This is a genomic window from Hydrogenophaga sp. (assembly GCF_030651625.1).
In the GTDB taxonomy this organism is placed as follows: domain Bacteria; phylum Pseudomonadota; class Gammaproteobacteria; order Burkholderiales; family Burkholderiaceae_C; genus Hydrogenophaga.
Map to the genome: position 1 here is coordinate 1 of NZ_JAUSCF010000006.1, position 56,520 is coordinate 56,520.

At 60.3% G+C, this 56,520-nt stretch carries 56 protein-coding genes and 1 pseudogene; 45 read left to right on the forward strand and 12 right to left on the reverse strand.

Annotation, left to right across the window (positions count from 1 at the left end):
- Positions 1-264 precede the first annotated feature (264 nt).
- The 6 genes from Q7V46_RS01505 to metK all read right to left on the reverse strand — a co-directional run bounded on the left by Q7V46_RS01505 (position 265) and on the right by metK (position 7,737).
- On the reverse strand, positions 265-666 hold the full coding sequence (locus Q7V46_RS01505; protein ID WP_304911735.1) for a hypothetical protein: 402 nt from the start codon (positions 664-666) through the stop codon (positions 265-267).
- Between the two features lie 20 nt (positions 667-686).
- The gene (locus Q7V46_RS01510; RefSeq protein WP_304911736.1) at positions 687-1,217 is read right to left on the reverse strand and encodes a hypothetical protein; all 531 of its coding nucleotides are present in this window, start codon (positions 1,215-1,217) and stop codon (positions 687-689) included.
- Positions 1,218-1,428: 211 nt separating this feature from the next.
- Positions 1,429-1,944: an HAD domain-containing protein gene (locus Q7V46_RS01515; protein WP_304911737.1), complete on the reverse strand. Its 516-nt coding sequence runs from the start codon at positions 1,942-1,944 to the stop codon at positions 1,429-1,431.
- A 33-nt stretch (positions 1,945-1,977) separates the two neighbouring features.
- A complete protein-coding gene (locus tag Q7V46_RS01520; protein ID WP_304911738.1) occupies positions 1,978-3,678 on the reverse strand; it encodes an AAA family ATPase in 1,701 nt (566 codons plus the stop codon).
- A gap of 535 nt (positions 3,679-4,213) precedes the next feature.
- Positions 4,214-6,283 carry a PAS domain S-box protein gene (locus tag Q7V46_RS01525; RefSeq protein WP_304911739.1) on the reverse strand — a complete coding sequence of 690 codons (2,070 nt, stop codon included), beginning with the start codon at positions 6,281-6,283 and terminating at the stop codon, positions 4,214-4,216.
- A gap of 272 nt (positions 6,284-6,555) precedes the next feature.
- A complete protein-coding gene (gene metK, locus Q7V46_RS01530; RefSeq protein ID WP_304911740.1) occupies positions 6,556-7,737 on the reverse strand; it encodes a methionine adenosyltransferase in 1,182 nt (393 codons plus the stop codon).
- Positions 7,738-7,928: 191 nt separating this feature from the next.
- On the opposite strand from metK, the gene Q7V46_RS01535 reads away from it, so the two are divergent.
- Entirely contained in the window at positions 7,929-8,840 is a 912-nt protein-coding gene (locus Q7V46_RS01535) for a lysophospholipid acyltransferase family protein (protein ID WP_304911741.1), read from the forward strand.
- Positions 8,837-9,751, forward strand: coding sequence for a lipid A biosynthesis acyltransferase (locus Q7V46_RS01540; protein ID WP_304911742.1), 915 nt, complete (start codon positions 8,837-8,839; stop codon positions 9,749-9,751). Before Q7V46_RS01535 ends, Q7V46_RS01540 begins: the two co-directional genes overlap by 4 nt.
- Before the next feature lie 41 nt (positions 9,752-9,792).
- Here the strand turns inward: Q7V46_RS01540 and yihA are convergent, their stop codons facing one another.
- On the reverse strand, positions 9,793-10,578 hold the full coding sequence (gene yihA / locus Q7V46_RS01545; protein WP_304911743.1) for a ribosome biogenesis GTP-binding protein YihA/YsxC: 786 nt from the start codon (positions 10,576-10,578) through the stop codon (positions 9,793-9,795).
- 103 nt (positions 10,579-10,681) lie between these two features.
- Here yihA and Q7V46_RS01550 point away from each other — a divergent pair, with 103 nt between their 5' ends.
- Positions 10,682-11,296 carry a cytochrome c gene (locus Q7V46_RS01550; protein ID WP_304911744.1) on the forward strand — a complete coding sequence of 205 codons (615 nt, stop codon included), beginning with the start codon at positions 10,682-10,684 and terminating at the stop codon, positions 11,294-11,296.
- Between the two features lie 40 nt (positions 11,297-11,336).
- Here the strand turns inward: Q7V46_RS01550 and Q7V46_RS01555 are convergent, their stop codons facing one another.
- Positions 11,337-11,474 carry a hypothetical protein gene (locus tag Q7V46_RS01555; protein WP_304911745.1) on the reverse strand — a complete coding sequence of 46 codons (138 nt, stop codon included), beginning with the start codon at positions 11,472-11,474 and terminating at the stop codon, positions 11,337-11,339.
- Between Q7V46_RS01555 and Q7V46_RS01560 the strand changes: the two genes are divergently transcribed.
- The 4 genes from Q7V46_RS01560 to Q7V46_RS01575 all read left to right on the forward strand — a co-directional run bounded on the left by Q7V46_RS01560 (position 11,473) and on the right by Q7V46_RS01575 (position 16,900).
- Positions 11,473-13,620, forward strand: coding sequence for a cytochrome c biogenesis protein ResB (locus tag Q7V46_RS01560; protein WP_304911746.1), 2,148 nt, complete (start codon positions 11,473-11,475; stop codon positions 13,618-13,620). The genes Q7V46_RS01555 and Q7V46_RS01560 overlap by 2 nt on opposite strands.
- Positions 13,617-14,984 (forward strand): c-type cytochrome biogenesis protein CcsB, encoded by a 1,368-nt coding sequence (gene ccsB / locus Q7V46_RS01565; protein WP_304911747.1) that lies wholly within the window; start codon positions 13,617-13,619, stop codon positions 14,982-14,984. The genes Q7V46_RS01560 and ccsB overlap by 4 nt, the downstream gene beginning before the upstream one ends.
- Before the next feature lie 152 nt (positions 14,985-15,136).
- A complete protein-coding gene (gene msrP / locus Q7V46_RS01570) occupies positions 15,137-16,144 on the forward strand; it encodes a protein-methionine-sulfoxide reductase catalytic subunit MsrP (RefSeq protein WP_304911748.1) in 1,008 nt (335 codons plus the stop codon).
- A gap of 141 nt (positions 16,145-16,285) precedes the next feature.
- Positions 16,286-16,900 (forward strand): sulfite oxidase heme-binding subunit YedZ, encoded by a 615-nt coding sequence (locus tag Q7V46_RS01575; protein WP_304912016.1) that lies wholly within the window; start codon positions 16,286-16,288, stop codon positions 16,898-16,900.
- 3 nt (positions 16,901-16,903) lie between these two features.
- Here the strand turns inward: Q7V46_RS01575 and Q7V46_RS19985 are convergent, their stop codons facing one another.
- Positions 16,904-17,113 (reverse strand): lipoprotein, encoded by a 210-nt coding sequence (locus Q7V46_RS19985; RefSeq protein WP_370690252.1) that lies wholly within the window; start codon positions 17,111-17,113, stop codon positions 16,904-16,906.
- 12 nt (positions 17,114-17,125) lie between these two features.
- On the opposite strand from Q7V46_RS19985, the gene cyaY reads away from it, so the two are divergent.
- On the forward strand, positions 17,126-17,455 hold the full coding sequence (gene cyaY, locus Q7V46_RS01580; protein ID WP_304911749.1) for an iron donor protein CyaY: 330 nt from the start codon (positions 17,126-17,128) through the stop codon (positions 17,453-17,455).
- Here cyaY and Q7V46_RS01585 read toward each other — a convergent pair.
- The gene (locus Q7V46_RS01585; protein ID WP_304911750.1) at positions 17,445-19,814 is read right to left on the reverse strand and encodes a penicillin-binding protein 1A; all 2,370 of its coding nucleotides are present in this window, start codon (positions 19,812-19,814) and stop codon (positions 17,445-17,447) included. The genes cyaY and Q7V46_RS01585 overlap by 11 nt on opposite strands.
- Positions 19,815-20,134: 320 nt before the next feature.
- On the opposite strand from Q7V46_RS01585, the gene Q7V46_RS01590 reads away from it, so the two are divergent.
- The 30 genes and pseudogenes from Q7V46_RS01590 to hisF all read left to right on the forward strand — a co-directional run bounded on the left by Q7V46_RS01590 (position 20,135) and on the right by hisF (position 50,945).
- Positions 20,135-21,214: a pilus assembly protein PilM gene (locus Q7V46_RS01590; RefSeq protein ID WP_304911751.1), complete on the forward strand. Its 1,080-nt coding sequence runs from the start codon at positions 20,135-20,137 to the stop codon at positions 21,212-21,214.
- On the forward strand, positions 21,211-21,834 hold the full coding sequence (locus tag Q7V46_RS01595; protein ID WP_304911752.1) for a PilN domain-containing protein: 624 nt from the start codon (positions 21,211-21,213) through the stop codon (positions 21,832-21,834). The genes Q7V46_RS01590 and Q7V46_RS01595 overlap by 4 nt, the downstream gene beginning before the upstream one ends.
- A gap of 18 nt (positions 21,835-21,852) precedes the next feature.
- Positions 21,853-22,533, forward strand: a complete 681-nt coding sequence (locus tag Q7V46_RS01600; protein ID WP_304911753.1) for a type 4a pilus biogenesis protein PilO — start codon at positions 21,853-21,855, stop codon at positions 22,531-22,533.
- The gene (locus Q7V46_RS01605; RefSeq protein ID WP_304911754.1) at positions 22,530-23,084 is read left to right on the forward strand and encodes a pilus assembly protein PilP; all 555 of its coding nucleotides are present in this window, start codon (positions 22,530-22,532) and stop codon (positions 23,082-23,084) included. The genes Q7V46_RS01600 and Q7V46_RS01605 overlap by 4 nt, the downstream gene beginning before the upstream one ends.
- Positions 23,081-25,242 (forward strand): annotated as a pseudogene (gene pilQ / locus Q7V46_RS01610) (type IV pilus secretin PilQ). The gene Q7V46_RS01605 and the pseudogene pilQ overlap by 4 nt, the downstream one beginning before the upstream one ends.
- A gap of 33 nt (positions 25,243-25,275) precedes the next feature.
- Entirely contained in the window at positions 25,276-25,713 is a 438-nt protein-coding gene (locus Q7V46_RS01615; RefSeq protein ID WP_304911755.1) for a hypothetical protein, read from the forward strand.
- A gap of 139 nt (positions 25,714-25,852) precedes the next feature.
- Positions 25,853-26,371, forward strand: a complete 519-nt coding sequence (locus tag Q7V46_RS01620; RefSeq protein WP_304912017.1) for a shikimate kinase — start codon at positions 25,853-25,855, stop codon at positions 26,369-26,371.
- A 126-nt stretch (positions 26,372-26,497) separates the two neighbouring features.
- The gene (aroB, locus tag Q7V46_RS01625) at positions 26,498-27,622 is read left to right on the forward strand and encodes a 3-dehydroquinate synthase (protein ID WP_304911756.1); all 1,125 of its coding nucleotides are present in this window, start codon (positions 26,498-26,500) and stop codon (positions 27,620-27,622) included.
- On the forward strand, positions 27,619-28,848 hold the full coding sequence (locus Q7V46_RS01630; RefSeq protein ID WP_304911757.1) for a deoxyguanosinetriphosphate triphosphohydrolase: 1,230 nt from the start codon (positions 27,619-27,621) through the stop codon (positions 28,846-28,848). Before aroB ends, Q7V46_RS01630 begins: the two co-directional genes overlap by 4 nt.
- A complete protein-coding gene (locus Q7V46_RS01635; RefSeq protein ID WP_304911758.1) occupies positions 28,848-30,074 on the forward strand; it encodes a CynX/NimT family MFS transporter in 1,227 nt (408 codons plus the stop codon). Before Q7V46_RS01630 ends, Q7V46_RS01635 begins: the two co-directional genes overlap by 1 nt.
- Before the next feature lie 122 nt (positions 30,075-30,196).
- Positions 30,197-30,883, forward strand: a complete 687-nt coding sequence (locus Q7V46_RS01640) for a transposase (RefSeq protein ID WP_304911759.1) — start codon at positions 30,197-30,199, stop codon at positions 30,881-30,883.
- 199 nt (positions 30,884-31,082) lie between these two features.
- Positions 31,083-35,861 carry a glutamate synthase-related protein gene (locus tag Q7V46_RS01645; protein WP_304911760.1) on the forward strand — a complete coding sequence of 1,593 codons (4,779 nt, stop codon included), beginning with the start codon at positions 31,083-31,085 and terminating at the stop codon, positions 35,859-35,861.
- 30 nt (positions 35,862-35,891) lie between these two features.
- Entirely contained in the window at positions 35,892-37,358 is a 1,467-nt protein-coding gene (locus Q7V46_RS01650; protein ID WP_304911761.1) for a glutamate synthase subunit beta, read from the forward strand.
- 125 nt (positions 37,359-37,483) lie between these two features.
- A complete protein-coding gene (locus Q7V46_RS01655) occupies positions 37,484-38,299 on the forward strand; it encodes an ABC transporter ATP-binding protein (protein ID WP_304911762.1) in 816 nt (271 codons plus the stop codon).
- Entirely contained in the window at positions 38,296-39,075 is a 780-nt protein-coding gene (gene mlaE / locus Q7V46_RS01660) for a lipid asymmetry maintenance ABC transporter permease subunit MlaE (RefSeq protein WP_304911763.1), read from the forward strand. The genes Q7V46_RS01655 and mlaE overlap by 4 nt, the downstream gene beginning before the upstream one ends.
- Positions 39,076-39,093: 18 nt before the next feature.
- Positions 39,094-39,570 carry an outer membrane lipid asymmetry maintenance protein MlaD gene (gene mlaD / locus Q7V46_RS01665; protein WP_304911764.1) on the forward strand — a complete coding sequence of 159 codons (477 nt, stop codon included), beginning with the start codon at positions 39,094-39,096 and terminating at the stop codon, positions 39,568-39,570.
- A 98-nt stretch (positions 39,571-39,668) separates the two neighbouring features.
- Positions 39,669-40,433 carry a VacJ family lipoprotein gene (locus Q7V46_RS01670; protein WP_304911765.1) on the forward strand — a complete coding sequence of 255 codons (765 nt, stop codon included), beginning with the start codon at positions 39,669-39,671 and terminating at the stop codon, positions 40,431-40,433.
- Positions 40,434-40,519: 86 nt separating this feature from the next.
- A complete protein-coding gene (locus Q7V46_RS01675; protein WP_370690253.1) occupies positions 40,520-41,146 on the forward strand; it encodes a phospholipid-binding protein MlaC in 627 nt (208 codons plus the stop codon).
- Between the two features lie 12 nt (positions 41,147-41,158).
- The gene (locus tag Q7V46_RS01680) at positions 41,159-41,440 is read left to right on the forward strand and encodes a lipid asymmetry maintenance protein MlaB (protein WP_304911766.1); all 282 of its coding nucleotides are present in this window, start codon (positions 41,159-41,161) and stop codon (positions 41,438-41,440) included.
- 67 nt (positions 41,441-41,507) lie between these two features.
- Positions 41,508-42,452: an ABC transporter ATP-binding protein gene (locus Q7V46_RS01685; protein ID WP_304911767.1), complete on the forward strand. Its 945-nt coding sequence runs from the start codon at positions 41,508-41,510 to the stop codon at positions 42,450-42,452.
- Positions 42,449-43,204: an ABC transporter permease gene (locus Q7V46_RS01690; protein WP_304911768.1), complete on the forward strand. Its 756-nt coding sequence runs from the start codon at positions 42,449-42,451 to the stop codon at positions 43,202-43,204. The genes Q7V46_RS01685 and Q7V46_RS01690 overlap by 4 nt, the downstream gene beginning before the upstream one ends.
- Positions 43,205-43,210: 6 nt before the next feature.
- Positions 43,211-43,453: a BolA family protein gene (locus tag Q7V46_RS01695; RefSeq protein ID WP_304911769.1), complete on the forward strand. Its 243-nt coding sequence runs from the start codon at positions 43,211-43,213 to the stop codon at positions 43,451-43,453.
- Positions 43,454-43,477: 24 nt separating this feature from the next.
- Positions 43,478-44,758, forward strand: coding sequence for a UDP-N-acetylglucosamine 1-carboxyvinyltransferase (murA, locus tag Q7V46_RS01700; protein ID WP_304911770.1), 1,281 nt, complete (start codon positions 43,478-43,480; stop codon positions 44,756-44,758).
- Between the two features lie 133 nt (positions 44,759-44,891).
- Entirely contained in the window at positions 44,892-45,545 is a 654-nt protein-coding gene (gene hisG, locus Q7V46_RS01705; protein WP_304911771.1) for an ATP phosphoribosyltransferase, read from the forward strand.
- A complete protein-coding gene (gene hisD / locus Q7V46_RS01710) occupies positions 45,542-46,933 on the forward strand; it encodes a histidinol dehydrogenase (RefSeq protein ID WP_304911772.1) in 1,392 nt (463 codons plus the stop codon). Before hisG ends, hisD begins: the two co-directional genes overlap by 4 nt.
- Positions 46,930-48,030 (forward strand): histidinol-phosphate transaminase, encoded by a 1,101-nt coding sequence (gene hisC, locus Q7V46_RS01715; protein WP_304911773.1) that lies wholly within the window; start codon positions 46,930-46,932, stop codon positions 48,028-48,030. The genes hisD and hisC overlap by 4 nt, the downstream gene beginning before the upstream one ends.
- On the forward strand, positions 48,027-48,647 hold the full coding sequence (gene hisB, locus Q7V46_RS01720; protein WP_304911774.1) for an imidazoleglycerol-phosphate dehydratase HisB: 621 nt from the start codon (positions 48,027-48,029) through the stop codon (positions 48,645-48,647). The genes hisC and hisB overlap by 4 nt, the downstream gene beginning before the upstream one ends.
- Positions 48,648-48,654: 7 nt before the next feature.
- The gene (gene hisH, locus Q7V46_RS01725) at positions 48,655-49,317 is read left to right on the forward strand and encodes an imidazole glycerol phosphate synthase subunit HisH (RefSeq protein WP_304911775.1); all 663 of its coding nucleotides are present in this window, start codon (positions 48,655-48,657) and stop codon (positions 49,315-49,317) included.
- Positions 49,318-49,340: 23 nt separating this feature from the next.
- The gene (gene hisA, locus Q7V46_RS01730; RefSeq protein WP_304911776.1) at positions 49,341-50,084 is read left to right on the forward strand and encodes a 1-(5-phosphoribosyl)-5-[(5-phosphoribosylamino)methylideneamino]imidazole-4-carboxamide isomerase; all 744 of its coding nucleotides are present in this window, start codon (positions 49,341-49,343) and stop codon (positions 50,082-50,084) included.
- 81 nt (positions 50,085-50,165) lie between these two features.
- On the forward strand, positions 50,166-50,945 hold the full coding sequence (hisF, locus tag Q7V46_RS01735; RefSeq protein WP_304911777.1) for an imidazole glycerol phosphate synthase subunit HisF: 780 nt from the start codon (positions 50,166-50,168) through the stop codon (positions 50,943-50,945).
- 90 nt (positions 50,946-51,035) lie between these two features.
- Here the strand turns inward: hisF and Q7V46_RS01740 are convergent, their stop codons facing one another.
- Complete coding sequence (locus tag Q7V46_RS01740; protein WP_304911778.1) at positions 51,036-51,527, reverse strand: LapA family protein; 492 nt, start codon at positions 51,525-51,527, stop codon at positions 51,036-51,038.
- 108 nt (positions 51,528-51,635) lie between these two features.
- Here Q7V46_RS01740 and hisI point away from each other — a divergent pair, with 108 nt between their 5' ends.
- The 7 genes from hisI to tatC all read left to right on the forward strand — a co-directional run bounded on the left by hisI (position 51,636) and on the right by tatC (position 55,017).
- The gene (gene hisI / locus Q7V46_RS01745; RefSeq protein ID WP_304912019.1) at positions 51,636-52,034 is read left to right on the forward strand and encodes a phosphoribosyl-AMP cyclohydrolase; all 399 of its coding nucleotides are present in this window, start codon (positions 51,636-51,638) and stop codon (positions 52,032-52,034) included.
- Positions 52,035-52,037: 3 nt separating this feature from the next.
- Positions 52,038-52,403, forward strand: a complete 366-nt coding sequence (locus Q7V46_RS01750; protein WP_304911779.1) for a phosphoribosyl-ATP diphosphatase — start codon at positions 52,038-52,040, stop codon at positions 52,401-52,403.
- Positions 52,404-52,442: 39 nt separating this feature from the next.
- Complete coding sequence (locus Q7V46_RS01755) at positions 52,443-52,841, forward strand: hypothetical protein (protein WP_304911780.1); 399 nt, start codon at positions 52,443-52,445, stop codon at positions 52,839-52,841.
- A 46-nt stretch (positions 52,842-52,887) separates the two neighbouring features.
- Complete coding sequence (locus tag Q7V46_RS01760; protein ID WP_304911781.1) at positions 52,888-53,244, forward strand: histidine triad nucleotide-binding protein; 357 nt, start codon at positions 52,888-52,890, stop codon at positions 53,242-53,244.
- Between the two features lie 129 nt (positions 53,245-53,373).
- A complete protein-coding gene (gene tatA, locus Q7V46_RS01765; RefSeq protein ID WP_304911782.1) occupies positions 53,374-53,613 on the forward strand; it encodes a Sec-independent protein translocase subunit TatA in 240 nt (79 codons plus the stop codon).
- Positions 53,614-53,704: 91 nt separating this feature from the next.
- The gene (tatB, locus tag Q7V46_RS01770; protein ID WP_304911783.1) at positions 53,705-54,214 is read left to right on the forward strand and encodes a Sec-independent protein translocase protein TatB; all 510 of its coding nucleotides are present in this window, start codon (positions 53,705-53,707) and stop codon (positions 54,212-54,214) included.
- Positions 54,214-55,017 carry a twin-arginine translocase subunit TatC gene (tatC, locus tag Q7V46_RS01775; protein WP_304911784.1) on the forward strand — a complete coding sequence of 268 codons (804 nt, stop codon included), beginning with the start codon at positions 54,214-54,216 and terminating at the stop codon, positions 55,015-55,017. Before tatB ends, tatC begins: the two co-directional genes overlap by 1 nt.
- Before the next feature lie 183 nt (positions 55,018-55,200).
- On the opposite strand, the gene Q7V46_RS01780 is transcribed toward tatC, so the two are convergent.
- On the reverse strand, positions 55,201-56,355 hold the full coding sequence (locus Q7V46_RS01780) for a trypsin-like peptidase domain-containing protein (RefSeq protein ID WP_304911785.1): 1,155 nt from the start codon (positions 56,353-56,355) through the stop codon (positions 55,201-55,203).
- Between the last annotated feature and the right edge of the window lie 165 nt (positions 56,356-56,520).

Consider the following 56,520-nt stretch of genomic DNA (forward strand, 5'->3'; position numbering starts at 1 on the left):
AACCTCCATCGTGATCGAAAAAGACTCAGGAGGCGTCCATGCCATCCTCCGTGAATCTGCTCTTCTTCGTATCCGTCATTCTCCTGGTGGTTGACGGACTTCACTAACTTCAGACTGGTACGGCTGGCGGGGGGCAGGTCAGTGGTGCACAACGCAAGCGCGATCCGCTTCGCACTGGATGATGCAGCGCGTGAGGCCAATCCGGAGTGGCTCTCAGAGAGGCTGTACCTGCCCCGGGCGGGTTGATCCGATGGTGTTTGTGCGTCAACTGCCGTAGCCGGCCTCGGCCTGCCAGTCGCCAGCCTCGAACAGCCGGGTGGTTGTGGCCCCCTCTGGCACGGTGCCAGCGAAGAAGGGGCCGTCTGGCTCCATGTACATGTAGAAGTCGCCCTGCAGCGCGCCACAGTGGCTGCAGTGGTTGGCAAAGTAGGTCTGCTCTGCCGTGCGGGAGAAGCCCTTGCGAAAGTTCGGATTGACGGCATGGATGGCCTGCTTCAAATCCGCGGGAAGGTCGGCGGCGTTGGTGATGCGCACGCCCTCAACGGAGTTCCCCTCGGGACCAGTGACGGCGTGTGCACGCAGGCTCGACACGGGCGTGGAGGCCTTACAGTTCCAGCACTGAGTCTCAGCCATGACCAGGTCAATCGGGGCGTGTATCGTGAGCATGGCCGTGCAGTGGGTGTGAGTTACTCGATTGAGAGATCCAGCAACTGGACGTTTGCACCAGTGAACTGGATTGAGCAGAAATAATTGTTCCTCAGCTTCGCACCGAAGGTGTTCTCGGCGTCCACCCATCCGACAACAATGAATTTGCCCTGAGTGCGCTCGCTGATCGAGAGCTCCTGAAACGGGGCGAACGATGCCGTTGAGGGGGCCTTCAACCGGCTGGAGACGAAGCGCTGGCATGCCAACTGGGCGCTGACTCCATCATGCACCACCGGCTTGGGCGCCACGGGGCGGTTGTTCCAGGTGCCATACCCCCATGCAGCCGCGAAAATCACTGCGATCATCAGCCCAATGACGGCTGGATGTTGCCCATAGGGGCGCCATGGAGGCTTTACCGCGGCAACCTTCTTGGGCGGCTCCTCCTCTTCAATTCCTGCAGCCTTGCGTGCCCGCGAATAGATCTGTTTGCAGGATGGGCACTGGTTGATCGGGTTCAGGTCGGTAGGTTGTCGCACATAGTCGCACGCAGGGCATTGCATCGGTGTTGTCATCCCGGGGGGGTGTTGTTGGCAATTTATCGGTGAAGCGCAGGGCGTCAGCTCATTTCCAGTGCCAGTACTTCACTTGCGCTGTTCTCCACGCTGAGATTAGCATCGATGTCGTGGGCCTCGTCGACATGGTCTGGAGTTGGCGTTGACCCACTTTCGTGGACGGTTACAGGTTTAATTTTCAAACCGTTTCGGGTGTTGTCTCTTTCGCGGATCAGCTGCTACATGCGGCAAAGGCAGCAAGGCGTTTTCGCAGCTCCTGAATTGTCCCGGGTGCACTGATGCCAAGCACTTCGTCGGTGTGAATCAGGTCACTTCGATACGCCTCTGGCCACCCTTCAGCATCGTCATCCAGCGCGACCCAGTGCCTCGGCTGTCTTCTCGAGACATCGCCCAGGATCTGCACACCACGTGGCAGATCCGTAAATGCCTTTTCATTCATGCGTGTGTGAAAAGTCGCCCCAATCACGCGCTCTCTCAGCGCAGGACTGAGCCGCTTGACCGAACGGCTGAAGCGACGCACCCGGACCCATGATGTTGAAAGAACGATTCGGACGTCCGGGAACGGCTCCAGAGCCGCTTCCAGCAGGGGCATGTGCTCGAACAGTGCGTACCCAGGCGTTCGGATGTATGCCCCGCGCCGGGGATGCCACCAAACGTCCTCGTGGTGGAGCACCCCGTCGTAGTCCAGGTAGAGCACGACGTCGCCTTTGCCTTCAGCGGCCTTCATGTTTTCCCCCTCGCTTGGTTCCGTAGCGGGAGGTCAGTGCAGGCGCTCGGGCCGCAGGTTCTCCGCAGACCATTCGCTCAGGAACTGCATCACCATGCGCCGCAACTCACGGGCGTTCAGCCGTGCACCTTCATACATCGCTTGGGGCGCCAGCGGCAGCACTCCCAGCGGCAAGCGCCACTCCCTTGCGATGTCTTCGGTGATGCCTTGGACCAGAACCTGCATGTCTTCAGGCCTGGGCTCTGGCATGTAGAGGACCGTGAACCGGGAGAGCAAGGCGGCTGGCATGGTCTTGAGACTGTTGGCCGTGGCCCAGAAGCTCAGGCGTGTGAAGTTGCAAGTGGTCTGCAAGAAGCCGTCGTGCCAGCGCGCAGCGGTTTCTGGCTCCATCAGACCGAGCAAGACAGAGGTGACCGGCGGGCTGTTGGAGTCGGTGACCACGGCCTTGTCAATCTCGTCGAGCAGAACCAGGCCGCTGGCGGACTTGTGCTGGAGCATCAACCGCAACAAAGGCGTGGGCTCTCCGCCGGCCCACCCTCTGGAGGTTCCGGAGATCAACTTGGTGTCTGTTCGCCCACCCAGCGGGAGTGGGAGGTAAGGCAGCTTGAGGTGCTCGGCCACGCGCCGGATGAAGCGCGACTTTCCGGCACCTGGATACCCAACGATCAGGACGGGAGACAGACACAGCTCCTTGACCCCAAAAAAACTCCTTGCCCGCAGCATGCTGCCCAGCTCTCCCACCACATTGGTGGCCCAGGGAAATTCTTTGGCCAGGGCTGTCAGAACGGCATCCACCTCCCGGTGCGATGGCATCACGGCAACCGGCTGCGGGATCAGCAGTGGCTTGTAGGTCCGGATCGTCTCGGCATCCTCCTTGTTTGAGGCTGCGGGGATGGGGCCGCGCACGACCAGCAGGGTTCCGGCCTTTGACTCCCCGGTAGGAGGGTCAGGCTCAGCGAGGATCGCTGCCGAGACACGGTAGATCTCGCTTTGTTCGCTGGTGACGGTTTGATCCACGAAAGCAATCCCGCTGATATGCAGCGCTAGCACGCGTTGCAGGCTGCCGTCCCAGAAGCATTCGTGATCCTTGGCTTCGCGGGTGGAAGCCAGTTGCTTCGCAACCTCCAGCCACAGACCTTGGCACACCCCCAGAAAATAGTCCTTACGCTCCTTGGGCTGGAAAAATGATCGCTTCTGTTCGCTTTCATGTACGGAAAGGATCGCGATGGAGCGAAGAACCGCCAGGCAGTTGGCGCTGTCCCAGGTCTTGAGCCGATCGTCCCGGACGGCTTTGATGGCTGTATTTACGCAGCTGTTCAACGACCCTGTCGTGCTGACTGGCAAGCGTAATGGGCGGTCAGAGTCATCTGTGCTGGGGCGCAGCCGCTGCAGCTTGAGAAACGGCAACCCATCAAAGTGAACATCCCGCACTGTCCAAGCTTGACGGGAAAGGTGCAGCCCCTCCTGGGCAAGTTGCTCCAACGCCCGGTGCTCATGGAGAACGGCCGAGTCGACTGATGAGGTCATGGCATCGAGCCACTCCACCCGAAAGGCGCTGGCGCTCTCGTCATCAAGCTGGAGGTCGTCCAGGGCGTACAGAACCTCGATAGCCAGAGCGGTCCGTTCCGCTGAAAAGTCTGGAGCTTCCAGCGCGCGCCGCACCAGGCGGTGAAATTGGCGGAAGCGTTGCGGGGTGTCCTCGACGCCCGTTGCCAGTCGCAGCAAAGGGTGCATGAAGGCATGCACGCCGCGAAGCTTATTTGAGGAACTGCGACCGCTACTGCGGTCATTACTTGATGCAACCATGGTCGACTCCAGAGATGTGAAGTGATGGTTGCGGTGCAGGCCCAGCGTAGAGCTGCGCGGTCGGAGAGCAACCTCCGTAAGGCAACAAAACTGTGCCTTGCTTCAAGGCTACTACGGTCTTTTGGACCTCGCAAGTGCCTTCAAGCCGTTGTTCAGAAGAGACGAAATTGATTGCTTAGGAAAAATGGAATGTTGAGTGGCGCGTTTTCGACAAAGTGGAATGTTGAGTGGCGCGCGAGTGGAATGTGAAGCTGCAGCACGAATCTTGCAACCCAATCAATTCAACAGGTTACGGCGCTGCCGAGTTGAAGGTTGAATGGCGTTCCGCAGAAACGGCGCCCATCAGGCGTCGACAAGTCGGGCCGGATCCGGTCGACTGAGTGACGCGTCCAGGGCGCGCCAGGGGCGGGCAGCCCGATCCACCAGGGCGCTTGGCGCGCCACCCGTGCTGGCGCCCAGTTTGTCAGTTGAGCATTGCAAATGCCGAATCGGGCAGCAGCATTTCATGCTCCGGTTCGGGCAAAGGTAGCGTGAAATAGAAGGTGCAGCCTTGTCCCAGGCTGGTCTCTGCCCAGATCCTCCCGCCATGGCGTTCAATGATGCGTTGCGCCAGTGCAAGGCCGGTGCCGGTACCGTCGAAGTCCATCGAGTGATGTTGCCGCTGGAACATCACGAACAGGTTGTGTGCCTTTTCGAGGTCAAACCCGACGCCGTTGTCCTGCACATAGAAAGTCAGGTCACCCAGGGGGCTGCTCTGGCAACCCACCATGATCTTGGCCACATCACGCGGCCGGGTGTATTTCACCGAGTTGCTGAGCAGGTTGCCGCAAGCCTGAGCCAGCAGCATGGCGTCGCCTTTCACCAGCGGCAGGTTGTCATCGATCACCCATTCAATGTTTCGATCCGGGTTCTCCTGCTTCAAGTGGTTGATCACACCGTTGAGCAATGGTCCCAGCGGCACATGCTGTGATTCCAGCGTCACTCGACCCAGTCTCGCGTATTCGAGCAAGCCTTCAATCATGAGACTCATGCGTTTGCTCGCCTTGGCGATCGAGTTCATGTACTGCAAAGTGAGCACATCCGGGGAGTCTCCCAGCTGCTCCTGGAGCAGGGCGACAAAGCTGGCGATGTGTCGCAGTGGTGCACGCAAATCGTGGGAGACCATGTGCGAGAAGACATCCAGATCCTTGTTGGCAGCCACCAGTTGTTGCGTGCGCTCGGCGACGCGCTTTTCCAGTTCGCTGTTGAGGTCGTTCATGACGTCTTCCAGGCTCTTGGCTGCCGTCATGTCGCGGGTGATGCTGGAAAGTCCCTGCAGTTCGCCTTCTTCATTGCGCAGCGCGGTCAGCACAGTATGGGCCCAGAAACGCGAGCCGTCTTCGCGCAGCCGCCAGCCTCTCGTCTCCCATTGTCCGTGGGCCTTGGCCAGGCGCAGCACTTGGTCGGGATCGACCTCGTCTTCCGACATGCTGTCATTTGCCAGCAGTTTGGTGTAGGGCTGTCCAATGATCTGAACCCGCCCATGGCCGTGCAGTCTTTGTGCACTCTCCGACCATTCTGTGACGATCCCTTCTTCATCCACGAAATACACGCAGTAATCCTGGATGGCATCGACCATCAGTCGATAGCGTTGCTCGCTCTGGAACAGTTCGGCACTGCGTTCGCGAACCCGCTCTTCCAGGTCACGGTTGGCCTCAAGAACGTATTCCTCGGTCCGCCGGCGTTCGCTGACGTCATGCAACTCGATGAAGATGCCTTCCACCACCCCGTTCTGGAAGTCGGGTATGTAGTGAATCTGGTAGTAGTTGCGACTGCCGTCCGAAGATTCTCGCTCAGCTTCAAAGGATTGCGATTCACCACTCAATGCACTGGCCACGCGAGGCAGGATCTCGGGCAGCAGCTCGGGGCGCACCACCTGGCTCAGGTGCGAGCCCACCATTTCGCCTGCCAGCTTCCCGTAGCGGGTGGCGTGGGCCGCATTGGCGAACCGGCAGATCAGGTCCTTGTCGTAGTACGCGAGTCGGGCGGGAATGCGGTCCGTGATGGTTTGCAAAAAACCACCATGTGCCGCCAGGCGCTCTTCCGATGCGTGGCGGTCGCTGATGTCGACCACGGTGGTGTTGCTGTGAAGGAACTGACCCTGGGAATCAAAGACCGATGTCGAGGACAGCAACGCGTGAAAGCGGCTGCCGTTCTTGCGGGTGATCTCCAGCTCCATGGGTTCGGTGCTGCCCTGTTGCCGTAACAGCTCCATTCGGTTGGTGGCCAACTGCCGCCAGGAGGGGTCGATCAGATCGAACACACTCATCTTGCCCATCAGCTCTTCCCGGCTGTAGCCAAGCCAGTTGAGCAACGTCTGATTCACCTGAACAAACCGCAGATCGGCATCCAGTGAGAGAAACCCACATGGCGCCTGCTCGTACAACGCCTCTGCCCTCGCCAGGCGGGCTTTCAAAGCTTCCATATCGTCGCCTGGTTCAGCACCGCTACTTTGGGCGGTGCGCTCGTCGGCATCGGGGTGTTCGGTTGTCATGGTTCAGGGCTCCGGGTCTTGGCATTTCTTCAAGGCAAAATTTGACCTGTAAGGCCATATCGGTCGTTGCGCTGAAAAATTCAGCGCAGGAGCTGACAAAGGGTATCGAAAGAAGGCTTGCGAGTCAAAAAAGGCCCAGAGAAGTATTCTCTGGGCCTGGACTGGCTTCTGAAATTCAATGCGCATCGCAAGTGGTGATCACGAGACATGCTGGCGGCGCGGTGTGGTTGCGCCGGGATGGGACCCATGGCCCACCCCCCTTGTCTTGAAATCTACAAGCCGGCTGCCGCCTTCAATGCTGCCGCCTTGTCGGTCCGCTCCCACGTGAATTCAGGCTCTTCACGACCAAAGTGCCCATACGCTGCAGTCTTGGTGTAGATCGGGCGAAGCAGGTCCAGCATCTGGATGATGCCCTTGGGGCGCAGGTCGAAGTGTTCGGTGACGAGCGCAGCAATGGCTTCGTCGGGGATCACACCCGTGCCTTCGGTGTACACCGTCACGTTCATGGGGCGGGCCACGCCAATCGCGTAGGCCACCTGGATCTGGCATTGCCGTGCCAGACCGGCGGCCACGATGTTCTTGGCCACGTAGCGTGCGGCATAGGCCGCCGAGCGGTCCACCTTGCTGGGATCCTTGCCCGAGAATGCGCCGCCACCATGCGGGCAGGCACCGCCGTAGGTGTCCACAATGATCTTGCGACCGGTCAGGCCGCAGTCCCCCTGCGGGCCGCCGATGACGAAGCGGCCAGTGGGGTTGATCAGGTACTTGGTGTCCTGCAACCATTCCTTGGGCAGCACGGGCTTGATGATTTCTTCGATGATGGCTTCATTGAAAGATGCCTTCATCTTGGTGGCTGTTTCGCTCTGATCGGGACTGTGCTGGGTGGACAGGACCACCGTGTCGATGCTGTGCGGCTTGCCATCGACGTAGCGCATGGTGACCTGGCTCTTGGCATCGGGACGCAGGAACGGCAGGCGGCCATCTTTGCGCAACTGGGCCTGCCGCTCCACCAGGCGGTGCGCGTAGTAGATGGGCGCGGGCATCAGCTCGGGGGTTTCGTCGCAGGCATAGCCGAACATGAGGCCCTGGTCACCGGCACCGGTGTTCAGGTGATCGTCGCTGGCGTGGTCCACGCCCTGGGCGATGTCGTTGCTCTGCTTGTCGTAGGCGACCAGCACCGCGCAGCCCTTGTAGTCGATGCCGTATTCGGTGTTGTCGTAGCCAATGCGCTTCAAGGTGTCGCGTGCGACCTGGATGTAGTCGACGTGGGCATTCGTGGTGATTTCGCCCGCCAGGACCACCAGGCCGGTGTTGCAAAGCGTTTCGGCTGCCACGCGGCTGCGCGGGTCGTGCGTGAAGATCGCGTCGAGAATCGCGTCGGAGATCTGGTCGGACACCTTGTCGGGGTGGCCTTCAGAAACGGATTCAGAGGTGAAGAGAAAGTCGTTCGCCATGTATAAACTCCAAGTTGGTTGATCGGCGTTGCCGGTCTGTCAGAGTTCGGCGAACGCTTTAGCGGAATTTGTGAATCGCCCCGCAATTAGTTCAGTAACTCGGCGATGGCGCGATTCTAGATCAAGCGCCTGAATGCTGTGTGGCGTGTCTGGAGCCCCCCAGGTCGCGTTGCCGATACCTTGAGTGCATTTTGGAATTCTTCGTCCAGTCCCTTTTTCGTTTCCTGAGCTGGTTCCCTCTGCCTGTGCTGCATGGCATGGGTTGGGTGCTCGGCTGGCTGAGTTTTCTGACATCTGCGCGCTACCGCAAGCGGCTCTTTGCCCATGCTCGGCAGGCGGGATTTTCGCGCTCGGTGGCGCTGGCGTCGGTGGGCGAATCGGGCAAACTGGTCGCGGAGTTGCCACGCCTTTGGCTCGGTCGACCGGTACGGGTCGGGTGGGAAGGCGCTGCTCACATCGAAGCGGCACAAGCACATGGAGCAGGGGTGCTGTTTCTCACGCCCCACCTGGGCTGTTTTGAGATCACCGCCCAGGCCTACGCCCAGCGCTTTGGCGTGCGACAACCCGTGACCGTGTTGTTCCGGCCCGCCAGGCAGCCCTGGCTGCGGGATCTGGTGGCGAATGCCCGAACGCGTCCCAACCTGGTGGCCGCACCGACCACGCTGGGTGGGGTCAAGCAGTTGATCAAGGCCATGAAGTCGGGCCAGGCTGTGGGATTGCTCCCCGATCAGGTGCCGCCAGGAGGCCAGGGCGTGTGGGCCCCTTTCTTCGGGCGCGACGCGTACACCATGACCCTGTCTGCCCGCCTGGCTCACATCGCCGGTTCGCAGGTGGTGCTGATCTGGGGCGAGCGCCTGAGCTGGGGTAGGGGTTATCTTGTGCGCGTGAGACCGTTTCGACTGCCTGACGGTGAAGTGCTCGCCACCGATGCGGTGCGGGCGGCCGGCCAGATCAATCACGCCATGGAGGCTCTGATCAAAGAACGCCCGGCGCAGTACCTGTGGTCTTATGACCGTTACAAAGTGCCTGCCGGCCATCCCCCGTCGGTGAGCGAGCCCGCTTCGGCAGACAGACCCTTGTTCACGGACCAGCCGGCTTCATGAGTCTTCAGCAAAATGCGCCCGCTTCGAGCGGGCTGGCACGTATCGGAAACCGCCTCGGTCTGGCATTCATGCGCCTGCTTTCGGTGATGCCTTTGTCCTGGGTGCGCGCGATCGGCTGGGCCCTGGGCGTGTTGCTGCATGTGGTGGTGTTGCGCCGGCGCCGCATTGCCCGAATCAACTGGGCCCTGTGTTTCCCGAACCAGACAGCAGGCGAGCGCAACCGTGCCATCCGACGCCATTTCATCGTGTTTGCTCAAGCCTGGCTCGACCGGGGCTGGCTGTGGGAAGGTGCGCCTGAGGTGGTACGCAGGCGGCTGAAACTCTGCGGTGACCTGCAGGCCCTCGAAGGCCACTCACCGACAGTGTTGTTTGCTCCCCATTTCGTGGGCATGGACGCCGGGTGGACGGCGCTGACCGTGCACCTGGAGCGCCGCTTTTGCGGGATCTACGCGGAGCAGCTGAACGCTGATGTGGATCGCTGGATGGCGCAAGGGCGCCAGCGGTTTGGGGAGCCACACATCGTGGCCAGACGGCAGGGACTCAAGCCCCTGATCGCAGCCTTGCGGTCAGGGGAGCCGCTGTACCTGTTGCCCGATATGGATCACGGCGCACGCGATTCGGTGTTTGTACCGTTCTTTGGCGTTCAGACGGCCACGCTGGCGTCACTGTCAAGGTTTGCACGTCTGTCGGGCGCTTCGGTGGTGCCGGTGGTCAGCCGAATGACGCCGGAGGGCTATGAGGTCACGATTCACCCGGCCTGGAAGAACTTTCCCACCAGGGATGCCGAAGCTGATACGGCTGTCATGAACCAGCAACTGGAGACCATGATCAGGACCATGCCGGAACAGTATTACTGGGTCCACAAACGGTTCAAAACCCGTCCGCCAGGCGAGCCTTCGCCGTACGCTTGAGGCCAGCGGCCAGGGAAGTGTGATGCGATGGCCGTGCCGTCTCAATCCTGGGCAGGTGGCTCGTCTTCGCATTCAGACTCGGCCGCAGCCACTCCTGGTTCGGCCTGTGGCTCATGGGACCAATGCCACAAGAGCTGCGCCACTTCATCCAGCCCCTGTTTTTTCAGCGCAGAGAACAATCGAGCCTCGCCTCCGCCGCATTGCAACCGGGCGATGGACAGTGCTTTGGTGGCTTCCGCACGGCTGAGCTTGTCGGCTTTGGTCAGCAGCACCAGAAATTTCAGGCCCTGTTCCACGCGGGGTCGGATCACTTCCAGCAGGATTTCGTCGAGTTCGGTCAAACCCAGCCGGGGGTCGCACAGCAGCACCACCGCCTTGAGGTTGGGGCGTGTCATGAGGTAGTTGCCCATCACCCGTTGCCAGCGCAGCTTGGCTTCCCTTGGCACCGCCGCGTAGCCGTAGCCCGGCAGGTCGGCCAGCACGGCGTCGTGCACGCCCTGTTTGCCGAGTGTGAACAAGTTGATGCTCTGGGTGCGGCCCGGCGTCTTGGACGCAAAGGCCAGCCGTTTCTGCTGGGTCAGGGTGTTGATGCAGGTTGACTTTCCGGCGTTGGATCGCCCGACGAAAGCGATTTCGGGCAGATCCAGAACGGGCAGGTGTTCAAGTTGCGGCGCGGTTGTGAGGAATCTGGCCGTGTGCAGCCAGCCATGCGCGATCTTGGGGTCCGGATACCCGGGCGGCGTGATGCTCTCGGCTTTGAGCGGCTTGCTGCCTGCGGTGCCACCTGGTGGCGAAGGACTTGGAGCTGAGGTAGGGTATTCGGTCATTTAGGGGGGTTCACAATAGGGCATTGTAAAATCGATTGGCTAACACCAGACAAGCCGCGAATCTTCTTAACCCGAACCCGTCGCCACCGACGCCTGCCCAGTCATGAAATTGTCCGTTTCGTTCATTTGCGCCGCTGCTGCTGCAGCTTTGTCGTTCAGCGTTCAAGCCCAGACAGTCAAGCCTGACTTGGGCAAGGGCGCGGCCGCATTCGGGCAAGTGTGCGTGGCCTGCCACGCCGCTGATGGCAACTCCGCCACGCCTGCCAACCCCAAGCTCTCGCAGCAACACCCCGAGTACCTGATCAAGCAGCTGCAGGAGTACAAGTCCGGCAAGCGTGACAACGCCATCATGAAGGGCTTCGCCAGTGCGTTGTCCGATGATGACATGCGCAACATCTCCTACTGGCTGGCCAGCCAGAAGGCGACGCCTGGATTTGCACAGGACAAAGACCTGGTGCGCTTGGGCGAGCGCATTTACCGGGGCGGTATTGCGGGTCGAGACGTGGCCGCTTGTGCGGGTTGCCACAGCCCCAATGGTGCAGGCATTCCGTCGCAGTACCCGCGTCTGGCGGGTCAACATGCCGAGTACACCTTGGACCAGATGAATCAGTTTCGCAGCGGTGTCCGCAAGAACAGCGCACAGATGACCAAAATAGCAGCCTACATGACCGACGAAGAGATTCGCGCGGTGGCCGACTACATTGCTGGCCTGCGCTGAACGCTGGCAATGACCCTTGTCGTTGACATAATATAAGTTTTCATTGATATTCAGCGGCAAAATGCACGCTTTCAACGCCTGCAATTGAACCCGTCGTCAAAATCCGCATCACAGTGGGGCGCGTTCTGGTCAATCCGGGCACGCCCTTTTTTTTGCCTCCCACTGACTGATTTTCCATGACCATCTCCACGCAGGGCATGCAATTGCGTTCAGGCTCTCGCTTTGCCAGCGACGCGGTGGAGTTGCTGTCGTCCATGCGCTTTGCCATCTCACTGCTCACGGTGATCTGCATCGCCTCGGTGATCGGAACGGTGGTCAAGCAGCACGAGCCAGCCAACAACTACGTCAATCAGTTTGGCCCATTCTGGGCCGACGTGTTCGCCAGCGCCGGCCTGTTTTCCGTGTACAGCGCGTGGTGGTTCCTCGCCATACTTGCCTTTCTTGTCATCAGCACCAGCCTTTGCATCGCCCGCAATACACCCAAGATCCTGGTGGACTTCAAGGCCTACAAGGAGAACATCCGCGAGCAGAGTCTCAAGGCGTTTCCCCACCGAGCAGAGAGTAGTCTGGACGAAAAGCCGGAAGCAGCGGCTCGGCGCATTGGCCAGTCTTTGCTGGGCTCGGGCTGGAAGGTCAAGCTGCAATCCCGGGAAACGCCCAGCGGATTGGGGTGGATGGTGGCAGCCAAGGCGGGGGCCACCAACAAGATCGGCTATCTCGCTGCGCACAGCGCGATCGTGCTCGTCTGCATTGGTGGGCTGCTTGATGGGGACCTCATGGTCCGCGCCCAGATGTGGTTCAACGGAAAGACGCCGTTCATGGGCGGTGGTCTGATTGCCGATGTACCTGCGCAGCACCGGTTGTCTGCCAGCAACCCCACGTTCCGCGGCAATCTGCTGGTTACCGAAGGCACGACGGCGGGCACCGCCATCCTGGCCCAGCCCGCCGGCGTATTGCTCCAGGATCTGCCGTTTCGCGTCGAGCTCAAGAAATTCATCGTTGAGTATTACGACACCGGCATGCCCAAACTGTTTGCCAGCGACATCGTGATTCACGACAACGAAACCGGTGAGCAGAAAGAGACGCGGGTGGAGGTCAATCACCCTGCCAGTCACCGCGGCATCAATATCTACCAGTCCAGCTTTGACGACGGCGGCTCTCGCGTCAAGCTGCAGGCGGTGCCGTTGACCAGACCCACTCGCCCTTTCGAGATCGAGGGCGTGATCGGGGGTTCCAGTGCGCTGAGCAACGGTGATGAACAGATGACGCTGGAGTACACCGGCTTGCGCGTCATCAACGTCGAAAACTTCAGTGATCAAGGGTCCGACAAGGCCGTTGACGTGCGCAAGGTGGACTTGCGTGGTGCCATCGAAAGCCGGCTGGGTTCGGGCCACAAGACCGTCACCGAAAAGGTGTTGCGCAATGTGGGGCCGAGCATCACCTACAAGCTTCGCGATTCGGCCGGCCAGGCCATCGAGTACCACAACTACATGCTGCCCATGGAGCTTGATGGCATGCGCATGTATCTGCTGGGGCTGCGCGAAAACCCGTCGGACACCTTCCGGTACCTGCGCGTTCCGGCCGATGATCAGGATTCGCTGGACGGATTTGTCCGGTTGCGAGCGGGTTTGGCCAGTGCCCCCATGCGTGCCGAGGCGGTGCGGCGCTATGCAGAGCAGGCAGTTGAAGGAGGGCGTCCCGACCTGGCAGAGGCGTTGATTGCGTCCGCTTCCCGCGCCATCGATCTGTTTGCTGGCGAAGAGCGCATTGCTTTGCCCGAGTCCATGCGGACCGCGCCGGACATGCCGCCTATTCTGGGTGGGTTGCCCGCCTTGTCTTCGTTTCTCGAGGCCAACGTGCCGGCGGAAGAAAGGGAACGCGCGAGCGACGTGCTGGTGCGCATTCTCAACGGCGTCTTGTTCGAGTTGATGCAACTCAGCCGGGAGCGTGAAGGTTTGCCACCCATGGAGCGAGGCGAATTCACCCAGCAATTCATGACGGCAGCTGTCATCAGTCTGAGTGACAGCTTCCTTTACCCGGCTCCCATGACGTTCCAGCTCAAGGACTTTGAACACATTCAGGCGAGTGTGTTTCAAGTGGCGCGTGCGCCTGGGCAGAACATTGTCTACCTCGGGTGCCTCTTGCTGATCGTCGGAATATTCGCCATGCTGTATGTGCGCGAGCGGCGCCTCTGGATCTGGCTCACGCCCACTGGCGAGCAATCCGCTCAGGCCAGCATGGCGTTGTCCACGAACCGGAAGACCATGGAAGCCGACCGTGAGTTCGATATGTTGAAAAGCCAGTTGTTGAAGGTAACGCCATGAACACGACCACCGCCACCCAGACGATCGAGCTCAAGAAGGGTGATCATGGGGCTGGACTTCAGCCTGGCTACTTTGCGCGCCGCGATGTGTGGGACTGGCTGTTTGCCGTACTGATGCTGGCTGGCGGTGTCGTGGCTTTTGTTCAGTACAGCCATGCAATGGATGGTTACGAAAAGGCGATCCTCGTGGGTACGTTGCCTTCGCTTGTCTGGATCGGGTGGTTCTGGCGCCCGCTGAGGGCGCTTGCTGTCGTGGTGGCGGCGCTTTCGCTGCTGGCGATCTGGCTTTACCAGGCCCCTGCAGGCGGTGCCGACCTGGCCCGTGCCGACACCGCGTTCCTGCTCAAGTACTTCATCTCCAGTCAGTCGGCCATTCTCTGGATGAGCATGCTCTTCTTCATGAGCACGGTCTTCTACTGGCTGGGCATGTTCACCCGTGCAGGCGACACCTTCGAGCTGCTCGGGTCGCGCATGGCTTGGGTCGCGGTGACGCTGGCGCTGGTGGGCACCATGGTGCGCTGGTACGAGAGCCACCAGATCGGACCCGATATTGGCCACATTCCCGTCAGCAATTTGTACGAGGTGTTCGTGCTGTTCTGCTGGATGACGGCCACGTTCTATCTGTACTACGAAGACCAGTACCGCACGCGCTCCATGGGCGCTTTCGTGATGCTGGTGGTGAGTGCTGCGGTCGGATTCCTGCTCTGGTACACGGTGGTTCGCGAAGCACACGAAATCCAGCCGCTGGTGCCAGCCCTGCAAAGCTGGTGGATGAAGCTGCATGTGCCAGCAAATTTTGTCGGCTATGGCACTTTCGCCATTGCCGCCATGCTGGCTTTCGCTTATCTCATCAAACAGAGCGCAGGTGAAACGCGCTGGTACAAGCTGGCGCCGTTGTGGTTGCTCGGCGTGGTGCTCTGTCTTGAGCCCTTGGTGTTTCGCCAGTCGTCGCTGGAAAAGGGTGGCAGCTACTGGTTTGTGTACTTTGGCATCTCGGCGCTGATCGTGGGAGGCATCATCGCGGGACGGCATCGCATTGCGTCGCGTCTGCCATCGTTCGAGGTGCTGGACGATGTGATGTACAAGGCGATCGCCATCGGCTTTGCCTTCTTCACCATCGCCACGGTGCTGGGCGCTTTGTGGGCTGCTGAAGCCTGGGGTGGCTACTGGAGCTGGGATCCCAAAGAGACTTGGGCGCTGATCGTGTGGCTCAATTACGCCGCCTGGCTTCACATGCGCCTGATGAAAGGCCTGAGAGGGACGGTGGCGGCCTGGTGGGCGTTGGTCGGTCTGGCCGTGACCACGTTCGCGTTTCTGGGCGTGAACATGTTTCTCTCTGGATTGCACAGCTACGGCGAACTCTGACAACGGCATTTTCCCTGCGGCGGGAGTCGCCGGTGATTGTCCCGGGAGCCCTGTGTCCCAGAAGGGTTGGCGACAACCCTTCCACGCCTTGTCTGGAACTTTGAAAGAATTATGGCGTTCGCACGACCAACCGGTCACGAAGGAGCTTACGCATGATCATTCTCTCTTCCAGCGATGGTTTCAACCATCCGTTTTCCTCTGAAATCACACCGCGTTCGACCTACCTGGATAGGCGCGCGTTGCTGAAACGAATGGCGGTGGGGGCTGCGGGTGCTTCCCTGGCGGCATGGGCTTCAAGAAGTGCGCTGGCGCAGGCCACCTCCATACCCCGTCCCGGGAAGCTTGCTGCATTGGCAGGCGCGAGGTCTGGCGTTTCGGGCGCCAGCACGGTGGAAGCGATCACCAGCTACCAGCATGCGTCCTCCTACAACAACTTCTACGAGTTTGGAACGGACAAGTCCGATCCCGCGCGCCGTGCAGGCACCCTGAAAACGAACCCCTGGACGGTCTCGGTGGAGGGGCTGGTCAACAAGCCCCAGTCCTTTGATCTGGATGACCTTCTGAAGCTCTCCCCGATGGAAGAGCGCATCTATCGGCTCAGGTGCGTCGAGGGCTGGTCGATGGTGATTCCCTGGGTCGGCTATTCACTGGCTGCGCTCATCAAGCAGGTGCAGCCGCAAGGCAGTGCAAAGTACGTCGAGTTTTTCACCCTCGCCGATCCCGCGATGATGCCCGGCCTTCGCTCCAATGTTTTGCAGTGGCCTTACGTCGAAGCACTGCGCCTGGACGAGGCGTTGCACCCCTTGAGCATGCTCGCGTTCGGGATGTACGGCGAAGTCTTGCCCAACCAGAACGGTGCACCGGTGCGGTTGGTGGTGCCCTGGAAATACGGGTTCAAGAGTGGCAAATCACTGGTGAAGATTCGTTTCACCGAAAAAGAACCCCCCACCTCCTGGAACATGTCAGCACCCCAGGAATACGGGTTCTACTCCAACGTCAATCCCGAGGTGTCTCATCCCCGCTGGAGCCAGGCCACGGAGCGCCGCATTGGTGAAGAAGGGGGCTTGCTGGCCAAGCGGCGCAAGACACTGATGTTCAATGGGTATGAGCCGCAGGTGGGGCAGCTTTATGCCGGCATGGATCTGAAAAAGAACTACTGACGGCTGCAATGCGGAAAATCATTGTCGGTTCCTGTTCATCTGCACCCCTTGCATGAAAGAAATGCTCCCCCGTGGGCGGGCCCTGTGAAAACCGTCGCCTACGCGACCACTTCGTTGCTCAAAGCGGTCAACTTTCGCCTGATGCACTGGTCTGCCAAACCGCTGTTCTTGCTTCTCGGATGCCTGCCCGGCATCTGGTTGTTCTGGAGTGCGGTGAACGATCAACTCGGTGCCAATCCCGCCGAGGCCCTGGTCAGGTCACTGGGTGACTGGAGCCTTCGCTTTCTCGTGCTCGTGTTGCTTGTGACCCCTTTGCGCATCTGGGCGGGCTGGCCTGTACTGGCCCGGATGAGGCGCATGGCCGGCCTGTTCGTGTTCTTTTATGCGAGCCTGCATCTGCTGGCCTACGCGTGGTTTGATATGGGGTTTGAGCTGGATCGCATCGTTGAGGATGTGCTGAAGCGCCCATTCATCCTGGTGGGGATGACGGCCTGGGCACTGCTCTTCTTGATGGCAGCAACCTCATTTGACCGTGTCATACGGGTCATGGGCGCGCATCGGTGGCGTTGGCTGCATCGCAGCGTGTACGCGGTGGCCTGTTTGGCAGTTCTGCACTTTTTCTGGATGCGCAGCGGCAAGAACGACTATGCGGAAGTTGCAGTGTATGCCGGGGTACTCGCTCTTTTGCTGGCTTGGCGGATCTGGCGCAGACTCAAGGTCAATCTGCTTCCCGGCAAGCAAAAACCGCCACGCTGAGCGTCAGCGTGGAAGAACCACTTCTTCCGGCAGCGGGGGTGTTTCCGATGAGTAGGGTGTCGTCACGGGCGCTGGTGCACCGCCACCTGGATGGAACAAAGGACCCTTTTGGCCACACCCGACCAGTAGCAACCCGCCTGACACGAGGGCAAACGCACAAACGGCGCGCGTGGAGCCGATGGTCAAGCCTAGAATCCGGTTCTTTCTGTACATCTGCGCATTGTAATGACCGATATCGAGTATCTGGACCACGCCGAAGCGCTGTTGCGCAGCATAGAACTGTCTTGTGATCGTATCAACGACACCAGCGATGCGGACATCGACAACCAGCGTGTGGGGGGAATGATTACCCTCACGTTCCCCAGTGGCAGCCAGATCATCGTGAACCTTCAGAAACCACTGCAAGAAATCTGGATGGCTGCCCGTGCAGGGGGCTTTCACTACCGGTACGACGGCAATCAATGGATGGACACGAAAGGCCAGGGTGAATTCTGGGAGCACCTTCGCCGATTTGCATCTGAGCAGGCCAACATGACGCTGGATTTCAGTTCCTGAACAGATCCAGAATACTTCGCCGGTCATCGGATCGCAGTGGCGCTGACGGTGGGTTGGAGCCCTCGGTGCCTCCAAGCAGAGCAGGATCCACGGCCTGTCCTGGCCAGGGATCGCCAAGACCGATGCCGTGCACGCTGTTGCCCGGCCCGTACTCTTCGTAGTACCACTCGCCCCCGACCCTGATCACGCCACGCGGAGGCGTGTAGGTTGCGACGGGTTCATTCTTGAGTGCTTCAGACATGTACGACATCCAGATGGGCAGGCTGAGGCCGCCGCCGGTTTCCCTGCTTCCAAGGTTGCGAGGCGTGTCGTAGCCGACCCAGCTCGCAGCCACCACGGAGGGTTGGAAGCCGACGAACCAGGCATCCACTGAATCGTTGGTGGTACCGGTCTTGCCATACAGGTCTGGTCTGCCCAGCGACTGGGCGCGTGCAGCGGTGCCGGTGCGCGTGATTTCCTGAAGCAGGCTGTTCATGACGAATGCATTTCGCTCGTCGATCACACGCATCGAATCATCCAGTGCTGGCGGCGTTGCTTCAAAAATCACCTTGCCTCTGTGATCGGTCACCCGCGAAACCAGGGTGGGAGCCACACGGTATCCGCCGTTGGCAAAAACGGCAAAACCAGTGGCCATCTGCATCGGTGTCACGGCGCCTGCACCCAGCGCCATGGTGAGGTAGGGGGGGTGTTTCTCAGCGTCGAATCCAAAGCGGGCCACCCAGGATTGCGCACTCTGCGTGCCAACCAGTTCCAGAATGCGGATCGAGACCATGTTCTTGGACTTTGCCAGCGCCCGGCGCACCGACATGGGCCCTTCAAACTGCCCATCGTAGTTTCTTGGCTCCCATGGCTTTCCCCCGGTGTCCCTGGCGCTGTAGAACAGTGGTGCATCGTTCACCACAGTCATGGGCGACACACCCTTTTCCAAAGCGGCCGAATAAATGAAGGGTTTGAAGCTCGACCCGGGTTGGCGCCAGGCTTGGGTCACATGGTTGAACTTGTTCTTCTGGAAATCGAATCCGCCCACCAGCGCCCTGATCGCTCCGGTTCGTGGGTCCATAGCCACGAATGCGGCCTCCACTTCCGGCAACTGCGTGATCCGCCATGACTTTTCGCCCGTCTTGAAGACGCGAATCACCGCCCCTGGACGCAGCTTGATATTCGGGCCCGCCTTCTCGGCCAGGCCCGAGCGGGCTGGGCGCAAGCCCTCGCCCGTGATTTCAAACGGCTCGCCATCCTGGCGCACAGCCACCACCTTGCGGGGCCCTGCTTCAAGAACGACGGCGGTGAGCAGGTCGCCATTGTCCGGGCGCTCAGTGAGCGCGTTGTCGATTGCGTCGTCCCGCGCTGCGGGGTCGGTGGGCAAGTCGATGAACAGTTCCGGGCCGCGATAGAACTGTCGGCTTTCGAAGTCGAGCACACCTTTTCGGACTGCGTTGTAAGCCGCCAGCTGGTCGTCTGCGCGCAAGGTGGTTGTCACGATGAGCCCCCTTGTGTAGGCCTCGTCGCCATATTGCGCCACCATCGCCTGTCTCACCATCTCTGCCGCGAACTCGGCGTGAATGCGGCTTTGGGAAACGCGACGAACCGCCAGCTTTTCAGCCTTGGCCTCCGAAGCTTCGGCGGAGGTGATGAATCCGTTCTGTTCCATGCGATCGATGATGTGCAGCTGCCTGGCACGCGAGCGCTTGGGGTTGGATATGGGGTTGTAAGCAGAAGGAGCCTGGGGCAATCCGGCCAGCATGGCTGCCTCGGCGATGGTCACGTCTTTCAGCTGCTTGCCGAAATAGGTTTGGGAGGCGGCAGAAAACCCATAGGCCCGCTGACCAAGGAAGATCTGGTTCATGTAGATCTCCAGAATCTGTTGCTTGGTGAGCATGTGCTCCAGCTTGAACGTCAGCAGAACTTCATAAATTTTTCTTGTGTAGCTTTTCTCTGCCGAGAGGTAAACATTTCGAGCGACCTGCATCGTGATGGTGGATGCACCCTGGCTCTTGGCGCGCCCGAGGTTTGCCAGGCCGGCACGCACCATGCCGCGATAGTCCACGCCACTGTGCTCGAAGAATCGGGTGTCTTCAATCGCAAGGACTGCGTTGATCATCACATCCGGAATTTCCTTGATGGTCAACAGGTTGCGTCTTTCCTCGCCAAACTCTTCGATGAGTTGTCCGTCAGCGGAGAGCACGCGCAGCGGCAGCTTCGGGCGGTAATCCGCGAGGCTGGTGACGTCAGGCAGGTTGGGGTACGCCATTGCAAGGGCAATGGCGATGACGATCAACAGCCCTGCCGCACCTGCCGCCGCCAGTCCGGCCAGACCTACCACAAGGCGAATCGCCCACCACAGAGCGGGATGGTCCATCCATACTGGTTTGCGAGAGCCGTGGGATGTGGCTGTTTGGTCTTTGGGCATGCAGTGAATCAGTAGATATGCAGCTGATTATAAAAATGACGCTGCAGCACGGGTGACAGTGAGGGCCCACTTGGCCTGGGTTGGTGGATGTTTGAAGACCGCAGGGTCGTAACCCGTACCTACAAGCGTAAAAAAATGCGTATGCTTTTGGCAACGCTCCATTGTCTTCCAAAGACAAAATGTCTTTGCTGCTCAAGGGGCTTGCTGCTAGCATTCAAGTGAATTCTTAAGTCTAGCGCCCTTGGGCGCGATCTATTCTGGGGGCCACCTTGAGCTCATTGGGGTCGTTATTCAGCCGGGAATCGGCACCATTGCTGGGGATCGATGTCAGTTCATCCAGCGTCAAGTTGGTCGAGCTCAGTCGAAACCGGTCGGGAGATCTGGTTCTTGAGCGCTGTGCCATGGAGCCACTTGAGCGTGGCTGGATCACGGACGGCAACATCGAGAAGTTTGACGAAGTTGCCGACGCGGTTCGTCGTGTTGTCCGCAAGAGCGGCAGCAGGACCAAGAATGTGGCACTTGCGTTGCCGGCTGCAGCTGTGATCACCAAGAAGATCATCCTGCCGGGCGGTTTGTCTGACAAAGAGCTGGAGGCTCAGGTCGAATCCGAGGCGAACCAGTACATTCCCTTTTCGCTGGACGAAGTGAGTCTGGACTTCTGTCTTATTGGTCCCAGCGCCAATTCGGTCGGCGATGTGGAAGTGCTCATCGCCGCTTCCCGCAAGGAAAAAGTATCCGATCGCCAGGGACTTGCTGAGGCTGCGGGGCTCAAGCCCGTGGTCATGGATGTGGAGTCTTATGCGTCGCGCATGGCGGCCGGGCGCGTGATTGAAACGCTGCCAAATCAGGGTGTGGATTCGCTCGTGGCGCTCTTTGAAGTCGGCGCCCTGACCACCAGCATGCAGGTCATCCGTAACGAGGATGTGCTTTACGAGCGGGATCAGGCCTTTGGTGGCGCGCAGCTGACCCAGTTGATCGTCCGCCAATATGGGTTTTCGTCAGACGAAGCCGAGGCCAAGAAGCGCTCGGGTGAGCTCCCCGACGACTACCGCTCTGCGGTGCTGGAGCCATTCATCGAAAGCATGGCCCAGGAAATCGGTCGTGCCCTTCAGTTCTTCTTCACCAGCACCCCGTACAACAAGGTGGACCACATACTGCTGGCGGGTGGAAGCGCGTCACTGCCTGGGTTGACGGAGGCCATCACCCACCAAACATCCTTTGCGTGCATGGTGATCAACCCATTCGATGCCATGGAAATGGCGTCGACGGTACAGCCGCGAAAGATTGCCCGTGAGGCCCCGTCCTACCTCACCTCGACAGGTCTGGCTCTGCGGAGGTTCTACCAATGATTTTGATCAACTTGCTGCCTCACCGCGAGGCTGCGCGCAAGCGGCAAAAGGACCAGTTTTTCACTCAGCTCGCGCTGGCCGCGATGCTCGGCGGCATCATTTGTGGCGCTGTGTTCACCTGGTACCAAGGGGAAATATCCACCCAGGAATCACGCAACAGTTTCTTGCAACGCGAGATTGCCCGCCTCGATGAAGAGATCAAGGACATCGCTGGACTCCAGCGCGAAATCGCTTCTTTGCGCGCGCGCCAGACGGCCGTGGAAGATCTGCAGGCCGACCGCAACCTTCCTGTCCACCTGCTGGATGAACTGGTCGCCCAATTGCCCGATGGCATCTACCTCAGGACCATGAAGCAAGAGGGACAAAGCGTGTTGCTGACCGGGACGGCCCAATCGCAGGAACGGGTTTCTGAGTTATTGAGAAATCTGGGCAATCAAAGCCCTTGGCTAAAGCGGCCTGAGCTGATCGAGATCGTTGCTGCGACGGTGCCTGTCAACAACAGGGAACAACGCCGGGTATCGAACTTCACTGTCCGGGTTGCGCTCCAGCGGCCGACCCCGAGTGACGCTACCGGGGCCGCCCTGGTGCCGCGTGCGCCTGGCACGCCTGGCAAAGTCTGACCGAGGTCATTTCATACCATGGCTAAATCTAAATCAATGAATCTGGATTTCAAGCGAATCCAGGACCAGCTTCGGAGTCAGTTCTCGGGACTGGATCCCAACGACCCTTCTCAGTGGCCCTACCTGCCAAAGAACCTGTTGTATGTGGTCGTTTGCGCAGCTGTGATTGCCGCTCTGTGGTTCGTCTGGCTGAAGGATGTCGACGAGCAGCTCGTGGCTGAGAAAGCTCGGGAAACACAGCTCCGTGCGAGCTACCGGGGCAAATTGGTGCAGGCGGTGAACCTTGACGCTTTGAGGAAACAGCTTGAGCAGGTGCAAACCTATGTGACCCAGCTTGAGAAGCAACTGCCCAGCAAGGCCGAGATGGATGCGCTGCTTTCAGACATCAACCAGGCTGGCTTGGGGCGAAGCCTGCAGTTTGAGCTTTTCAGGCCCGGGCAGGTTGCTGTCAAGGAGTACTACGCAGAATTGCCCATCACGGTGCGGGTCACGGGGGGGTACCACGACATCGGGCTGTTCGCCGCTGACATCGCCAATCTCTCTCGGATCGTCACATTGAACAACCTCGCTTTGACGCCTGTGCGGGATCGAGAAGGTGTGCTGACTCTCGATGGCATTGCCAAGACCTTCCGCTACCTGGATGAAGAAGAAATTGCGTTGCAACAGAAGGCAAAACCTGCTGCGGGAGCCAAGAAGTGACTCCAAAGAAAATATCTGGCGCCATCCTTCTGACGGTCATTGCCGCATTGCTGAGCGCGTGCTCCGCTTCGGGTGAAGATGAGTTGCAGCAATGGATGGTGAGCGAGCGCAACAGCATTCGGCCCAGCGTGACGCCCATCCCCGAGCCCTCCAAATTTGATCCTAAGGCTTACACCGGGGAGAGCCTGGAAGAGCCGTTCAGCAACAGCAAGCTGGCCAGCATTCTCCGCAGTGGTCAGAGTGTTCAGTTATCCAACTCCTCGTTGATCGAACCCGAGCTCAATCGGCGCAAGCAGCCTCTGGAGTCCTTTCCGCTGGATGTCATGTCGATGGTGGGAAGCCTGAGTCAGCAAAGCCAGCTCGTGGCACTGGTGAAGGTGGACAACCTTCTGTATCAGGTGCGCCCCGGCAACTACCTGGGACAAAACTTCGGCCGCGTCGAGCGGATCACCGAGACGGAGGTCGTTTTGCGCGAAATTGTGCAAGACGCATCGGGTGAGTGGACCCAACGACCAGCAGCGCTACAGCTACAAGAGGAAGCTTCGAAATGAACAAGCCAACAAAGGCCAAGATGTCCAGCTCCATTCAGCGTCAGTTCGGAAAGGGACTGGTCTTTGCACTGGTTGCCCTGGGTTCCACATGGGCAAGTGCCCAGAATGCCATCAAGTCGCTTACGGGGGGCGTTCAAGGGGGCGTTGAGGTCATTCGTATCGAGACGAACCAACCGTTGGCGAGCATACCCACTGGATTCACCATTCAGTCCCCCGCCAGGATTGCGCTGGACTTTCCTGGCATGGCCAACGCGATCGGTCGCAATTCCATCGACCTGAACCAGGGCAATCTGCGCTCGGCCAATGTGGTGCAGGCGGGTGATCGCACGCGTGTGGTGATCAACCTCAAGCAGCCTTCGGCCTACCAGGCCAGCATGGATGGAAATACCCTGGTTGTGGTGCTGGATCGATCGGCTGCGACCACGGTGGCTCCCGCAGAGCCTCAGGCCTTTGCTGAAAGCCGAAACAATGCTGTCGCTCCTCTTCGGGACATCGACTTCCGCCGCGGTGCAGGCAGTTCCGGACGTGTCGTGGTGGAACTGGCCAACAACCAGGTGGGCGTTGACATACGGCAGCAAGGACAAAACCTCGTCGTCGAGTTCCTCAAGACTTCGCTCCCGGAAGGGCTCAGGAGAAGGCTTGACGTCACGGACTTCGGCACGCCGGTGGAGACCACATCGTGACCTCTCAGGCAGGCGACCGGGTGCGCATGGTGGTGAGTCCCAAGGGGAATTGGGAACATTCCGCCTACCAGAGCGACAACCAGTTTGTTCTGGAAGTGCGCGAACAGGCCATCGACCCCACCAAACTCACGCAGGGACCAGGCTACAACGGCGAAAAGCTGTCGCTCAACTTCCAGAACATCGAAGTCCGATCGCTGTTGCAGGTCATCGCCGATTTCACGAATTTCAACGTGGTCACCTCCGATTCCGTCACCGGCGCGGTCACCTTGCGCTTGAAGGACGTTCCTTGGGATCAGGCGCTGGACATCATTCTTCAGGCGAAAGGCCTGGGGATGCGCAAGAATGGAAACGTGCTGTGGATTGCACCCAACGATGAGATTGCGGCACGCGAAAAGCAGGAGCTTGAGTCCAAGGCTTCCATCGAAAGTCTTGAAACGCTGAGAACCCAGGGGTTCCAGATGAACTACGCCAAGGCGGCCGACATCGCCACACAGATTTCAGCGGGTGGCTCGGGTGGAGCAGGAGGAGCCGCTGGCGCCCGGATTCTTTCCCCACGCGGCAGCGTGATTGCCGAACCCCGAACCAACCAGCTGTTTGTCACCGACATTCCATCGAAGCTGGAGCAGGTTCAAGCCTTCATTGCCAAGCTGGATATTCCGATTCGCCAGGTGCTGATCGAGGCGCGCATCGTGGAAGCAGATGACCGGTTCGGTCGCTCCATAGGTGTTCGTCTGGGGGGTAGCGACCTTCGTGGTGTGCGGGGTGGTCAGCCTGGTTATCCCATTGGTGGATCGGATCGCATTGCAATTGGCGGCAGCTACAACGCCGTGTCGAGCACAACGGTGGAGAGCGTCAACGTGCTTGACACCATCAACACCTCGTTTGTCAATCTGCCCTCTACCGGCGCGGGCGGATTCAACGCGGCCGCATTTGCCGTCTCGCTTTTCAGTTCGGCGGCCAACAGGTTCTTGAACCTGGAAATCTCCGCCCTGGAAGCCGATGGAAGGGGCAAGATTGTGTCCAGCCCGCGCATCGTCACGGCCGACCAGGTGAAGGCCTTGATCGAACAGGGTACAGAATACCCCTACCAAACCGCCACTTCCAGCGGCGCAACGGCGATTGCCTTCCGAAAGGCCAACCTGAAGCTTGAAGTGACACCGCAGATCACCCCGGAAGGCAACATCATTCTGGATGTGGACATCAACAAGGACAGCCGCGGCGAAACGACCACAGCCGGTATCGCCATCAATACCAAGCACGTGCAAACCCAGGTGCTGGTCGAGAACGGTGGCACCGTGGTCATTGGCGGTATCTTCGAGTTGATTGAAATTGACGATGTGACCAAGGTGCCTTTGCTGGGCGATATTCCTGTGGTGGGTAACCTGTTCAAGAACCGCAGCCGCACCGCAAACAAGTCCGAGCTGCTTGTATTCTTGACACCCCGCGTGATCACAGATCGCGGCGTGTCGCGCTAATTTCATCGAGAATTGAATTCATAGGGACCCGTTATGAAGCTTTGGAAACTTTCCAGTGTTGTTTTTTCTTGTGTTGCACTGACGGCTTGTGGTGGTGGAGGCGATGAGCCGGGGGATGTGGGCGAGATGGCGGTTGATCCAGCAGCGGTCACTTGGACGATTTCAAGTTGTGATAGAGCAACCAGCAATGCACTGTCCGTACACACCATCAATGGTGGAAAGCCTCCCTTCCGGCTCTTGAATTCTTTCCCCCAGAACTTTGAATTCGGCACCATTCAGGTTGTAAATGGTGCACAGCGGTATGTACCTCTACCTTTGTCTTCGACCGGTGTGGCCGAATTGCGTGGTAAGGATCCTCAGTTTGCCGTTTTGACATCTGCTGGATGCAGTGATATTTCCTTTATTGTTCTTGATCAGGACTCGCAGCGAGTCAATGTGGAAATCACTGTTGAAGAAGATTCTGGAAACTGATCCAGGCACAATCCCAAGACCAGTACCGATTTGGTGCCGGCATCAAGGCTGGGAGTTGATCTGGCTTTGTTAAAGCTCCGCCCCTCGTACGCCTTTGATCTTTTCTCAAGGTTTCATACCAGTGAGTTGTATCGCGTTGGTGGGTCTGCCTGGTTCAGGCAAGTCCACTGTTGGCCGGCAACTGGCCCGTCGCTTCAATCTGTTGTTCGTCGACTCTGATGCGCGAATCGAGCAACGTCTGGGTTGTTCGATTCGCGAGTTTTTTGAGCGAGAGGGCGAAGGGCGGTTTCGCGAGGTCGAAGCAGACGAAATCGATCAGCTGACCCAAAGAACAGATTGTGTCCTCTCCACAGGCGGAGGCTCTGTGCTCCGAGCTGAAAACAGGCAACGATTGCATGAGCGCTGCCAGGTCGTGTACCTGCGCTCATCGCCTGAAGAGGTGTTCAGGCGCTTGCGTCACGACCGCAACAGGCCACTGCTTCAAGTGGCCGATCCATTGACCAAACTGCGCGATCTGTATGCGGAGCGGGATCCGCTGTACCGGGAGACCGCCCACTTTGTGATCGAGACAGGGAGGCCGTCGGTGGCCATGTTGGTCAACATGATTGCGATGCAGCTTGAGCTTTCTGGCCATGTGGTCGGAAGGTCTGCCCCATAAGTCGGCTGCTCACCTTCCGGCAGCGCGGAGTTGCCGACTTCTGCAAGGGAGAGATTCGTTCCGCTGACCTGCCCCCACCCTTTTCAGCCGACGCAAGCTCCTTTCGTGCTGATCTAAACTCCGATCATGAACGAGACAGCTATCAGACCGGGTATGGACTGCGTCGAGATCGCTTTGGGCGAACGCAGTTACCAGATTCACATCGGCTCCGGCCTCATCGACACGGCCAGCAGCTTTCATGGACTGCCTGCAGGTCGGTCGGCATTGATCGTATGCAACGAAACGGTCGCGCCCTTGTACCTCCATCGGCTTGAAAACGCTTTGGAGGTGCACCACGCCGTTGTGCATGCGCTGGTGCTTCCCGATGGTGAGGCGCACAAGCATTGGGCCACCCTGAACCTGGTGTTCGACAAACTCCTCCAGCACGAGTGCGACAGAAAGACCGTGCTTTATGCCTTGGGTGGCGGCGTGGTGGGTGACATGACGGGTTTTGCCGCAGCGTGTTACATGCGTGGCGTCCCGTTTGTACAGGTGCCGACAACGCTGCTGGCACAGGTGGATTCTTCGGTGGGTGGCAAGACGGGGATCAACCATCCCCTGGGCAAGAACATGATCGGGGCGTTTTACCAACCCCTTCGCGTCATCTGTGATCTGGACACGCTTTCAACGCTGCCTTCCAAAGAACTGAGCGCGGGGCTGGCCGAAGTCATCAAGTACGGACCCATTGCCGACATGGCTTTCTTCGAATGGATCGAGGACCACGTGGACGCTTTGATGGCTCGCGACAAAGCCTCTCTGGCGTTTGCCGTCAAACGCAGCTGTGAAATCAAGGCCTGGGTGGTGAGCCAGGATGAGCGCGAGTCGGGGCTGCGCGCGATACTGAATTTCGGTCACACGTTTGGTCACGCCATCGAAGCGGGCATGGGATATGGGTCCTGGCTGCACGGCGAGGCGGTTGGCTGCGGCATGGTGATGGCAGGGCGCCTGTCCCTGTCGCTTGGCCTGGTCGATCAGGCCTTTGTTGACCGCCTGGCGTCACTGGTGAAGAAGGCGGGCTTGCCGGTGGTCGCACCGCTGCTCGATACGCACGACAACGTAGGGCGCTACATGGAGCTGATGCGGGTCGACAAAAAGGCAGAAGGAGGCGCCATTCGGTTCGTTGTGATTGACGGACCTGGGCGCGCCCGGCTGCAGGAGGTGCCCGACGATCTGGTTGCTGAGGTGATTCGCAGCAGTTGCGCCTCGGCATGAATGTGGATCAATCCCCTCTGCCGGGGCAACTGGCGCGCTATGCGAGCGATCCGGCGCAAAGTCGTGGCAGACGGATCGACGAACCGGCTGCCCCCACGCGCACGGTGTTCCAGCGAGACCGGGACCGGGTCATTCATTCCACCGCATTCAGGCGACTGGTCTACAAGACCCAGGTCTTTCTGAACCACGAAGGCGATCTCTTTCGCACGCGCCTGACCCACTCCCTCGAAGTTGCGCAACTGGGGCGTAGCATCGCGCGATCCCTGCAGTTGAACGAAGACCTGGTGGAGGGCATTTCGCTGGCCCACGACCTGGGCCACACCCCGTTCGGTCATGCGGGTCAGGACGCGTTGAACGCCTGTTTGAAGTCGTTGCCAGTGGGCAGTGCCGAGCAGAGCAGTGGCTTCGAGCACAATTTGCAGAGCCTGCGTGTGGTGGACGAGCTCGAGGAGCGCTACCCCGGGTTTGACGGGTTGAATCTCTCATTCGAAACGCGGGAGGGCATTCTCAAGCACTGTTCCCGCGCCAACGCCCAGTGGTTGGAAGTGAAGGAGCCTGGAGGTGTGGGCGCCCGGTTTCTGCACGGCGGTTCGCCTTCGCTCGAAGCGCAGCTTTGCAACCTCGCTGATGAGATCGCGTACAACGCGCACGACATTGACGATGGTGTGCGTTCTGGCCTGCTGTCGCTGGAGCAACTGGAGCAGGTGCCGCTGTTTGACGGCCATCGGCGCGCTGCCCTGAAGGTACATGCCGGCTTGAAAGGACGCAGGCTGCTGTTCGAGTCGATCCGTTTGATGTTGAGCGAGCAGGTCTATGACGTTATTGACACCACACGCCAACGCCTGGGTGAGACCCGTGTGGCATCGACCGAAGACGTGCGTTCGGCCCCCAACCTGGTGTGCTTTTCAGGCGCCATGCAATCAGCGTCCAGGGCATTGAAATCCTTTTTGCACAAGAACCTGTACCGGCATCCTCAGGTGATGGAGAACACCGACCGGGCGCGTCAGATCGTGTCCGATCTGTTCGCCGTGTATCTCGAGCGGCCAGCAGAAATGACGGATGGTGCATTGCCCGAGCGCCCGTTGGCGCGTGCCGTGGCTGATCACATCGCCGGGATGACCGATCGTTTCGCGATCCGTGAGCACGAGCGCTTGATGGGGACGTCGGTCTTTCCCTCTGGGGCCGAGCCCACATCCGGGACGACCCCGATCTTGGCGGAGCGCTGATGTCGTCTGCTCGTCCGGAGTTGAGTCCGCGCGGCACAGCCGCTTTGGTGGTGCTCGTTGGCGTGACCTGTGCCTTGCATGTCGGGAAGATGCCGGTGGCCATCCCTGTGCTGCAGGCGTCCCTGGGTCTGACCCTGGTTCAGGCCGGTTTCCTGCTGTCACTGGTGCAGCTGGCCGGCATGTTGCTGGGTTTGCCGGTCGGTCTGATGGCCGATCGCTTTGGACCTCGGCGGCTGATGCTGACCGGTCTGATCATCCTTGCCGCTGGCAGTGCCCTCGGCGCATTGGCGCCTGACGTGCGGGTTCTGCTCGCCACCCGGGTGCTGGAGGGCGTGGGCTTCCTGCTGGCGGTACTGCCTGCGCCGGCCTTGCTGCGCCAGCAGGTTCGTGAACCCTCCGTGTTGTCCAGGGCGCTGGGCTGGTGGGGTGCCTACATGCCATTTGGAACCGCGCTGGCCTTGCTGCTCGGCGTACCGCTGCTGGCAGGTATCGGATGGCGCTGGGCTTGGGCAAGCCTTGCCGCGCTGTCGTTGATGGCTGCCTTCGGCTTGGCGCGCGGGATCGCTGCTGATGGGCCTGAGCGCCATCCGTCGGGTGCGGCATCGGCGCTGGTGCCCAAACTGCTGCGCACCCTGTCGAGCTCCGGTCCCTGGCTGGTGGCCCTGGCGTTCTTCGTGTATTCGGGTCAGTGGATGGCGGTGGTTGGTTTCCTGCCCACCATTTACGGGCAATCGGGATTTTCAGCCGGGGCGGCGGGTGTCATGAGTGCCGTGGCTGCCGGTATCAACATGGGCGGCAATATCGCGGCAGGGCGTTGCCTCTCGCTCGGCGTGCGGCCAGGGATTCTGCTGGCAACGGGGTACGCTGCCATGGCGCTGGGTGCATGGGTAGCCTTCGCTGCGGTGGGGCATCCGGTGCTTCAGTATGGTGCGGTGTTGGTGTTCTCGTGCCTGGGCGGTTTGATCCCGGGAACATTGTTTGGCCTGGCTGTGGGACTCGCGCCCGACAACAGCACCGTCTCCACGACGGTGGGCTGGATGCAGCAGTTTTCTTCTCTGGGGCAATTTCTGGGACCACCGCTGGTGGCCTGGGTGGCGGTGGCCATGGGCGGATGGCAGTCCACCTGGGTGGTGACAAGCTTCTGTTCCCTGGTGGGTTTGTTCCTGGCCTGGCGTCTTCAGGTGGCTTGGAAGTTGTCTCGGCAGCCGCGGGCTGCTGCGGCCTGAGCTTTCAGCACCGGTCCGGGCGGCGGCGTCTGTGGACGCTGGCTGAGACTTCCACGCCCCAGGGCGAGGGCAGGGTTGCATAATCTGCCGGTCCCAACGTTCGGATGCCAACCAATACCCCCATGGCGCGTTTGCCCCGACTCTCGATTCCCGGCAACCTTCACCATGTCATGCAGCGGGGGAACAACCAGCAAGCGATCGTAAAAACGGATGCCGATCGATCGGCTTTGCTGACCATGGTGGGGGAGCAGGCCCTGCACTATCGTGTGGCACTGCACGCCTATGTGCTGATGGACACCCATTTCCATTTGCTCCTGACGCCTGCGACCCCCGGTGGGATCTCGCTGATGATGCAGGCGGTGGGGCGGCGTTATGTGCGGTATTTCAACGACCTCCACCACCGCAGTGGCACGCTCTGGGACGGCCGGTACCGGTCGACGGTGTTGCAGGCCGAGCGTCACCTGATCGCCCACATGTGTTTTCTGGACCTCATGCCGGTGCGTGCTGGTGTGACTGCGCAGCCCCACCTTTACCCGTGGTCCAGCCATTGCCACTATGTCGGGCAGTTGACCGACAAGCGATTGGTACCGCATCCGGTCTACTGGTCGCTCGGCAACACGCCTTTTGCGCGAGAGGCTGCTTACGCAGACCGGGTGCGTGAAGGCTTGACCGATGCGCAAGCTGTTGAAATCGCATCCTCGGTCAACCATGGCTGGGCCCTGGGTGAACCGGATTTCATCGACGGCCTCCAGCAGCAGACCCAAAGGCGCGTCAGCAAAGCGCGTCCAGGCCGTCCCCCCCTTCGGTAGCAGTTCAAACTCCGCGTCCGGCACGGTGGCGCGACAGGCTCTGGGTTTTCAATATGTCCCTAATTTATATGGCATGAGTCTGCTCTGGTTATGAATTGTTATCTGACCCCAATTTATACCGCTTGGCATTCTTGTTGCATTGCACTATGCTCTGCCTCCGCATCATTTCGCAGCGCCCCCGATTGAAGAAGGAAAAGCCATGACCACGGCCGCCGAGCAAGTCCACCTCCAGCAACAGGGTTTGTACGACCCGGCCCATGAACACGACGCCTGTGGCGTCGGTTTTGTGGCGCACATCAAGGGCGAAAAAAGTCACGCCATCGTGCAACAAGGGTTGAAGATTCTCGAAAACCTCGACCATCGCGGCGCAGTGGGCGCTGACAAACTCATGGGTGACGGCGCCGGTCTGCTGATTCAACTGCCCGACGCCCTGTACCGGGAAGAGATGGCGGCGCAAGGCGTGGTGCTGCCGCCTGCCGGTGAATACGGTGTGGGCATGATCTTCATGCCAAAGGAACATGCGAGCAGGCTGGCTTGTGAGCAGGAAATGGAGCGGGCCATTCAGGCTGAAGGCCAGGTGCTGCTTGGGTGGCGTGATGTGCCGGTGAACCGCGACATGCCCATGTCGCCCACGGTGCGAGCCAAGGAGCCGGTCATCCGCCAAGTGTTCATTGGGCGCGGCAACGATGTGATCGTGCAAGACGCGCTGGAGCGCAAGCTGTATGTGATTCGCAAAACCGCGAGCGGTGCCATCCAGCGCCTCAGGCTCACGCACAGCAAAGAGTACTACGTGGTCAGCATGAGCAGCCGTACCGTGGTCTACAAAGGCCTGCTGCTCGCCAGCCAGGTGGGTACCTATTTCAAGGATCTGGAGGACGAACGCTGCGTTTCTGCACTCGGCCTGGTGCACCAGCGCTTCTCCACCAACACCTTCCCCGAATGGCCGCTGGCCCACCCTTACCGATATGTCGCACACAACGGCGAGATCAACACCGTCAAGGGCAACTACAACTGGATGAAGGCCCGCGAAGGCGTGATGTCGTCGCCCGTGCTGGGGGCCGACCTGCAGAAGCTCTATCCCATCAGCTTCGCCAGTCAGTCCGACACCGCGACCTTCGACAACTGCCTCGAACTGCTCACCATGGCGGGCTACCCGCTGGCGCAGGCCGTGATGATGATGATTCCCGAACCCTGGGAGCAGCACACCACCATGGACGAGCGCCGCAAGGCCTTCTACGAGTACCACGCCGCGATGATGGAACCGTGGGACGGCCCGGCCTCCATCGTGTTCACAGACGGTCGCCAGATCGGCGCCACGCTGGACCGCAACGGCCTGCGCCCCTCGCGCTACTGCATCACCGACGACGACTTCGTGATCATGGGTTCCGAATCGGGAGTACTGCCCGTGCCCGAGAACAAAATCGTGCGCAAGTGGCGCCTGCAGCCCGGCAAGATGTTCCTCATCGATCTGGAGCAGGGTCGCATGATCGACGACGAAGAACTCAAAGCCAACCTGGCCAACAGCAAGCCATACAAGCAGTGGATCGACAACCTGCGCATCCGCCTCGACGACGTGGACACGCCGGTGGCGGGCGAGTCGGCCCAGGAGCAGCGCATCAGCGCCACCGAGCCACAGACCGCAGGTCTTGAAACGGTGGAACCTGAGCTGCTGGACCGCCAGCAGGCTTTTGGCTACACCCAGGAAGACATCAAGTTCCTGATGAGCCCGATGGCCGCCAATGGTGAAGAGGGCATCGGGTCCATGGGCAACGACAGCCCGCTGGCCGTGCTGTCTGACAAGAACAAGCCGCTGTACAACTACTTCAAACAGTTGTTTGCCCAGGTGACGAACCCGCCCATCGACCCGATCCGCGAAGCGATCGTGATGTCGCTGGTGTCCTTCATCGGCCCCAAGCCCAACCTGCTCGACATCAACCAGGTCAATCCACCGATGCGGCTGGAAGTGAGCCAGCCGGTGCTGGACTTCGCCGACATGGCCAAGCTGCGGGACATTGAAACTGTGACGCAGGGCAAGTTCCGCAGCCACACGCTGGACATCACCTATCCGGCTAACTGGGGCCGTGCAGGCGTGGAAGCCAAGCTGGCTTCGCTGTGTGCGGGTGCGGTCGACGCCATCAAGGGTGGCAAGAACATCCTGATCATCAGCGACCGGGCCATCAGCGCCACGCAGATCGCCATTCCCGCTCTGCTCGCGTTGTCGGCCATCCACCAGCACCTGGTGCGCGAAGGACTGCGGACCACCGCCGGTCTGGTGGTGGAAACCGGTACGGCACGCGAAGTGCACCATTTTGCCGTGCTGGCCGGTTACGGCGCAGAAGCCGTGCACCCTTACCTGGCCATGGAGACGCTGACCGCGATCCACAAGGGATTGCCGGGCGACCTGAGCGCCGACAAGGCGATCTACCAGTACGTGAAAGCCATTGGCAAGGGTCTGTCGAAGATCATGTCCAAGATGGGCGTGTCGACCTACATGTCGTATTGCGGTGCACAGCTTTTTGAAGCGATCGGGCTCAACAGCGCCACCGTCGACAAGTATTTCACCGGCACCGCGAGCCGCGTGGGCGGCATCGGCGTTTTCGAGATCGCCGAAGAAGGCATTCGCATGCACAAGGCCGCTTTTGGCGACGACCCGGTGCTGGCTTCCATGCTGGACACGGGAGGCGAATACGCCTGGCGTGCACGTGGTGAAGAACACATGTGGACGCCGGACGCGATCGCCAAGCTGCAGCACAGCACCCGGGCCAACAACTGGAACACCTACAAGGAGTACGCGCAGATCATCAACGATCAGAGCAAGCGCCACATGACGCTGCGCGGCCTGTTCGAATTCAAGGTCGACCCCACCACCGCCATTCCGGTGGAAGAGGTGGAGTCCGCCAAGGAAATCGTCAAACGCTTCGCCACCGGCGCCATGTCGCTGGGTTCCATCTCCACCGAAGCGCACGCCACGCTGGCCGTGGCCATGAACCGCATTGGCGGCAAGAGCAACACGGGCGAGGGCGGTGAAGACGCCTTGCGTTATCGCAACGAACTCAAGGGCATTCCGATCAAGCAGGGCGAGACCATGTCCGACCTGCTGGGCAAGGACGTGTTCGAGGTCGATTACGTGCTCCAGGCGGGAGACTCGATGCGTTCGCGCATCAAGCAGGTCGCTTCTGGCCGTTTCGGTGTCACCGCCGAATACCTCAACAGCGCCGATCAGATCCAGATCAAGATGGCGCAGGGCGCCAAGCCCGGCGAGGGCGGTCAGCTGCCCGGCGGCAAGGTGAGTGACTACATCGGCAAGTTGCGCCACAGCGTGCCGGGTGTGGGTCTCATCAGCCCGCCGCCGCACCATGACATCTACTCGATCGAAGATCTTGCGCAACTCATTCACGACCTGAAAAACGTGGCGCCGCATTCGAGCATCAGCGTCAAGCTGGTGTCGGAAATCGGTGTGGGCACCATCGCGGCGGGCGTGGCCAAGTGCAAGGCCGACCACGTGGTGATCGCTGGTCACGATGGGGGCACCGGCGCTTCGCCCTGGTCGTCCATCAAGCACGCGGGCAGTCCCTGGGAAATCGGCCTGGCCGAGACGCAACAGACCCTGGTCCTCAACCGGCTGCGCAGCCGTATCCGGGTGCAGGCCGACGGCCAGATGAAGACCGGCCGCGACGTGGTCATCGGCGCACTGCTGGGCGCCGACGAATTCGGTTTCGCGACCGCGCCCCTGGTGGTCGAGGGCTGCATCATGATGCGCAAGTGCCACCTCAACACCTGCCCGGTGGGCGTGGCTACGCAAGACCCTGCATTGCGCAAGAAATTCAGTGGCAAGCCCGAACACGTGGTGAACTACTTCTTCTTCATCGCAGAGGAAGTGCGCCAGATCATGGCGCAGCTGGGTATCCGCAAGTTCGACGATCTGATCGGCCGCGCCGATCTGCTGGACATGAAGCAGGGTATCGAGCACTGGAAGGCGCGCGGCCTGGACTTCAGCCGTCTGCTGGCCATGCCCGCCGTGCCGGCCGACGTGCCCCGACTGCATACCCAGGAACAGGAGCATGGCCTCGAGAAGGCGCTTGACAACGTACTTATCGAGAAATGCCGGCCAGCCATTGAAAAGGGCGAGCGCGTGCAGTTCATCGAGGTGGCGCGCAACGTCAACCGCTCGGTGGGCGCGATGCTGTCCGGTGCGGTGACCAAGGTGCATCCCGAAGGACTGCCTGACGACACCATCCGCATCCAGCTGGAGGGCACAGGTGGACAGTCGTTCGGGGCTTTCCTCACACGCGGCATCACGCTCTACCTGATCGGCGACGCCAACGACTACACGGGCAAAGGTCTCTCGGGTGGCCGGGTGGTGGTCCGGCCGAGCATCGACTTCCGGGGCGACGCCACGCGCAACATCATTGTGGGTAACACCGTGATGTACGGCGCCACCACGGGCGAAGCCTACTTCAGCGGTGTGGCAGGCGAACGGTTCGCCGTGCGCCTGTCAGGCGCGACCACCGTGGTGGAAGGCACGGGCGACCATGGCTGCGAATACATGACCGGTGGCACCGTTGCCGTGCTGGGCAAGACCGGTCGCAACTTCGCGGCGGGCATGAGCGGTGGATTGGCCTATGTCTACGACGAAGACGGGCAGTTCGCAAGGCGATGCAACACCGCGATGGTCAGCTTGGAAAAGGTGCTCAGCGCAGCTGAGCAGACGGCGACCATCGACAAGGCCGTGTGGCACCGGGACCAGACCGACGAGGCACAGTTGAAGAAGCTGCTGGAGGACCACAACCGCTGGACTGGTAGCAAACGCGCACGTGAACTACTTGATCACTGGTCGGAAGCCCGGGCCAAGTTCGTCAAGGTGTTCCCGAACGAATACAAACGGGCCCTGGGTGAGATCCATGCCCGCAAGATGGCGGCAGCGGCCACCGTCAAGGCGCAGGGCGCGGCCAAAAAAGACACCGCCGCCGCGAAGTAAAGAACCGGTCAAGCAAGAAGGACACGCATCATGGGAAAAGTTACTGGCTTCATGGAATTCGAGCGCCTGGAAGAGGGCTACAAGCCGGTTCCGGAACGACTGAAGCATTACAAGGAATTCGTGATCGGGCTGGACGACGGTCAGTCCAAGGTCCAGGCAGCACGCTGCATGGACTGCGGCACGCCGTTTTGCAACAACGGCTGTCCAGTCAACAACATCATCCCGGATTTCAACGACCTGGTGTACCAGGGTGACTGGAAGAACGCGATCACCGTCTTGCACAGCACGAACAACTTTCCCGAATTCACTGGCCGTATCTGTCCCGCGCCCTGCGAGGCGGCCTGCACACTGAACGTGAATGACGATCCGGTGGGGATCAAATCCATCGAGCACGCAATCATCGATCGCGCTTGGGCCGAAGGATGGGTGGTGCCACAACCGGCGCGCCACAGGACCGGCAAGTCGGTGGCGGTGGTCGGTTCCGGGCCTGCTGGCCTTGCGGCAGCCCAGCAACTCGCCCGGGCCGGCCATGCCGTGACCGTTTTTGAAAAGAACGACCGGATTGGTGGCTTGCTGCGCTACGGGATCCCCGACTTCAAAATGGAGAAGAGCCATATCGACCGCCGAGTGGCGCAAATGGAGGCCGAAGGCGTCGTGTTCCGCACCGGTATGCTGGTGGGTGCCATGCCCGCCGACAGCAAGGTGACCAACGATGCCAATGCAACCATCAGTGCCGATGAGCTCAAGGCCCAGTTCGATGCCGTGTTGCTCACTGGCGGCTCGGAGCAATCGCGCGACCTTCCGGTTCCAGGGCGTGAGCTCGACGGCGTTCATTTCGCCATGGAGTTCCTGCCGCAGCAGAACAAAGTCAATGCCGGCGACAAGCTGAAAAAGCAGCTCCGTGCCGACGGCAAGCACGTGATCGTGATCGGTGGTGGGGACACGGGTAGCGACTGCGTGGGCACCAGCAACCGTCACGGTGCGCTTTCCGTGACCCAGTTCGAGGTCATGCCGCAGCCGCCGGAAGAAGAAAACAAGCCGCTGGTGTGGCCCTACTGGCCCCTCAAGCTGCGCACCAGTTCCAGCCACGAAGAAGGCTGCTCAAGAGAATTTGCCATATCCACCAAGGCCTTCATTGGTGAAAAAGGAAAGGTCGCCGGGCTCCAGACCGTGCACGTGGAAATGAAGGACGGCAAGCTGGTGGAAATCGCTGGTACCGAAAAAGAGTACAAGGCCGATCTCGTGCTGCTGGCGATGGGCTTTGTCAATCCCGTGGCTTCGGTGCTGGATGCCTTCAATATCGACAAGGACGCGCGCGGCAACGCCCGTGCCTCGACCGAATTCGCAGGTGGCTACGCGACCAACGTGGAAAAGGTGTTTGCCGCTGGCGACATGCGGCGAGGTCAGTCTCTGGTGGTGTGGGCAATTCGCGAAGGCCGTCAGGCCGCCCGTTCGGTCGACGAGTTCCTCATGGGCTTTTCCGACCTGCCACGCTGAAGTCATGGAGCTAGTCAACCGGCTCCATGGCCTGCCTGCAGGCGGCCGCTGTCGGGGCTAGGGGCGTTGAATCGCAGGGCTTTCTTCGCGTGCGACAATGAGGGTTTTCCCAGGCCGCAGGCCACATGAACGAATCCCCTTTCATTGAAATTGACCACGTCACGTTCGGCTACGACAGCCGGCGCACGATTCTCAACGACCTGTCGCTGAGCTTCACGCGAGGAAAAGTCACGGCCGTGCTGGGTGGCTCGGGCTGTGGCAAGACCACCCTGCTGCGCCTGATTGGTGGTGTGCATGCCGCGAACGCCGGGCGCGTGGTGTTTGACGGTGAAGTCATCGACACGCGCAACAAGGCCCAGTTGTTCGCCATTCGCCGCCGCCTGGGCATGCTGTTCCAGTTCGGTGCGCTGTTCACCGATCTGTCGGTGTTCGACAACGTGGCCTTTCCCTTGCGTGAGATGACCGACCTGCCCGAATCGCTGATCCGGGACATTGTCCTCATGAAGCTGAACGCCGTGGGACTGCGCGGTGCGGCCGGACTGCGCATCAGCGAGGTGTCGGGTGGCATGGCGCGGCGCATTGCGCTGGCAAGGGCGATTGCCCTGGATCCCGAACTCATCATGTACGACGAACCCTTCGCCGGACTGGACCTGGTGTCGATGGGTGTGGCGGCCAAGCTGATCCGCACGCTCACCGACGTGACCGGTGCCACGACGCTGCTGATTTCTCACGATGTGCCTCAATGCATGGCCATCAGCGACTGGGTGGTGCTCATGGCCACCGGCGGGCGCGTGGTGGCTCAGGGCACGCCCGCCGAATTGATGGCCAGCGACGAGCCCGAGGTGCGTCAGTTCGTGCGTGGTGAACCGGATGGGCCGATCAAATTCCATTACCCAGCGCCACCCGTGGCGGTCGACTTTGGGGTGGAGGCCTCCCGATGAACGCGCTGCAGATGCTGGGTCGGCGCGCCCTGGACGTGTTCGCTGCATGGGGTCACGGTGCCGTGTTTTTCATCGAGCTGCTCAGGGCCGTACCGGCAGGGCTGGCCCGTTTTGGTCTGGTGGTGACGCAGATTCACGCCATCGGCAACCGTTCGCTGGTCATCATCCTTGCGTCGGGGCTCGCGGTGGGGTTCGTGCTGGCCTTGCAGCTGTACAACACGCTCACCAATTTTGGTGCCGCCGAATCGCTGGGGCTGGTCGTCAATCTCTCGCTGGTGCGTGAACTCGGTCCTGTCGTGACGGCGCTGCTGTTCGCTGGTCGTGCAGGCACCTCGCTGACCGCCGAGATCGGTCTCATGAAAGCGGGGGAGCAGATCGCTGCGATGGAACTCATGGCGATCGACCCACGCAAGCGCGTGCTGGCGCCACGTTTCATCGCGGGCGTGATCGCCATGCCATTGCTGGCGGCGCTGTTTTCTGCGATTGGCATCCTGGGCGCCTGGGTCGTGGCGGTCGGTCTGATCGGCATTGACGCCGGCAACTTCTGGTCGATCCAGCAAAACGGTGTGGACGTGTGGCGGGATGTCGGCAACGGCGTCGTCAAGAGCGCCGTGTTTGGCGTGATCTGTACCGCCGTGGCTTTGTACCAGGGCTTTGAAACCGAAGCCACGCCCGAAGGCGTGGCCTACGCCACCACCCGCACGGTGGTGACCGCCTCTCTGGGGGTGCTGGCCATGGACTTCATCCTCACGGCCCTGATGTTTTCGACCCCCTGATCACTGAGCAGCTCACGTATGAACAAAAGAAGCATTGAAATTTTCGTTGGCCTGTTTGTCGTGCTGGGTGCGGCGGGGCTGCTTTTCCTGGCACTCAAAGCAGCCAACCTCGGCAGTTTCACCAGTGGTGGCGCGACCTACACGGTGCAGGCCCGTTTTGACAACATCGGCGGTCTCAAGGCCCGGGCGCCAGTGCGCTCCGCCGGTGTGAATGTGGGTCGGGTCACCAGCGTCACACTGGACGCCCAGACCTACCAGGGGCTGGTGACCATGGAAATCAACCAGGGTTTCTTGTTCCCCAGAGACTCGTCGGCCAAGATCCTCACGGCGGGATTGCTGGGAGACCAGTACATTGGTCTCGAGCCTGGCGGTGACGAAAAAGATCTGGCCGCAGGCGACGTGATCACCCAGACACAGTCGGCGGTGGTACTTGAAAATCTGATCGGGCAGTTCCTGTTCAACCGTACCGCCGACGGCCCTGGTGAAGACAAGTAGTGGGGATGCGGCATCACGGTGGCTGGCTAGAATCTCAGCCGATTACACGCGGCCATGGCTGCGAGCAGAATTGAGCGCTTGACCTTCGGGAAATGCATATGTTGTTCAGGGAAAAAAAAATACACAGGCCTTTGAAGCTGCTGTGCCTTGCTGGCCTGGTGGCAGTGCTCGGAGCCTGTGCGACGGGGCCGGACGCCAACCCGCGAGATCCGCTCGAGCCTTTCAACCGCGGCGTCTTCAAATTCAATGACGCGGTGGACGAAGCCGTGATCAAGCCAGTGGCGGTGGTGTATCGGGACATTACCCCCGACCTTGTGCGCACCGGCGTGAGCAATTTTTTTGGCAACCTGAGCGATTTCTGGTCGTTCATCAACGCCACTCTACAAGCCCGGCCGCAAGAAGCGGTTGAGAATCTGGCGCGATTCAATGTCAACACCATTCTGGGACTGGGCGGTGTGCTGGACATCGCGTCCGAGATGGGTATTGACCGCACGAAACTCGATTTTGGGCAAACCATGGGACGCTGGGGTATTCCCTCCGGGCCGTATCTGGTGCTTCCTCTGCTGGGGCCTTCATCCGTTCGGGATGCGGCTGGATTCAGCGTGGAATCGCGAGGTGACCTTGTCATGGGTATCAACCATGTTCCGGCGCGAAATTCCCTTTACGGATTGCGTCTGATAGAAACACGGGCCAATCTGCTGCGCGCCAGTGCGATGCTCGAAGGCGCTGCGCTTGACAAATACAGTTTTTCCAGAGATTTCTATTTGCAGCGGCGCGAAAGCCAGATTGAATCGCTGATCGACAAAGGCGTTGGAAATCGCGACAACGGCGATGCCGACGAAGATACGAATCGCAACGAATGAGCTGGAACCGATTTCCGCGCCTCATCTCCAATGTATTCCGCAGCCAAGCTGCTGTTCCCAGGGCGTCTGGCCCGGAAAGGTATTTCATGCTCAACCGTCGAAATCTGCTGGGCGTTGTTGCCATTGCATCAAGTGCGCTGATGTCCATGCCTTCATGGGCTTCCGATGAAGCCCCTGACGTGCTCGTCAAGCGCATTTCCGGTGAAGTCATGGCTGCAGTGAAAGCCGATCCGGCTGTGCAGGGCGGCGACGTCAACCGCATCATGGAGTTGGTGGACGAGAAGATCATGCCCAGCGTCAACTTCTCTCGCATGACGGCATCGGCCGTCGGACGGCATTGGCGTCAGGCCACACCGGAGCAGCAAAAGCAGCTGCAGAGCGAATTCAAGACCTTGCTGGTGCGCACCTACTCGGGCGCCCTTGGTGAGGTCAAGGACCAGACTGTGACCTTCCGCCCCCTGCGTGCCCGCCCAGAAGATACCGAGGTGGTGGTCAGGTCTGAAGTGCGCGGTCGCGGCGAACCCATCCAGCTCGACTACCGGATGGAAAAGACAACCGAAGGCTGGAAGATTTATGACCTGAATGTGCTGGGCATCTGGCTGGTGGAAACCTACCGCACCCAGTTCTCGCAAGAAATCAATGCACGCGGCATCGACGGCTTGATCGCAGCGCTGTCTCAGCGCAACAAGAGCAACGTCGGAAAGACTGGTTGAAAGCGACGATCCATGTCCAACCCAGCGATCATTGCCATGCCTGACGTGGTGACCATGCACGTGGCCTCGGGTGTCCTTCAGGCGTTGTCGAGTTCGCTGGCGTTGCAGACCGACGCGGTGGCCACAGTCGATGCCCACGCTCTACAAACATTCGATTCCTCTGCTGTGGCCGTGTTGCTGGAGCTCAAGCGCGAGCTTGCGCAGGGCGGCCGTACGCTGGAGGTGGTCAATCTGCCGCCCAAGCTGAAGGCTCTGGTGGCCCTGTACGGCGTGAGCGAAATGCTGCCGGCATAAAATACCGATTTCACCAGCCGTACCAGAAACCTGTGCGCGGCCGGTGACCCTTGTGGTCACGCCCGCCATGCCAGCAGTTTCCTTTCAGAACGTTTCCAAAATTTTCCCTGCCTCGCGTGGCGATGTCCATGCACTTCGCGAAGTGTCGTTCGATGTCGGGCAAGGCGAATTTTTCGGTCTGCTCGGCCCCAATGGTGCTGGCAAGACCACCCTCATCAGCATCCTTGCTGGTCTGACACGCGCAAGCAGTGGCCAGGTGCGCGTGCATGGGCATGATGTTCAGGCAGATTACCAGGCCGCCCGCCGGCAACTGGGCGTGGTGCCACAGGAACTGGTTTTTGATCCCTTTTTCAGTGTGCGTGAAGCACTGAAAATCCAGTCGGGTTATTTCGGTATTCGCGACAACACCGCCTGGATCGACGAACTGCTGGAAGGGCTGGGCCTTGCGGACAAGGCCGGCGCCAACATGCGCCAGCTGTCTGGTGGCATGAAGCGCCGTGTACTGATCGCGCAGGCGCTCGTGCACAAGCCGCCCGTGATCGTGCTGGACGAACCCACCGCCGGTGTGGATGTCGAATTGCGTCAGACACTCTGGAAGTTCATCTCCGATCTCAACAAGCGCATGGGGTGCACGGTCCTGCTCACCACCCACTACCTGGAAGAGGCCGAGGCGCTGTGTGGACGCATTGCGATGCTCAAGCAGGGACGGGTGGTCGCGCTCGAGGCCACTTCGGAACTGCTGCGACGCGCATCGTCGAACGTGCTGCGCTTCAAGACCGATCAGGTGCTGCCGGCGGATCTCAAGTCGCTGGCACGGGTGACCGGGCGGGTCGTTCAGTTGCCCGCGCACGACGCGCTGGAAGTGGAACGCCTGCTCGCCCGCTTGCGAGAATCCGGACTCATCGCGCAGGACGTCGAGATTCGCAAAGCCGATCTGGAAGACGTCTTTCTGGATCTGATGGAAGGACCCGGCGCAGGACGGCAGCGCCGGTTCGAAGGGGCACTGGCATGACCGGTTGGCAGACGCTCTTCTACAAGGAGGTGCTGCGGTTCTGGAAGGTTGGGTTCCAGACCGTGGGTGCACCGGTGATCACCGCCATCCTGTACCTGATGATCTTCGGTCATGTACTGGAAGGTCGGGTGCAGGTGTACGATTCGATCGGATACACGGCCTTCCTTCTTCCTGGCCTGGTGATGATGAGCGTGCTGCAGAACGCCTTTGCCAACAGCTCGTCTTCGCTGGTGCAGAGCAAGATCATGGGCAATCTGGTTTTCCTGATGCTCACGCCGCTTTCCCACCGGGCGTGGTTTGTCGCCTATGTGGGTTCATCGGTGGTCAGGGGTTTGGCCGTGGGTGCGGGTGTGATGCTCGTGACCTGGTGGTTTGCCCGCCCACCATTTGAATCGCCCTTGTGGATCCTGGTGTTTGCGTTCATGGGTGCGGCCTTGCTGGGTGCGCTGGGCCTGATCGCTGGCCTCTGGGCGGACAAGTTCGATCAGATGGCGGCATTCCAGAATTTCATCATCGTGCCCATGACGTTTTTGTCGGGCGTGTTTTACTCCATTCATTCGCTGCCGGATTTCTGGCAGGGCGTGAGTCATCTCAACCCGTTTTTCTACATGATTGACGGTTTTCGATTCGGCTTCTTCGGGGTCAGTGATGTCTCACCCTGGGTGAGCCTGATCGTCGTTGGTACCGCCCTGGTGGCGGTGAGCGCGATTGCGCTTCACCTGCTGCGCATCGGATACAAAATTCGCTACTGAACCCTCATGACTTCCGACGACCTCAGCGCTCTCATCTCCGCCGGCCTGCCGTGCGACCACATTGTTGTTTCTGGCGATGGCCGGCACTGGTCTGCCGTTATCGTGTCGCCCGCTTTTGAAGGCATGCGTCCGATCGCCCGCCACCAGCGGGTGTACGCAACGCTGGGTACACGGATCCAGAGCGACGAGGTGCATGCCCTGTCCATGAAGACCTACACGCCCGCCGAATGGGCGGCCACCCAATCCTGAGCGCAGCGCACGGACGAGACCTTTATGGATAAATTGCGAATCACCGGTGGTCGCACGCTGCACGGTACCGTTCAGATTTCCGGCGCCAAAAATGCTGCGCTGCCGGAAATGTGTGCGTCATTGCTGACGACAGATCTGGTGACCCTGAACAACATGCCGCGCCTGCGCGACGTGGCCACCATGCGGCACCTGCTCGACAACATGGGTGTGCAAACCGCAGCGCATGGTGACCGCGGCGGGTTGAGTTTTCGGGCGGCCGATCCGATCCGGCCCGAAGCGTCGTACGACCTCGTGAAGACCATGCGGGCTTCGGTGCTCGTGCTGGGACCGTTGCTGGCACGCTTCGGGCAGGCCCGCGTGTCTCTGCCCGGGGGCTGTGCCATCGGGTCGCGTCCGGTGGACCAGCACATCAAGGGACTGCAGGCCATGGGTGCCGAGATCGACGTCGAGCACGGCTACATGGTGGCCCGTCTGGCGTCCGGTCGATCGCGCCTGCGTGGGGCACGCATCGCCACCGACATGGTCACCGTCACCGGGACGGAAAACTTCCTGATGGCAGCGGCGCTCGCAGAAGGCGAAACCCTGCTGGAGAACGCGGCGCAGGAACCTGAAATCGCCGACCTGGCTGAGATGCTCATTGCCATGGGCGCGAAGATCGAGGGGCATGGCACCAGCCGGATCCAGATTCAGGGCGTGGATCGCCTGCAGGGGTGCACGCACCAGGTGGTGGCCGATCGCATCGAAACCGGCACCTTTCTCTGCGCCGTCGCTGCTGCCGGGGGCGATGTGTTGCTTCGCCACGGCCGAGCCGAGCATCTTGAAGCGGTGGTCGACAAGTTGCGGGAGGCCGGTGCCCATGTGGAAAGCGGACACGACGAACAAGGCGTCTTCATCCATGTGCGCTCCGCCGGTCGGCTGAAAGCCCAGAGTTTCCGGACCACCGAATACCCAGGCTTTCCCACCGACATGCAGGCCCAGTTCATGGCGCTGAACAGCATCTCGTCGGGAACGAGCAAGGTGACCGAAACGATCTTCGAGAACCGTTTCATGCACGTCAACGAACTGGTGCGTCTGGGGGCTCACATCCAGACCGATGGCAAGGTGGCGGTGGTCGAGGGTGTCGAACGACTTTCGGGCGCCACCGTCATGGCAACCGATCTGCGCGCTTCGGCCAGTCTGGTGATTGCCGGTTTGGTTGCGCAGGGCGAGACCACGGTGGATCGCATTTACCACCTCGATCGTGGCTACGACCAGATGGAGGCGAAACTGCGCGCCATCGGCGCCGACATCGAGCGAGTCAAATGAACATCCCCGCCGCACCTCGCTTGATCCCCTTGACGTGGAAGCGCGAGTGGCCGGGCAAAGCCGGTTCCACCGCGCTCATTGAGTCAGAGGCGCTCACGTTGAATGGTTCGGTTTCTACAGTAGGAACGCTGTCTTGATCACTCTTGCTCTCTCCAAAGGCCGCATCTACGACGAGACTCTGCCGCTGCTCAAGGCCGCAGGCATCGAGGTGCTGGAAGACCCCGATAAATCGCGCAAGCTGATTCTGCCCACCAACCAGTCCGACGTGCGCGTGGTGCTGGTGCGCGCCACCGACGTGCCCACCTACGTGGAATACGGCGGTGCCGATCTGGGTGTGACCGGAAAAGACACGCTCATTGAACATGGCGGCCAGGGTCTGTACCAGCCACTGGATCTTCAGATCGCCCAGTGCCGGATGAGTGTGGCGGTTCGTGCCGACTTTGACTATGCGAGCGCGGTGCGCCAAGGTTCACGCCTGAAGGTTGCCACCAAGTACACCACCATTGCCCGGGAATTTTTCGCCAGCAAGGGTGTGCACGTTGACCTGATCAAGCTATACGGAAGCATGGAGCTGGCGCCTTTGACGGGCTTGGCCGATGCCATCGTTGATCTGGTGTCCACCGGCAGCACCCTCAAGGCCAATCAACTGGTCGAAGTGGAGCGCATCATGGACATCAGCTCGAGGCTGGTGGTCAATCAGGCCGCTCTCAAACTGAAACAGCGGGCGATACAACCCCTTCTCGACGCCTTTTCCAAGGCCATCACCAATCCCCCGGTACCGACATGAGCCTCTCCGCAGTTCCTGTTCGTCTTTCCACACTGGACCCGGGCTTCGAAGCGCAGTTCGCGGCCAGGCTGCACTGGGCAGCAGACACGGACGCTGCCATTGAACACCGCGTGGCGGACATTCTGGCCGACGTGCAGAAAAGGGGTGACGCGGCGGTGCTGGCGTACACAGAGCGTTTTGACGGGCTGGTGGCGACTCGAGTCAGCGAGCTCGAACTGACGCAGGCCGATTTCAAGGCGGCTTTTGATGCATTGCCGGCGGCACAGAAGGCCGCACTGGAAGCCTCGGCCCGCCGCGTGCGCAGCTACCACGAGGCCCAGAAGAAAGCCGGCGGCGAAAGCTGGAGCTACCGCGATGAAGATGGCACCTTGCTGGGCCAGAAGGTCACGCCACTGGATCGCGTGGGGATCTACGTGCCGGGTGGCAAGGCGGCCTATCCCTCCAGCCTGATCATGAATGCCGTGCCTGCGCATGTGGCAGGCGTTCAGGACATCATCATGGTCGTGCCCACGCCGGTGCGGGGCAGCGTGGCCACCGGCGGCAGCGGTGCGGCCACTTCCACGCGCGGTGAGCGCAACGACCTGGTGCTTGCTGCGGCCTATGTGGCCGGCGTCACGAGGGCCTTCACCATCGGGGGTGCCCAGGCCGTGGCGGCGCTCGCTTACGGCACCGAAACCGTGCCCAAGGTGGACAAGATCACCGGTCCCGGCAACGCTTATGTTGCGAGCGCCAAAAAGCGGGTGTTCGGCACTGTCGGCATCGACATGATCGCCGGACCCAGCGAGATTCTGGTGCTGGCCGACGGCAGCACGCCCGCCGAATGGGTCGCGATGGACCTGTTCAGCCAGGCCGAACATGACGAGCTGGCGCAGAGCATCCTCCTGTGCCCTGACGCGGCTTTTATTGCCGAAGTGCAGCGCGAGATCGACCGCCTGCTGCCCACCATGCCGCGCGCGGCCATCATCGCCAAAAGTCTGAACGACCGGGGTGCGCTGATCCAGACCCGCAGCATGGAAGAGGCTTGCGCCATCAGCAACCGCATCGCACCGGAACACCTGGAAATCTCCAGCAACGACCCGCACCGCTGGGAGCCGTTGCTCAAGCACGCCGGAGCCATTTTTCTGGGGGCGTATACCAGCGAAAGCCTGGGTGACTATTGCGCGGGGCCCAATCACGTGTTGCCCACCAGCGGGACCGCACGTTTTTCCTCGCCGCTGGGCGTGTACGACTTCCAGAAACGCAGCAGCCTGATCGAAGTCAGCCAGGCTGGCGCACAGAACCTGGGCAAGATTGCCGCCGAAATGGCGTATGGCGAAGGCCTGCAGGCGCACGCCCGCGCGGCCGAGCTGCGCCTGAAGGTGGTGCCCCCGATGCGAGGTGGCGCATGAACCCGCCGGAACTCCCCGACCCGCTGGCGATGATCCGCCAGGACGTTCAGTCCATGCACGCCTATGCCATTCAGGAAAGTGCGGGCATGGTCAAGCTCGACGCGATGGAGAACCCGTTCGTGCTTTCACCCTCGTTGCAGGCCGAGCTCGGTGCCCGCCTCGGTGCGGTGGCGATCAACCGTTACCCGGGCTCGCGCATCGAGGACCTCAAGCGGGCACTGGCCCGCAACATCGACCTGCCCGCCGGCCATGCGCTGATGCTGGGCAACGGATCGGATGAGCTGATCTCGCTGCTGGCCATGGGCTGCGACCTGCCCGGTGCGAGCATCCTGGCACCAGTGCCCGGCTTCGTCATGTACGCCATGAGTGCGCAGTTGCAGGGCCTCGCGTTCCACGGCGTGTCGCTGACCGTGGACTTCGGGCTCGATGAGCTGGCCATGCTCTCGGCCATGCGAACGCACCGCCCAGCGATCACCTACATCGCCTACCCGAACAACCCCACGGCCAACCTGTGGGACAAGGCGGTCATCCGCCGCCTGATCGCCGAAGCCGCCACCCTGGGCGGGCTGGTGGTGATGGACGAGGCCTACCAGCCGTTTTCCAGCCACACCTGGCTCGACGAAATCCGGGCCCAGCCCGAGGCCCATGGCCACGTGCTGTTGATGCGCACCATGTCCAAGTTCGGTCTGGCCGGGGTGCGCATTGGCTACATGGTGGGGCCGCAGGCATTGCTCCAAGAGATCGACAAGCTGCGACCGCCTTACAACGTGAGTGTGCTGAACGCCGAATGCGCCTTGTTTGCGCTGGAACACGCCGAAGTGTTCGCTGCCCAGGCGGCAGAAATCCGGCTGCAGAGGGCATTTCTAATGGAAGCTCTGGGCGCAATGCCGGGTGTGACGGCTTACCCCAGCGACGCCAACATGGTGCTTGTGCGGGTTCCAGATGCCCAGCGGATGTTTGAGGTGCTGAAGTCGCAGGGCATTCTGGTGAAGAATGTTTCTAAAATGCACCCATTGCTGGGCAACTGTTTGCGCCTCACGGTGGGGACACCCGCAGAAAACGCGCAACTGGTTCAAGCCCTGAAAACCACCCTATGAACGCCACCCCTTCAGACGCTTCCCCTGGCGACCGCACCGCGGTTGTCCAGCGCAACACCGCAGAAACCCAGATCACTGTCCAGATCAACATCGATGGCCGGGGGACTGCCAATCTGTCGACAGGCATTGGTTTTTTTGATCACATGCTGGACCAGATTGCACGTCATGGCCTGATCGATCTCGATGTGCAGGCCGTCGGCGATCTGCACATCGACGGGCACCACACCGTGGAAGATGTCGGCATCACGCTCGGGCAGGCCTTTGCCCAGGCCGTGGGTGACAAGAAGGGCATCCGTCGCTACGGCCATGCCTATGTGCCGCTGGACGAAGCCTTGTCGCGCGTGGTGATCGATTTTTCAGGCCGGCCCGGCCTTCACATGCGCGTGCCTTTCAAGAGTGGCATGGTGGGAGGGTTCGATACGCAGCTTGCGTTCGAATTTTTCCAGGGCTTTGTCAACCATGCGGGTGTCACGCTTCACATCGACAACCTGCACGGTGAGAATGCCCATCACCAGGCCGAGACGGTATTCAAGGCCTTCGCCCGTGCGCTGCGCATGGCGCTGGAGCGCGATCTGCGCCTGGGCGATGTGATTCCATCCACCAAAGGTTCACTCTGAGCTTTCGATGAAATCCAAGACAGTGGCCGTGGTGGACTACGGCAGTGGCAATCTGCGATCGGTGTCTCAGGCGGTGAAGCATGTGGCCCAGGGCAGCGATGTGGAGGTGCTGGTCACTTCAGATGCCAGTGAGGTGCTTGCAGCCGGGCGCGTGGTGTTGCCTGGACAAGGCCACATGGCCGATTGCATGCGGGAGCTGGCGGGTTCCGGATTGCTGGACGCCGTGTTGCACGCTGCGTCGAACAAGCCATTGTTTGGCGTCTGCGTGGGCATGCAGATGCTGCTGGATCGCAGTGAAGAAGGACCAACAGAAGGCCTGGGGTTGATCCCGGGTGAGGTGGTGCGCTTTCGCCTCGAAGGACAGCTGCAGGCCGACGGCAGTCGCTTCAAGGTGCCGCAGATGGGGTGGAACCAGGTGTCCCACGAGCTGCATGGCGCTCCCTCGCACGCGCTCTGGCAGGACATTCCGGATGGTGCCTACTTCTATTTTGTTCACAGTTTTTTTGCACGACCCGTTCACAGCCAACACAACGTGGGCGAGGTCGACTATGGTGGGCGGTTCGCCGCGGCCATTGCGCGAGACAATATCTTTGCTACACAGTTTCACCCTGAGAAGAGCGCTGACCAGGGACTGGCGCTCTACCGCAACTTTCTGTCCTGGAACCCCTAACTGTCTTTTTTCACCAGACCACCATGCTGCTGATTCCCGCCATTGATTTGAAAGACGGCCAGTGCGTTCGCCTCAAGCAAGGGGACATGGACCAGTCCACTGTGTTTGGCGAAGACCCGGCGGCCATGGCCCGGAGCTGGGTCGACAAAGGTGCCAGACGCGTGCACCTGGTGGACCTGAACGGAGCTTTCGCCGGTAAACCCAGAAACGAGCAGGCCATTCGCGCGATTCTCAAGGAAGTGGGCTCGGAGGTGGATGTTCAGCTGGGTGGCGGGATTCGCGACCTCGACACCATCGAACGTTACCTGGATGCCGGACTGCGCTACGTGATCATCGGCACCGCGGCCGTGAAGAACCCCGGTTTTCTGCAGGACGCCTGCACGGCCTTTGGCGGCCACATCATCGTGGGGCTGGACGCCAAGGACGGAAAGGTGGCCACCGACGGCTGGAGCAAGCTCACCGGGCACGAAGTGGTCGACCTGGGCAAGAAGTTCGAGGACTACGGGGTCGAAGGGATCATCTACACCGACATCGGCCGCGACGGCATGTTGTCGGGCATCAACATCGAGGCCACAGTGAAGCTGGCACAGGCCTTGTCGGTGCCGGTCATCGCCTCTGGCGGTTTGTCCAATCTGGAAGACATTCGCGCGCTGTGCGAGGTGGAAGAAGAGGGCGTCGAAGGCGTGATCTGCGGTCGTTCCATCTACAGCGGCGATCTGGATTTTGAGGCGGCCCAGCAACTTGCGGATGAACTCAACGGCGCCTGACGGACCGCATCCGATGGCGCGCGCGGTGCCGCTGATCACAAGAGACGCAGGCCATCATGGCCAACCCAACGGATTTTCGACATGCTTGCCAAACGCATCATTCCCTGTCTTGACGTCACCGGTGGCCGGGTCGTCAAGGGCGTCAATTTCGTTGAACTGAGAGACGCGGGCGACCCCGTCGAGATTGCGGCACGCTACAACGACCAGGGCGCAGACGAGCTCACGTTCCTCGACATCACTGCGACCAGTGACGGGCGTGACCTGATTCTTCACATCATCGAGTCGGTGGCGTCGCAGGTCTTCATTCCGCTCACCGTCGGGGGTGGCGTGCGCACGGTGGACGATGTGCGTCGCCTTCTCAACGCCGGTGCCGACAAGACCAGCTTCAATTCCGCAGCCATCGCCCGTCCCGATGTGATCCGTGAGGCTTCGGAAAAATATGGATCACAGTGCATCGTGGTGGCCATCGATGCCAAGAGACGGTCTGCCCAGGATGCGGCCGCAAGGGGCGAAGGCTGGGATGTCTACAGCCATGGCGGCCGACAGAACACGGGGCTGGATGCGGTGGCCTGGGCCAGGCAGATGGCCCAGTTCGGAGCAGGCGAAATCCTGCTCACCAGCATGGACCGCGATGGCACCAAAGCCGGGTTCGATCTGGCGCTGACCCGCGCCGTGGCCGACGCGGTGGATGTGCCTGTCATCGCATCGGGTGGGGTGGGCACGCTGGACCACCTTGCCGATGGTGTGCAACAAGGTGGTGCCGATGCGGTGCTCGCAGCCAGCATTTTTCACTACGGCGAGTACACCGTGGCGCAGGCGAAGGCGCGCATGGCGGAACGCGGCATTCCCGTCCGTCTTTGAACGCATCTGTTGGTGGGCGTCGCGCCCTCCTGCATGGTGGGCATCCATTCACCCCTGTTTGTGTGAAGGGCGATGCTCCGGGCGAATGGTTCAGCTGTCCTGGTTGCGTTTGAATTGCTGTTCCAGCCGGTCCTCCAGCTCGCCCAGGCTCGCGCCTAGACCGTTGCCGGTCTGTTCAATCACCAGGGTCAGGCGCTCCTGCATGGCGTCCATCTTCTGCTGAAGCTGGTTTGAAATGTCCTGCTCCCGGGCAGCCGCAGTCTGCAGCTGTGTCTGCATGAACTCGCGCAATTCCACAAAACGGGAAGCTTCGGCCTTGTCTGCCAGGTGGCGCTGCTCACTTGCTTCGCGCGTCACCTGCCTGACCTCCATGAGGTGGGTGGTCTGGTTGAAGACCAGCATCACCAAAAACACCACGATCACCAGTGTCAACAGGCCAAGCAGCACCAGACCGATCGGTGCCTCAACACTGGAGACGCCCAGATCAAGCGGGGTTGGCCGAAGGATTTCCTCAAAATTCAAAGCCACCATGGCAGCGATCATCAGGATGAAGACGACAAGAATCAGGGTGCGGAATTTCATGCTGGCTCCTTCGGTGGCCTCGTGTGTCTGCAAGCTTGCAGGTGGATGCGTGCTGCATCCTATCCTCTACCGGCATCACCAACTGTGCACGACTGGCGCACATGTTAGATTCCGTCCATGAACTGGCTGGACAAAGTGAAATGGAATGCCCAAGGACTGGTCCCTGTCATCGCGCAGGAGCTTGGCTCAGGCGATGTGCTGATGTTTGCTTGGATGAACCGCGAGGCGCTGCAGAAGACTGCCGAGCTCAAGCAGGCCGTGTACTTCAGCCGCTCCAGAGGCAAGCTGTGGTTCAAGGGTGAGACATCGGGTCATGTGCAAACGGTGCACGACATCCGCCTGGATTGCGACAACGACGTGGTCTTGCTCAAGGTGACTCAGCTGGGACATGAGCCGGGCATCGCCTGCCATACTGGCCGACACAGCTGTTTCTTTCAACATTACCAGGACGGGCAATGGCATGCGGTGGAACCGGTGCTCAAAGACCCCGAATCCATTTACCGCTAGACCATGACATCCACAGACGCACTGGCGCGGCTCGCGGCCCTGATCGAAAGCAGAAAACCGCACGCCGGAGGGGATCCTGAAAAAAGCTACGTCGCGCGGCTGCTTCACAAAGGCCCCGACGCTTTCCTGAAAAAAATTGGCGAAGAGGCCACCGAGGTGGTCATGGCGGCCAAAGATTGCGACCATGGGGGAGACACCAGCAAGCTGGTCAATGAAGTGGCCGACCTGTGGTTTCATTCCATGGTTGCCCTTGCCCACTATGGGCGGTCGCCTGCTGACGTGGTGCAGGAACTGCTTCGACGTGAAGGACAGAGTGGCCTTGAAGAAAAAGCCCTTCGCAAGGCGCAGGCCCGCGAGGCGAATGGGTGATGGGTCCACAAAGTCCGCGAGATTGAAAATGGAGCCCGAATGAAAACCGATTCTGACGTCGCACTTGTGGAAAGCGCGGACAGTGAGACCGCACAATCGCTCAAGACGGTGGGATGGTTGAGTTACATCCTGCACCTGGTTGTCGCGGTGGCCGCGGTCGTACCAAGCGCCCAACCCAGCATTGCCTTGCTTCTGGTCGCACTCGTGATCGATCTTGTCAAACGCGGTGACGCCGTGGGCACCTGGCAAGCCAGCCATTTCTCCTGGCGCATCCGCACGGTGCTTTGGGCCGCTTTCTGGTACCTGATCACGCTGCCCTTGTTCTTGTTTCTATTACTCCCCGGCATGGCGGCCTGGCTGATCATTTCCGTCTGGTTTCTCTATCGAATCGTCAAAGGCATGGTGCGCATGAACGACAGCAAACCTGTCAGCTCATGACGCCTCGAAGGACATTCGCTCGGCATTCTTCAAGGACCCCTGCTTCATGCACGACCCCAACTGCATCTTCTGCAAGATCATCGCAGGGCATATTCCCTCTACCCGGGTTTATGAAGATGAGGAAATCTTTGCCTTTCACGACATCCACCCGTGGGCGCCGATTCACTTCCTCATGGTGCCCAAGGTGCACATCCCGTCCATGGCCCAGTTGCTGCCCGAGCATGAAGCCTTGCTCGGGCGGATGATGGTACTGGCCCCGAAACTCGCGTTCGAGCAGGGCTGTGGGCCTTATCCCGAGGGCGGGTTCCGTGTCGTGTGCAATACCGGTGCGCTTGGAGGGCAGGAGGTGCATCATTTGCACATCCACGTGATGGGCGGGCCCAGGCCATGGGCAAAGGGATAACCCTGCCATTGCGCTGCCCAGGTATTTCTGATGAGCAGGTATTCTTCTTCAAGGTCGCCTGAACTCATCCCCGGGCTTAGAATCCCATGAATGGCGCACTGCGCCTCATTTCTATATTTGGAGAGTCTCATGGGTGCATTTTCTATCTGGCACTGGTTGATCGTTTTGCTGATCGTGGTGATGGTCTTTGGTACCAAAAAACTCAAGAACATCGGCTCGGATCTGGGTGGAGCCGTCAAGGGCTTCAAGGACGGCATGAAAGAGGGTGGTCAGACCCCTGAAGAAGCCGCCGCCCAACCTGGGCAAGTCGCCCAGGACGCTCGCATCGACAAGAGCGCCATCGACGTCGAAGCCAAGCAAAAGAGTTGAGCCCCTCGCGGCCAGCGGTTGTGGCGGGCTTCGCCCGCCCGCCGTGCTGTTACGCCCACTTTCCCGACCTCGCCCGCAAATTGGCTGAAACATGATTGATCTGGGCATCTCCAAACTCGCCCTCATTGGTGTGGTGGCGCTCATTGTCATCGGGCCAGAGAAGCTGCCCCGGGTGGCACGGACCGTGGGAGCCCTGCTGGGCAAGGCCCAACGCTATGTGGCTGACGTGAAGTCCGAAGTGAGTCGGTCGATGGAGCTGGAAGAGCTCAAGAAGATGAAGGACTCGGTGGAAAGCGCTGCCCGGGATGTGGAGTCTTCGGTCCAGAGCGGGGCGAGTGACTTTGAAAAATCCTGGTCAGAGGCCACCGCAGGCCTCGAGGGCGCCAATGCCGGCTATGACCAGAACAATCACCAGGATGCTCTGGGCTCCATCGGATCGCCGGTGCATCCGGTTTACAAGCACCCGAAGAAGAACTGGCGCGTGAAACAAAAAGCCATGCCACAGTGGTACAAGGCCCGTGCCGGGGTGCGAACGCGCACCCAGTCCGGCGCGGCCCGCGTGGCGCGATTCAGGCCACGCTCCTCCTCCGTTCCCCGCTGATGTCAGACCAAAAAGAAAAAGCCGACGAGCTCGCCGGCACAGAGCAGCCGTTTGTCCAGCACCTGATGGAGTTGCGCGATCGCCTGCTCTATGGCATCGCTGGATTGGGGTTGTGCATGGCGCTGCTGGCGTTCTGGCCAGGCCCGAGTGGCTTGATCGACCTCATCGCAGTGCCTATTCGGGCGCACATGCCGCCCGACGCCAAACTGATCGCCGTGGGAGTCTTTTCGCCTTTCTTTGTGCCGCTCAAAGTGCTGGCGATGGCTGCGCTTCTGTTGTCGTTGCCATGGTGGATGTATCAGGTCTGGGCGTTTGTTGCACCTGGCCTTTACAGCCACGAAAAGAAATTTGCCATTCCCCTGATCATTCTGGGAAGCTTGCTGGCGTACGTCGGGATCGCGTTTGTCCAGTTCTTTGTGCTGGACAAGATGTTTGGCTTCATTCAGGGATTCACGCCTTCGAGCGTGGCCGCCACACCTGACATTGCCTCCTATGTGGAAGCCATTCTGTCGCTGTACCTCGCGTTTGGACTCGCGTTTCAGGTGCCCATCGTGGTGGTGCTGCTGGTGCGGTTGAACATGGTGTCGATCCAGAAGTTGAAGGACTTTCGGGGGTACTTCATCGTGGTGGCCTTCATCATTGCGGCCGTTGTCACGCCACCTGACGTTATTTCTCAGCTGGCGCTGGCGATCCCGATGATCTTGCTTTACCAGATCGGGATCTGGGGAGCACATTGGTTCGTGAAATCTTCGGCCAAGCCGGAAGAGGACGCGGATGATGAAGCGTCTTCCACCAAAAAATGAGCGCTCAATATCCGTCAGCGAGGAGCCTGCGCGGCAGAACGACATCGGCTGCAACGCATGGAGAAAAGTTCCACCTCGCCCCCGTTTTTCCGGCTGTGGCTGCGGCCACAGTCCTCAAAATCGGCGCCAAACTGGGCTCTTTTCCCACGCCTTTCGCTTCGATGCCTTCTGCCGCGCAGGCTCCTAGCGTGGTGGTTGCCGCGACGGTGCATTTCGCCGACCGGGCGTGATCTGAAGCACGCTCTTACCCTCCCGGCGCATGATCTCAAGTTCAGCAGGTGTGCCAGGTGGCAAGGCAGCCACCGCCGAGAGCAACTGGGCCACGCTTCGGACTTCCTGATTCGCGACACGGGTGATCACATCGCCCGGCTTGAGGCCCGCCTGGGCTGCAGGACCGTTCTGAAGGACGCCGGTGATGATGACCCCGGCTCCTTGCTGGATGCCAAAACTCTCGGCCAATTCCGGGCTCAGGTCTTGCGGTTCAACGCCGATCCACCCACGGGTGACTTGCCCATCCTTCACGATCGAGTCCAGTACGCTGCGCGCGGTGGAGGTGGGAATGGCAAACCCGATGCCCATGGACCCACCCGAACGGGAGTAGATCGCCGTGTTGATGCCCATCAGGTGCCCATTGATGTCGACCAGTGCACCGCCTGAATTTCCAGGATTGATCGCCGCATCGGTTTGAATGAAGTTTTCGAACGTGTTGATGCCGAGCTGGGTGCGGCCCAGCGCGCTGACGATACCGCTGGTGACGGTTTGCCCAACGCCAAACGGGTTTCCAATGGCGAGCACCTGATCCCCGATTTCCAGCGCATCGGAGTTGCCCAACGTGATCACGGGAAGGTCCGTCAGTTCTACCTTGAGGATGGCGAGATCGGTTTCCGGGTCGGTTCCGATGACTTGAGCCACGCCTTTTCTTCCATCGTTGAGAAAGACTTCGATTTCATCGGCCTCCTCGATCACGTGGTTGTTGGTGAGGATGTAACCCGCAGGGCTGACGATCACGCCAGAACCCAGGCCTGTCTGCGCTTGTGAGCGGTCCTGCTCTCCAAAAAAGAAGCGAAACCAGGGATCGGCGCTTTGCGGCGTATTGACGGGCGCCTTGCTGGTGTTGATGCTCACCACCGCAGGGGACGCGTTGCGGGCAGCTGCACGAAAGCTGGTCGAACCATTCGATTCCGGGTTGCCCGATGCAGGCGGCGCCTCGAACACGGGAACGATCGACGTGGTCGATGGGCGTCGATCCAGCCATTCGGGCTTCAATGAAGCAACAACAAAAAAGACCGCCAGAAGCACAGTCACGGATTGGGCAAATACCAGCCAGAGTCTTTTCATGTCGGATCAGTGAGTACAAACTTGGGTTGCAGGCGTTGGAGTGTGGGTCGACCCGCGTGGCCTGATTGTGCTGCATATGGCACCCTGTGTTCATTGTTCAACCCGCTTGATGCAAGTCGAGCGAGGGAGGTGTCCACAGGTTGACATGATCTTCTGTGATGCCAG

Coding starts and splice junctions, on each gene's coding strand:
- Q7V46_RS01560 (WP_304911746.1), top strand. CDS start 11,473: ATGACCATCTCCACGCAGGGCATGCAATTGCGTTCAGGCTCTCGCTTT.
- hisB (WP_304911774.1), top strand. CDS start 48,027: ATGAACGCCACCCCTTCAGACGCTTCCCCTGGCGACCGCACCGCGGTT.
- tatB (WP_304911783.1), top strand. CDS start 53,705: ATGATTGATCTGGGCATCTCCAAACTCGCCCTCATTGGTGTGGTGGCG.
- Q7V46_RS01510 (WP_304911736.1), bottom strand. CDS start 1,217: ATGACAACACCGATGCAATGCCCTGCGTGCGACTATGTGCGACAACCT.
- Q7V46_RS01505 (WP_304911735.1), bottom strand. CDS start 666: ATGCTCACGATACACGCCCCGATTGACCTGGTCATGGCTGAGACTCAG.
- Q7V46_RS01780 (WP_304911785.1), bottom strand. CDS start 56,355: ATGAAAAGACTCTGGCTGGTATTTGCCCAATCCGTGACTGTGCTTCTG.
- hisA (WP_304911776.1), top strand. CDS start 49,341: ATGCTGCTGATTCCCGCCATTGATTTGAAAGACGGCCAGTGCGTTCGC.
- mlaE (WP_304911763.1), top strand. CDS start 38,296: ATGAACGCGCTGCAGATGCTGGGTCGGCGCGCCCTGGACGTGTTCGCT.
- Q7V46_RS01690 (WP_304911768.1), top strand. CDS start 42,449: ATGACCGGTTGGCAGACGCTCTTCTACAAGGAGGTGCTGCGGTTCTGG.
- Q7V46_RS01760 (WP_304911781.1), top strand. CDS start 52,888: ATGCACGACCCCAACTGCATCTTCTGCAAGATCATCGCAGGGCATATT.
- Q7V46_RS01615 (WP_304911755.1), top strand. CDS start 25,276: ATGAAGCTTTGGAAACTTTCCAGTGTTGTTTTTTCTTGTGTTGCACTG.
- Q7V46_RS01520 (WP_304911738.1), bottom strand. CDS start 3,678: ATGCACCCTTTGCTGCGACTGGCAACGGGCGTCGAGGACACCCCGCAA.
- aroB (WP_304911756.1), top strand. CDS start 26,498: ATGAACGAGACAGCTATCAGACCGGGTATGGACTGCGTCGAGATCGCT.
- Q7V46_RS01600 (WP_304911753.1), top strand. CDS start 21,853: ATGGCTAAATCTAAATCAATGAATCTGGATTTCAAGCGAATCCAGGAC.
- Q7V46_RS01695 (WP_304911769.1), top strand. CDS start 43,211: ATGACTTCCGACGACCTCAGCGCTCTCATCTCCGCCGGCCTGCCGTGC.
- Q7V46_RS01630 (WP_304911757.1), top strand. CDS start 27,619: ATGAATGTGGATCAATCCCCTCTGCCGGGGCAACTGGCGCGCTATGCG.
- Q7V46_RS01515 (WP_304911737.1), bottom strand. CDS start 1,944: ATGAAGGCCGCTGAAGGCAAAGGCGACGTCGTGCTCTACCTGGACTAC.
- hisC (WP_304911773.1), top strand. CDS start 46,930: ATGAACCCGCCGGAACTCCCCGACCCGCTGGCGATGATCCGCCAGGAC.
- Q7V46_RS01650 (WP_304911761.1), top strand. CDS start 35,892: ATGGGAAAAGTTACTGGCTTCATGGAATTCGAGCGCCTGGAAGAGGGC.
- Q7V46_RS01655 (WP_304911762.1), top strand. CDS start 37,484: ATGAACGAATCCCCTTTCATTGAAATTGACCACGTCACGTTCGGCTAC.
- hisD (WP_304911772.1), top strand. CDS start 45,542: ATGAGCCTCTCCGCAGTTCCTGTTCGTCTTTCCACACTGGACCCGGGC.
- Q7V46_RS01595 (WP_304911752.1), top strand. CDS start 21,211: ATGATTTTGATCAACTTGCTGCCTCACCGCGAGGCTGCGCGCAAGCGG.
- Q7V46_RS01750 (WP_304911779.1), top strand. CDS start 52,038: ATGACATCCACAGACGCACTGGCGCGGCTCGCGGCCCTGATCGAAAGC.
- msrP (WP_304911748.1), top strand. CDS start 15,137: ATGATCATTCTCTCTTCCAGCGATGGTTTCAACCATCCGTTTTCCTCT.
- mlaD (WP_304911764.1), top strand. CDS start 39,094: ATGAACAAAAGAAGCATTGAAATTTTCGTTGGCCTGTTTGTCGTGCTG.
- yihA (WP_304911743.1), bottom strand. CDS start 10,578: ATGACCGAATACCCTACCTCAGCTCCAAGTCCTTCGCCACCAGGTGGC.
- Q7V46_RS01680 (WP_304911766.1), top strand. CDS start 41,159: ATGTCCAACCCAGCGATCATTGCCATGCCTGACGTGGTGACCATGCAC.
- Q7V46_RS01575 (WP_304912016.1), top strand. CDS start 16,286: ATGCACTGGTCTGCCAAACCGCTGTTCTTGCTTCTCGGATGCCTGCCC.
- tatC (WP_304911784.1), top strand. CDS start 54,214: ATGTCAGACCAAAAAGAAAAAGCCGACGAGCTCGCCGGCACAGAGCAG.
- tatA (WP_304911782.1), top strand. CDS start 53,374: ATGGGTGCATTTTCTATCTGGCACTGGTTGATCGTTTTGCTGATCGTG.
- Q7V46_RS01685 (WP_304911767.1), top strand. CDS start 41,508: ATGCCAGCAGTTTCCTTTCAGAACGTTTCCAAAATTTTCCCTGCCTCG.
- murA (WP_304911770.1), top strand. CDS start 43,478: ATGGATAAATTGCGAATCACCGGTGGTCGCACGCTGCACGGTACCGTT.
- metK (WP_304911740.1), bottom strand. CDS start 7,737: ATGGCGAACGACTTTCTCTTCACCTCTGAATCCGTTTCTGAAGGCCAC.
- Q7V46_RS01525 (WP_304911739.1), bottom strand. CDS start 6,283: ATGACAACCGAACACCCCGATGCCGACGAGCGCACCGCCCAAAGTAGC.
- Q7V46_RS19985 (WP_370690252.1), bottom strand. CDS start 17,113: ATGTACAGAAAGAACCGGATTCTAGGCTTGACCATCGGCTCCACGCGC.
- Q7V46_RS01540 (WP_304911742.1), top strand. CDS start 8,837: ATGAGTCTTCAGCAAAATGCGCCCGCTTCGAGCGGGCTGGCACGTATC.
- Q7V46_RS01555 (WP_304911745.1), bottom strand. CDS start 11,474: ATGGAAAATCAGTCAGTGGGAGGCAAAAAAAAGGGCGTGCCCGGATTG.
- Q7V46_RS01670 (WP_304911765.1), top strand. CDS start 39,669: ATGTTGTTCAGGGAAAAAAAAATACACAGGCCTTTGAAGCTGCTGTGC.
- Q7V46_RS01645 (WP_304911760.1), top strand. CDS start 31,083: ATGACCACGGCCGCCGAGCAAGTCCACCTCCAGCAACAGGGTTTGTAC.
- Q7V46_RS01675 (WP_370690253.1), top strand. CDS start 40,520: ATGCTCAACCGTCGAAATCTGCTGGGCGTTGTTGCCATTGCATCAAGT.
- Q7V46_RS01585 (WP_304911750.1), bottom strand. CDS start 19,814: ATGGACCATCCCGCTCTGTGGTGGGCGATTCGCCTTGTGGTAGGTCTG.
- Q7V46_RS01640 (WP_304911759.1), top strand. CDS start 30,197: ATGGCGCGTTTGCCCCGACTCTCGATTCCCGGCAACCTTCACCATGTC.
- ccsB (WP_304911747.1), top strand. CDS start 13,617: ATGAACACGACCACCGCCACCCAGACGATCGAGCTCAAGAAGGGTGAT.
- Q7V46_RS01755 (WP_304911780.1), top strand. CDS start 52,443: ATGAAAACCGATTCTGACGTCGCACTTGTGGAAAGCGCGGACAGTGAG.
- hisF (WP_304911777.1), top strand. CDS start 50,166: ATGCTTGCCAAACGCATCATTCCCTGTCTTGACGTCACCGGTGGCCGG.
- Q7V46_RS01635 (WP_304911758.1), top strand. CDS start 28,848: ATGTCGTCTGCTCGTCCGGAGTTGAGTCCGCGCGGCACAGCCGCTTTG.
- hisH (WP_304911775.1), top strand. CDS start 48,655: ATGAAATCCAAGACAGTGGCCGTGGTGGACTACGGCAGTGGCAATCTG.
- cyaY (WP_304911749.1), top strand. CDS start 17,126: ATGACCGATATCGAGTATCTGGACCACGCCGAAGCGCTGTTGCGCAGC.
- Q7V46_RS01550 (WP_304911744.1), top strand. CDS start 10,682: ATGAAATTGTCCGTTTCGTTCATTTGCGCCGCTGCTGCTGCAGCTTTG.
- Q7V46_RS01740 (WP_304911778.1), bottom strand. CDS start 51,527: ATGAAATTCCGCACCCTGATTCTTGTCGTCTTCATCCTGATGATCGCT.